At 38.5% G+C, this 57,671-nt stretch carries 56 protein-coding genes and 1 tRNA gene (2 of these 57 cut by a window edge); 33 read left to right on the plus strand and 24 right to left on the minus strand.

Annotation, left to right across the window (positions count from 1 at the left end; translation table 11 throughout):
• Positions 1–260, plus strand: partial view of a 2-octaprenyl-6-methoxyphenyl hydroxylase gene (gene ubiH / locus GQR39_RS13455; RefSeq protein WP_101216070.1) — the end only. Its footprint begins 928 nt before the window's first position; the window shows 260 of its 1,188 coding nt (coding positions 929–1,188); its start codon lies off the left edge, out of view; it ends in the stop codon at positions 258–260.
• A complete protein-coding gene (locus GQR39_RS13460) occupies positions 257–1,426 on the plus strand; it encodes an FAD-dependent monooxygenase (protein ID WP_165735841.1) in 1,170 nt (389 codons plus the stop codon). The genes ubiH and GQR39_RS13460 overlap by 4 nt, the downstream gene beginning before the upstream one ends.
• 272 nt (positions 1,427–1,698) lie before the next feature.
• On the opposite strand, the gene GQR39_RS13465 is transcribed toward GQR39_RS13460, so the two are convergent.
• Complete coding sequence (locus GQR39_RS13465) at positions 1,699–2,898, minus strand: alpha/beta hydrolase-fold protein (RefSeq protein ID WP_165735842.1); 1,200 nt, start codon at positions 2,896–2,898, stop codon at positions 1,699–1,701.
• A 376-nt stretch (positions 2,899–3,274) separates the two neighbouring features.
• Here GQR39_RS13465 and rpsF point away from each other — a divergent pair, with 376 nt between their 5' ends.
• From rpsF to alr, 9 genes are all read left to right on the plus strand, one after another.
• Positions 3,275–3,616: a 30S ribosomal protein S6 gene (gene rpsF, locus GQR39_RS13470; protein ID WP_007378473.1), complete on the plus strand. Its 342-nt coding sequence runs from the start codon at positions 3,275–3,277 to the stop codon at positions 3,614–3,616.
• 43 nt (positions 3,617–3,659) lie between these two features.
• Entirely contained in the window at positions 3,660–3,977 is a 318-nt protein-coding gene (priB, locus tag GQR39_RS13475) for a primosomal replication protein N (protein ID WP_004588456.1), read from the plus strand.
• Between the two features lie 12 nt (positions 3,978–3,989).
• Positions 3,990–4,217, plus strand: coding sequence for a 30S ribosomal protein S18 (gene rpsR, locus GQR39_RS13480; protein WP_007378475.1), 228 nt, complete (start codon positions 3,990–3,992; stop codon positions 4,215–4,217).
• Positions 4,218–4,252: 35 nt separating this feature from the next.
• Entirely contained in the window at positions 4,253–4,705 is a 453-nt protein-coding gene (gene rplI, locus GQR39_RS13485) for a 50S ribosomal protein L9 (protein ID WP_002962755.1), read from the plus strand.
• A gap of 253 nt (positions 4,706–4,958) precedes the next feature.
• A complete protein-coding gene (locus GQR39_RS13490; RefSeq protein WP_165735843.1) occupies positions 4,959–5,507 on the plus strand; it encodes a sigma-70 family RNA polymerase sigma factor in 549 nt (182 codons plus the stop codon).
• Complete coding sequence (locus GQR39_RS13495) at positions 5,494–5,976, plus strand: hypothetical protein (protein WP_165735844.1); 483 nt, start codon at positions 5,494–5,496, stop codon at positions 5,974–5,976. Before GQR39_RS13490 ends, GQR39_RS13495 begins: the two co-directional genes overlap by 14 nt.
• A gap of 9 nt (positions 5,977–5,985) precedes the next feature.
• Positions 5,986–6,924: a DUF4097 family beta strand repeat-containing protein gene (locus tag GQR39_RS13500; RefSeq protein WP_165735845.1), complete on the plus strand. Its 939-nt coding sequence runs from the start codon at positions 5,986–5,988 to the stop codon at positions 6,922–6,924.
• A 113-nt stretch (positions 6,925–7,037) separates the two neighbouring features.
• A complete protein-coding gene (gene dnaB / locus GQR39_RS13505) occupies positions 7,038–8,417 on the plus strand; it encodes a replicative DNA helicase (RefSeq protein ID WP_007587308.1) in 1,380 nt (459 codons plus the stop codon).
• Positions 8,417–9,496: an alanine racemase gene (gene alr, locus GQR39_RS13510; protein ID WP_007587306.1), complete on the plus strand. Its 1,080-nt coding sequence runs from the start codon at positions 8,417–8,419 to the stop codon at positions 9,494–9,496. Before dnaB ends, alr begins: the two co-directional genes overlap by 1 nt.
• Before the next feature lie 19 nt (positions 9,497–9,515).
• Here the strand turns inward: alr and GQR39_RS13515 are convergent, their stop codons facing one another.
• Positions 9,516–9,755 carry a DUF2960 domain-containing protein gene (locus GQR39_RS13515; RefSeq protein ID WP_007587305.1) on the minus strand — a complete coding sequence of 80 codons (240 nt, stop codon included), beginning with the start codon at positions 9,753–9,755 and terminating at the stop codon, positions 9,516–9,518.
• A 107-nt stretch (positions 9,756–9,862) separates the two neighbouring features.
• On the opposite strand from GQR39_RS13515, the gene GQR39_RS13520 reads away from it, so the two are divergent.
• The 3 genes from GQR39_RS13520 to GQR39_RS13530 all read left to right on the plus strand — a co-directional run bounded on the left by GQR39_RS13520 (position 9,863) and on the right by GQR39_RS13530 (position 11,743).
• The gene (locus GQR39_RS13520; RefSeq protein WP_165735846.1) at positions 9,863–10,114 is read left to right on the plus strand and encodes a hypothetical protein; all 252 of its coding nucleotides are present in this window, start codon (positions 9,863–9,865) and stop codon (positions 10,112–10,114) included.
• A 201-nt stretch (positions 10,115–10,315) separates the two neighbouring features.
• Positions 10,316–10,933, plus strand: coding sequence for a nicotinamide riboside transporter PnuC (gene pnuC, locus GQR39_RS13525; RefSeq protein WP_007587303.1), 618 nt, complete (start codon positions 10,316–10,318; stop codon positions 10,931–10,933).
• 3 nt (positions 10,934–10,936) lie between these two features.
• Complete coding sequence (locus tag GQR39_RS13530; RefSeq protein WP_165735847.1) at positions 10,937–11,743, plus strand: phosphotransferase; 807 nt, start codon at positions 10,937–10,939, stop codon at positions 11,741–11,743.
• Positions 11,744–11,746: 3 nt separating this feature from the next.
• Here the strand turns inward: GQR39_RS13530 and GQR39_RS13535 are convergent, their stop codons facing one another.
• Entirely contained in the window at positions 11,747–11,929 is a 183-nt protein-coding gene (locus tag GQR39_RS13535; RefSeq protein ID WP_007587299.1) for a hypothetical protein, read from the minus strand.
• Between the two features lie 401 nt (positions 11,930–12,330).
• On the opposite strand from GQR39_RS13535, the gene GQR39_RS13540 reads away from it, so the two are divergent.
• The 4 genes from GQR39_RS13540 to GQR39_RS13555 all read left to right on the plus strand — a co-directional run bounded on the left by GQR39_RS13540 (position 12,331) and on the right by GQR39_RS13555 (position 15,502).
• Positions 12,331–12,407, plus strand: a tRNA-Arg gene (locus tag GQR39_RS13540).
• A 222-nt stretch (positions 12,408–12,629) separates the two neighbouring features.
• Positions 12,630–13,652 (plus strand): site-specific integrase, encoded by a 1,023-nt coding sequence (locus GQR39_RS13545; RefSeq protein ID WP_165735848.1) that lies wholly within the window; start codon positions 12,630–12,632, stop codon positions 13,650–13,652.
• A gap of 307 nt (positions 13,653–13,959) precedes the next feature.
• Positions 13,960–14,538: a hypothetical protein gene (locus GQR39_RS13550; RefSeq protein WP_165735849.1), complete on the plus strand. Its 579-nt coding sequence runs from the start codon at positions 13,960–13,962 to the stop codon at positions 14,536–14,538.
• Positions 14,531–15,502, plus strand: coding sequence for a hypothetical protein (locus GQR39_RS13555; protein ID WP_165735850.1), 972 nt, complete (start codon positions 14,531–14,533; stop codon positions 15,500–15,502). The genes GQR39_RS13550 and GQR39_RS13555 overlap by 8 nt, the downstream gene beginning before the upstream one ends.
• Before the next feature lie 113 nt (positions 15,503–15,615).
• Here the strand turns inward: GQR39_RS13555 and GQR39_RS20425 are convergent, their stop codons facing one another.
• Both GQR39_RS20425 and GQR39_RS13560 read right to left on the minus strand, forming a co-directional pair.
• The gene (locus tag GQR39_RS20425; RefSeq protein ID WP_277344337.1) at positions 15,616–15,747 is read right to left on the minus strand and encodes a hypothetical protein; all 132 of its coding nucleotides are present in this window, start codon (positions 15,745–15,747) and stop codon (positions 15,616–15,618) included.
• The gene (locus tag GQR39_RS13560) at positions 15,731–16,759 is read right to left on the minus strand and encodes a hypothetical protein (RefSeq protein WP_165735851.1); all 1,029 of its coding nucleotides are present in this window, start codon (positions 16,757–16,759) and stop codon (positions 15,731–15,733) included. The genes GQR39_RS20425 and GQR39_RS13560 overlap by 17 nt, the downstream gene beginning before the upstream one ends.
• A 484-nt stretch (positions 16,760–17,243) precedes the next feature.
• On the opposite strand from GQR39_RS13560, the gene GQR39_RS13565 reads away from it, so the two are divergent.
• From GQR39_RS13565 to GQR39_RS13575, 3 genes are read left to right on the plus strand one after another with little or no spacing between them, the layout of a single operon-like run.
• Positions 17,244–18,710 carry an N-6 DNA methylase gene (locus GQR39_RS13565; protein ID WP_165735852.1) on the plus strand — a complete coding sequence of 489 codons (1,467 nt, stop codon included), beginning with the start codon at positions 17,244–17,246 and terminating at the stop codon, positions 18,708–18,710.
• Positions 18,710–20,134, plus strand: coding sequence for a restriction endonuclease subunit S (locus GQR39_RS13570; RefSeq protein WP_240918211.1), 1,425 nt, complete (start codon positions 18,710–18,712; stop codon positions 20,132–20,134). Before GQR39_RS13565 ends, GQR39_RS13570 begins: the two co-directional genes overlap by 1 nt.
• Positions 20,134–22,644, plus strand: coding sequence for a DEAD/DEAH box helicase family protein (locus GQR39_RS13575; protein WP_165735854.1), 2,511 nt, complete (start codon positions 20,134–20,136; stop codon positions 22,642–22,644). The genes GQR39_RS13570 and GQR39_RS13575 overlap by 1 nt, the downstream gene beginning before the upstream one ends.
• Positions 22,645–22,838: 194 nt before the next feature.
• Here GQR39_RS13575 and GQR39_RS13580 read toward each other — a convergent pair whose 3' ends face one another.
• From GQR39_RS13580 to GQR39_RS13590, 3 genes are read right to left on the minus strand one after another with little or no spacing between them, the layout of a single operon-like run.
• On the minus strand, positions 22,839–23,135 hold the full coding sequence (locus GQR39_RS13580) for an AcrF10 family anti-CRISPR protein (RefSeq protein WP_165735855.1): 297 nt from the start codon (positions 23,133–23,135) through the stop codon (positions 22,839–22,841).
• Between the two features lie 57 nt (positions 23,136–23,192).
• A complete protein-coding gene (locus tag GQR39_RS13585) occupies positions 23,193–24,314 on the minus strand; it encodes an AAA family ATPase (protein ID WP_165735856.1) in 1,122 nt (373 codons plus the stop codon).
• Between the two features lie 16 nt (positions 24,315–24,330).
• Positions 24,331–24,576, minus strand: a complete 246-nt coding sequence (locus GQR39_RS13590; protein ID WP_165735857.1) for a helix-turn-helix domain-containing protein — start codon at positions 24,574–24,576, stop codon at positions 24,331–24,333.
• A gap of 120 nt (positions 24,577–24,696) precedes the next feature.
• On the opposite strand from GQR39_RS13590, the gene GQR39_RS13595 reads away from it, so the two are divergent.
• The 3 genes from GQR39_RS13595 (at position 24,697) to GQR39_RS13605 (ending at position 27,360) form a co-directional block, all read left to right on the plus strand.
• The gene (locus tag GQR39_RS13595) at positions 24,697–25,647 is read left to right on the plus strand and encodes a hypothetical protein (protein ID WP_165735858.1); all 951 of its coding nucleotides are present in this window, start codon (positions 24,697–24,699) and stop codon (positions 25,645–25,647) included.
• A 473-nt stretch (positions 25,648–26,120) separates the two neighbouring features.
• Positions 26,121–26,654, plus strand: coding sequence for a hypothetical protein (locus GQR39_RS13600; RefSeq protein WP_024589710.1), 534 nt, complete (start codon positions 26,121–26,123; stop codon positions 26,652–26,654).
• Between the two features lies 1 nt (position 26,655).
• Positions 26,656–27,360, plus strand: coding sequence for an NRDE family protein (locus GQR39_RS13605; protein ID WP_165735859.1), 705 nt, complete (start codon positions 26,656–26,658; stop codon positions 27,358–27,360).
• A 108-nt stretch (positions 27,361–27,468) separates the two neighbouring features.
• Here GQR39_RS13605 and GQR39_RS13610 read toward each other — a convergent pair whose 3' ends face one another.
• A complete protein-coding gene (locus tag GQR39_RS13610; RefSeq protein ID WP_165735860.1) occupies positions 27,469–29,232 on the minus strand; it encodes a GNAT family N-acyltransferase in 1,764 nt (587 codons plus the stop codon).
• Positions 29,233–29,582: 350 nt separating this feature from the next.
• On the opposite strand from GQR39_RS13610, the gene GQR39_RS13615 reads away from it, so the two are divergent.
• The gene (locus GQR39_RS13615) at positions 29,583–30,797 is read left to right on the plus strand and encodes an HD-GYP domain-containing protein (RefSeq protein WP_165735861.1); all 1,215 of its coding nucleotides are present in this window, start codon (positions 29,583–29,585) and stop codon (positions 30,795–30,797) included.
• Here GQR39_RS13615 and GQR39_RS20310 read toward each other — a convergent pair.
• Entirely contained in the window at positions 30,757–31,080 is a 324-nt protein-coding gene (locus GQR39_RS20310) for a hypothetical protein (protein WP_007587288.1), read from the minus strand. The two genes, GQR39_RS13615 and GQR39_RS20310, sit on opposite strands and share 41 nt — an antisense overlap.
• A gap of 294 nt (positions 31,081–31,374) precedes the next feature.
• Between GQR39_RS20310 and GQR39_RS13625 the strand changes: the two genes are divergently transcribed.
• Positions 31,375–32,616, plus strand: a complete 1,242-nt coding sequence (locus GQR39_RS13625) for an outer membrane protein transport protein (protein ID WP_165735862.1) — start codon at positions 31,375–31,377, stop codon at positions 32,614–32,616.
• 113 nt (positions 32,617–32,729) lie between these two features.
• On the opposite strand, the gene GQR39_RS13630 is transcribed toward GQR39_RS13625, so the two are convergent.
• The 3 genes from GQR39_RS13630 to pepA all read right to left on the minus strand — a co-directional run bounded on the left by GQR39_RS13630 (position 32,730) and on the right by pepA (position 37,747).
• Positions 32,730–35,585 (minus strand): valine--tRNA ligase, encoded by a 2,856-nt coding sequence (locus GQR39_RS13630; RefSeq protein WP_165735863.1) that lies wholly within the window; start codon positions 35,583–35,585, stop codon positions 32,730–32,732.
• Positions 35,586–35,638: 53 nt separating this feature from the next.
• Entirely contained in the window at positions 35,639–36,085 is a 447-nt protein-coding gene (locus GQR39_RS13635) for a DNA polymerase III subunit chi (RefSeq protein WP_007587285.1), read from the minus strand.
• Positions 36,086–36,235: 150 nt separating this feature from the next.
• Positions 36,236–37,747, minus strand: coding sequence for a leucyl aminopeptidase (gene pepA, locus GQR39_RS13640; RefSeq protein ID WP_007587283.1), 1,512 nt, complete (start codon positions 37,745–37,747; stop codon positions 36,236–36,238).
• Between the two features lie 309 nt (positions 37,748–38,056).
• Between pepA and lptF the strand changes: the two genes are divergently transcribed.
• Positions 38,057–39,169, plus strand: coding sequence for an LPS export ABC transporter permease LptF (gene lptF / locus GQR39_RS13645; protein WP_007587281.1), 1,113 nt, complete (start codon positions 38,057–38,059; stop codon positions 39,167–39,169).
• Complete coding sequence (lptG, locus tag GQR39_RS13650) at positions 39,166–40,233, plus strand: LPS export ABC transporter permease LptG (RefSeq protein WP_007587278.1); 1,068 nt, start codon at positions 39,166–39,168, stop codon at positions 40,231–40,233. The genes lptF and lptG overlap by 4 nt, the downstream gene beginning before the upstream one ends.
• Positions 40,234–40,345: 112 nt before the next feature.
• Here the strand turns inward: lptG and GQR39_RS13655 are convergent, their stop codons facing one another.
• From GQR39_RS13655 to GQR39_RS13670, 4 genes are all read right to left on the minus strand, one after another.
• On the minus strand, positions 40,346–40,846 hold the full coding sequence (locus GQR39_RS13655) for an RDD family protein (RefSeq protein ID WP_007587274.1): 501 nt from the start codon (positions 40,844–40,846) through the stop codon (positions 40,346–40,348).
• Between the two features lie 171 nt (positions 40,847–41,017).
• Positions 41,018–41,782 (minus strand): DUF6515 family protein, encoded by a 765-nt coding sequence (locus GQR39_RS13660; protein ID WP_165735864.1) that lies wholly within the window; start codon positions 41,780–41,782, stop codon positions 41,018–41,020.
• A gap of 378 nt (positions 41,783–42,160) precedes the next feature.
• Positions 42,161–42,418 (minus strand): hypothetical protein, encoded by a 258-nt coding sequence (locus tag GQR39_RS13665; RefSeq protein ID WP_010554878.1) that lies wholly within the window; start codon positions 42,416–42,418, stop codon positions 42,161–42,163.
• Positions 42,419–42,802: 384 nt separating this feature from the next.
• A complete protein-coding gene (locus tag GQR39_RS13670) occupies positions 42,803–43,942 on the minus strand; it encodes an alkene reductase (RefSeq protein ID WP_165735865.1) in 1,140 nt (379 codons plus the stop codon).
• Between the two features lie 80 nt (positions 43,943–44,022).
• On the opposite strand from GQR39_RS13670, the gene GQR39_RS13675 reads away from it, so the two are divergent.
• Both GQR39_RS13675 and GQR39_RS13680 read left to right on the plus strand, forming a co-directional pair.
• Positions 44,023–44,940 carry a LysR family transcriptional regulator gene (locus GQR39_RS13675; RefSeq protein WP_206007862.1) on the plus strand — a complete coding sequence of 306 codons (918 nt, stop codon included), beginning with the start codon at positions 44,023–44,025 and terminating at the stop codon, positions 44,938–44,940.
• Between the two features lie 156 nt (positions 44,941–45,096).
• Positions 45,097–46,929 (plus strand): tetratricopeptide repeat-containing diguanylate cyclase, encoded by a 1,833-nt coding sequence (locus GQR39_RS13680; protein WP_165735866.1) that lies wholly within the window; start codon positions 45,097–45,099, stop codon positions 46,927–46,929.
• 541 nt (positions 46,930–47,470) lie between these two features.
• Here the strand turns inward: GQR39_RS13680 and GQR39_RS13685 are convergent.
• The 3 genes from GQR39_RS13685 to GQR39_RS13695 all read right to left on the minus strand — a co-directional run bounded on the left by GQR39_RS13685 (position 47,471) and on the right by GQR39_RS13695 (position 50,856).
• On the minus strand, positions 47,471–47,704 hold the full coding sequence (locus GQR39_RS13685; RefSeq protein WP_121955078.1) for a hypothetical protein: 234 nt from the start codon (positions 47,702–47,704) through the stop codon (positions 47,471–47,473).
• 181 nt (positions 47,705–47,885) lie between these two features.
• Entirely contained in the window at positions 47,886–48,743 is an 858-nt protein-coding gene (locus GQR39_RS13690; RefSeq protein WP_165735867.1) for an MBL fold metallo-hydrolase, read from the minus strand.
• Between the two features lie 229 nt (positions 48,744–48,972).
• Entirely contained in the window at positions 48,973–50,856 is a 1,884-nt protein-coding gene (locus GQR39_RS13695; protein ID WP_165735868.1) for a propionyl-CoA synthetase, read from the minus strand.
• 186 nt (positions 50,857–51,042) lie between these two features.
• Here GQR39_RS13695 and GQR39_RS13700 point away from each other — a divergent pair, with 186 nt between their 5' ends.
• Positions 51,043–51,444 (plus strand): NUDIX hydrolase, encoded by a 402-nt coding sequence (locus GQR39_RS13700; RefSeq protein WP_165735881.1) that lies wholly within the window; start codon positions 51,043–51,045, stop codon positions 51,442–51,444.
• On the opposite strand, the gene GQR39_RS13705 is transcribed toward GQR39_RS13700, so the two are convergent.
• The 3 genes from GQR39_RS13705 to GQR39_RS13715 form a co-directional block, all read right to left on the minus strand.
• Positions 51,445–52,542: a polysaccharide lyase family 7 protein gene (locus tag GQR39_RS13705; RefSeq protein ID WP_121955074.1), complete on the minus strand. Its 1,098-nt coding sequence runs from the start codon at positions 52,540–52,542 to the stop codon at positions 51,445–51,447.
• 358 nt (positions 52,543–52,900) lie between these two features.
• Entirely contained in the window at positions 52,901–53,674 is a 774-nt protein-coding gene (locus GQR39_RS13710) for a transporter substrate-binding domain-containing protein (protein WP_165735869.1), read from the minus strand.
• A gap of 92 nt (positions 53,675–53,766) precedes the next feature.
• Complete coding sequence (locus GQR39_RS13715; protein ID WP_165735870.1) at positions 53,767–54,780, minus strand: AraC family transcriptional regulator; 1,014 nt, start codon at positions 54,778–54,780, stop codon at positions 53,767–53,769.
• A gap of 97 nt (positions 54,781–54,877) precedes the next feature.
• Between GQR39_RS13715 and GQR39_RS13720 the strand changes: the two genes are divergently transcribed.
• Positions 54,878–55,324: an SRPBCC family protein gene (locus GQR39_RS13720; protein WP_165735871.1), complete on the plus strand. Its 447-nt coding sequence runs from the start codon at positions 54,878–54,880 to the stop codon at positions 55,322–55,324.
• A complete protein-coding gene (locus tag GQR39_RS13725) occupies positions 55,321–56,142 on the plus strand; it encodes a sterol desaturase family protein (protein WP_165735872.1) in 822 nt (273 codons plus the stop codon). Before GQR39_RS13720 ends, GQR39_RS13725 begins: the two co-directional genes overlap by 4 nt.
• 11 nt (positions 56,143–56,153) lie before the next feature.
• On the opposite strand, the gene GQR39_RS13730 is transcribed toward GQR39_RS13725, so the two are convergent.
• Positions 56,154–57,671, minus strand: the 3' portion of a protein-coding gene (locus tag GQR39_RS13730; RefSeq protein WP_165735873.1) for a DUF4105 domain-containing protein. 321 nt of this gene lie beyond the right edge of the window; only the last 1,518 of its 1,839 coding nucleotides appear in the window; its start codon lies off the right edge, out of view; the stop codon is at positions 56,154–56,156.

Consider the following 57,671-nt stretch of genomic DNA (forward strand, 5'->3'; position numbering starts at 1 on the left):
TACTTAGTAATTTAATAGCAAATAGCCAACACGATTTAGGCAGCTATGCGTTTACACGTGAATATTCAAAAAAGCGCAGTGATGATATAAAAACCGTAATGAGTTTAACCGATGCACTTGTTAGGCTTTTTTCGAACTCATCGCGAGTGCTCGCATTGGGGCGCAGTATTGGGTTGTTTTCGATGGATTTATTTCCCGCATTAAAAGCGCCATTAGCTAAACAGTTAATGGGGCAAGTTAAACAAGGTAGGCGTTTATGAAGCAAGCACAGGTTTGTATTGTAGGTGGCGGCTGTGTAGGGCTAACACTAGCACTTGGATTGGCAAAAGCCGATATAAGCGTCGTTGTACTCGACGGCGCACCAACACAAGCGTTACCAACTGACGAATATGGTTTGCGTGTAAGTGCGTTAAGCATTGCAAGCCAAACCTTGCTTGAACAATTAAATGTATGGCCCGAAATTATCGCACAGCGAGCGTGCGCTTATACACATATGGATGTACGTGATGCCGACAGCTTTGGCAAAATAGCGTTTAATAACGAGCAACTTGAGCTTGAACATTTAGGCCATATTGTTGAAAACGACATTATCCGCTTTGCGCTTATAAAAGAGCTAGAGCAACAAAGCAGTGCAACACTAATGTTTGATACACAGTATCAGCAAATACATCAAAGCGAATCTGATGTATTTATAACACTTAAAAGCGGCGAGCCAATTATTGCAAAACTGCTGGTGGCGGCTGATGGTGCAAATTCAGCTATACGTAAACAATTTAATATGGCGCTTAGTTTTAAAGATTACGATCACCATGCGCTAGTCGCGACAGTTAAAACTAAAGAGCAACATGCAAACACCGCACGCCAAGTCTTTTTACCAACAGGGCCACTCGCGTTTTTACCATTGAGCGATGAGCATACTCATTCAATTGTGTGGTCTACCAGCCCCAATCATTGTGATGAATTATTAGCAATGGACGACACCGCCTTTAATAAAGCCGTAATGGCTGCAATTGATGGTCAATGCGGGCTGTGTGAAGTGCAAAGTGCGCGCACTGCTTTCCCACTTAAAATGCGCTACGCCCAGCAATGGGTTTCAGGCAAAGTGGTACTCATTGGCGACGCTGCACATACAATCCATCCACTTGCAGGGCTTGGTATGAACCTAGGCCTAAAAGATGCGGCTTATTTAATTGAGCTTTTAACAAGCGATAGCAGCAAGGAGTTTGCAAGCACTCGCACACTGCGCGATTACGAGCGCACTCGTAAGCTCGATGCACAAAAGCACATAGCTATGATGCAAGGGCTAAAAGAGCTATTTGAAGGTGCAAACCCGGTTAAAAAACTTATTCGCGGAGTAGGGCTATCATTAGTTGATAATCTTGGGCCAATCAAGCACCTGTTCGCCAAAGAAGCGATAGGAAAGTGATGTAGGTTGAGTTGAGCGAAGCGAAACCCAACAGATAAAGTAAAGTGATGAGCTTGATTAAAAAAACCGATGTTTAGTTTAAACATCGGTTTTTTGTTTTAAAATAGTTTTGAACATATTTAAAGCCGCGCTTTTCACGCGAGCAAGTTCGGCGTCTACATGCAAAGTTTAACACTGAGCTTAATTTTACCTGTAGGCGTTTAGCTTGCTGACGCGACGAGCGTAGCTCGTAATTACTATCGTTAGTTAAAAAGCGCTTTGCGTTAAATCAGTTACAAATTCTTTTGTGCTTCATTCACCATATCTTTGAGCGCATCAATTAACAGCGGGTCTTTTTTGTTTTCTTTTGCAAGCTCGAGTGCGTGTTTCATGCTGGTAACGGCTTCTTTAAACTGTTTGTTAGCAGTATAGCCTTGCGATAAACGCATGTGAGAATAAGTTGCATTTGGGTAATGGGTAGTAAAGTGTTTAAGCGTGGTAATAGCTTTAGCTGTATTACCAAACTTTTGCTGGCTATGAGCAAACTCTACGTATACATCTTGTGGAATTTTAAGCTCAAACCCGTACTTATCACTAAGTGCTTGGTAATAACCTGTAATGAGCGATACATCAGCAAACTTTCCGTGCTCGTCAGTAACCTTAAATATTAGGTCGCTAAATAAGTGAATTAGGCTATCGCTAAGCGCTGGTAGTATAGTGCCCATATGAGTAAAAGCGGGGTAATGTTTATATTCCCATTTAAGCTGCGAGGGCGTTTGTTGTTCTAAATTTACCAAAGTATTTAATACGCCTGTATAAAAGCGTGCTCCTTCGCTTGCTACACTAATAAATAACGACTGATCACCTTTAGGGTTTTTAGTGTATTTTATAATATTATTTTTTAATTCCTCATCACTCCACCAACTGTTTGGGCTTATAGCTATATAGTTATTAAATAACTCAGGCTGATTAACTAAAGTATAAAGCGCCAAAGTACCTGCATTAGAGTGGCCAATTAAGGTGTTGTAGCCGTTAGTTGAGTAATTACTGTTTATATAAGGCATGAGTTCATCAGACACAAACTTTAAAAACTTGTCGGTTTGTCCTGCGTCAGGCCATTTGTTTTTAACAAAAGTTTGAAACTCTGTTTTAGGCTCGCCTTCTACTTTTGGTAAATAATCGCGAACACGGTTAGTTGTATCAATACCAACGAGCATTGCGTTAGGTATCTGCTCGTAATCAACAAGGGATTTAATAACACCAGACACCGTATGAAAGTGCTCAACACCATCAAGTAAATAAATAACATAAAGCGGCTGATCGTCTTTTACAGTGTCAGGTATGAAAATTTTAATGGGCCTGTCTTCGTTAAGTATTTTTGATTGCAGAATGACTTTTTTACCAACGGTTATGTCAGTTGTATTGGTTTTTGCGTGGCTTAAAAGCGGCGTGCTAAAAGTAAGTATTAATACAAGCGATAGTAAGAGCTTCATAAATATCCTTATTTAATAATGTATTGCTTAATAATTGCACGGCTTTAAGCTTGAGTAAATGTTTATATTTTCGGGGTAAACATAAAGCTTGAGCAATTAAAAGCTATCGCTTTTCAGGCGAGTAAGCTCGGCTTCTACAAGAGAGATTACACTCGGTGCTTAACTTTTGCGGTAGGCGTACAGCTTGCTGACGCGACGAGCGAAGCTCGAAATGTTTACCTTTAAACACTTATCTATAAAAGCTTAAAAACCTGCTTGCTTAATTATCCGTCTAAGCGTAAAATGCGCGCTCATTTCGGCTTTTAAACTATTAATTCCTTGCCTTAAACCGACCGGCCGAAACGGTAGAAGGCTCTATTAACCGTAAGGAATATCCATGCGTCATTACGAAATCGTATTCATGGTTCACCCAGATCAGAGTGAGCAAGTTGCTGGTATGATCGAACGTTATACTGGTTCTATCACTGAAGCTGGTGGTGTTATCCACCGTCTTGAAGATTGGGGCCGTCGTCAATTGGCTTACCCAATTAACAAGCTTCATAAAGCTCACTATGTTCTTATGAACGTTGAAGCACCAACTGAAGTAATCAGCGAGCTAGAAACTACTTTCCGCTACAACGATGCAGTGCTTCGTAACTTAGTTATCCGCACTAAAACTGCTGAAACTGAAGCGTCTCCTCTTGCAAGAGAAGAGAAGAAAGAAGCACCAGCTGCTTAATTGTTTTGAGTCCTAGCATGGCATGTAATCAGCAGTTACTATAATGGTTAGCCCATATATGAATCAGCTGGTTATATCTGGGGTAGTTTGTAAAACTCCCAAGTTTAGCCAAAGCCCTGCTGGCATCCCGCATTGTATTTTTGTTGTAGAACATAAATCGATGCAAACCGAAGCAGACCTTAACCGTAATAGTTACGTGAGGCTTCAGGTAGTTGCCAGTGGAAAGCAAATGCAACAACAGACTCAACATTTGCACGTTGGGCAGGCATTGCAAGTGAGTGGTTTTTTAAATCGCCACGAAGGTCGTAACGGCCTTAGCCAATTGGTTTTGCATGCTCAGCATATAGAAAGAATTATTTGAGGAATTAATCTCATGGCACGTTATTTCAGACGTCGTAAGTTCTGCCGCTTTAAAGCGGAAGGCGTAAAACAAATCGATTACAAAGATCTAGCTACTCTTAGAAACTATGTTACAGAAAGTGGCAAAATCGTACCTAGCCGTATCACAGGTACTAGCGCTAAATTTCAGCGCCAGCTAGCAACTGCTATTAAGCGTGCTCGCTACTTAGCCCTTCTTCCATACACTGACTTACATAAGTAAGCAGCGGATTAACAGTTTTTAAAAGGTGTAGAAACATGCAAGTTATTCTACTAGATAAGATCGCTAACCTAGGTAGCCTAGGTGAACAGGTTGTAGTTAAATCTGGTTTCGCACGTAACTTCCTTTTCCCTCAAGGTAAGGCAGTTCCTGCGACTAAAGCTAACATTGAAACGTTTGACGCTCGTCGTGCAGAACTTGAAGCGAAAATCGCTGAACAGTTAGTTGCTGCACAAGCACGCGCTGAAAAACTAGAAGCATTAGCAGAAGTTACATTAGTATCTAAAGCTGGTGACGAAGGTAAGTTATTCGGTTCAATCGGTACTCGTGACATCGCTGACGCTATCTCAGCTGTTGGTGTTGAAGTTGCTAAGTCAGAAGTTCGTTTGCCTCTAGGTACTATCCGTGAGACAGGTGAATTTGACGTATCAATTTCAGTTCACTCAGACGTAACGGCTACTATTAAAGTAATCGTAATCGCTGAAGCTTAATTTTTAATTAAGCGACAAAAGCCGTGCTATTAGCACGGCTTTTTTGTGTCTGTAATTTGGCTAACTTCGTTTATTAGTTACTAGTTAAGGGCACAGTTAGTTGCTAGTTAAGGGCACAGTTAAATACAACCTCGTACAACCCTCTTTTTTATTCAATTATTTTTTAATTCCCTTTAAACCTTTTCGAACTGTTATTACGTCTAACTTATCAATACACTAACTCAATAATAACAATTTAAAGGCGACATCACGGATGTTACACGTTAAACCCGAACCAACGCCTTTATGCGAAGCTAAACTCATTGAGCGTGTTAAATCAGGTGATCAAGTCGCATACACAACGCTTTATGAGTTACATATAAAACGAGTCTACGGTTTATGTTTACGCTTATTAGCGGACCAAGCGCATGCTGAAGATGCAGCCCAAGAAGTGTTTGTACAGGTATGGCGTAAAATAGCGCAATTTGACGGTCGCTCGCAGTTTTCTACTTGGCTTTACAGCGTTGCCAGTAATGTAGCAATTAGTTACTTACGCAAGCAAAAAAATTGGCTGCAAAAAGTAGTGAGCATTGAACACTGCGGTATGGATGAGCAATCAGCTAATGACTGCAAAGGCTTAAATGGTCTCGATAAATTAATAGTAAGGCTTCCTGAGCGCGCACGCATGGTGTTTGTGTTGTTTGCAATCGAAGGTTATAGGCACGAGGAAATAGCCGATCAATTAGGTATGGCTGTTGGGTCAAGTAAATCGCAATATCATCGTGCTAGGCAGTTATTACAAGAGTGGTATGAAAATGAATAAACCAAATTTTGACGACTACTTAAACAAATCATTAAATACGCTTGATAAAGACATTATGCCACAAAAAGACCTGTGGGCAGGGATTGAGCGAGCAATGGTTAGTAATAAGCAGGACCTAAAAGGCACTGCTATTTGGCCAAAACTAACAGCAATAGCTGCCTGCACATTAGCTGCTTTAATTGCTGTAAATCTATTTGTTATAGCGCCCGAGCCACAACCCGTAGTGGCTATAAGTGATTACTTTTCGGCGCAAAAAAACAGTTTGTTGGTTGAATATGAAAATAAAGAAGCATTGACCACTAACTGGCAAACGCAGCTACAAGAGCTTGAAAACGCAGAGCAAGCAATAAAGCAAGTTCTTAAAAATGAGCCACAAAACCAAGCGCTACTAACAATGTTAGCGCAAATATATCAACAACAACTTGATTTAATTAACAAGGTGCATGCGCCACGTTGGCAGCACATTTAGGAGTACGACATGAAAGCGATTTTATTAGGACTGAGCTTATTTCCGTTGGCGGTATTAGCGGGTGAAAAAATAGATAAGCAAATAGACGTACCAAGTGGCGGCACTATTTTTATTGAAAACCAACGCGGTGATATACATATTACAGGCTGGGATAAAAACGAATTTAAAGTATCTGGCGAGCTTGATGACAAAGCCGAGGGTTATGAGCTTAAAACAAATGGTGATAAAACTCAGTTTATTGTAAAAATGCCACGTAAATCAAATTGGGGTAATAATGGCGATGGCTCAAGCTTAACCATATTTATGCCTAAAAGCAGTAGTTTAGAGTTTGCTGGCGTTAATGTATCGGTGACTGCGAAAGAGCTAAAAAATGGCGCTGAAGTTGACGTGGTTAATGGCGAAATTACGGTAGATGATATTACTGGCAACATTAAGCTCACCACCGTAAATGGTGATGTAAATGCAGAAAACCTAAGTGGTAATATTCAATTTGAAACCGTAAATGGCGAAATTAACGATAGAAAATCAAGTGGTGAACTACGTTTTAGCGCTGTTAATGGCGATATTAAATCAACCTCAAGCGCCAATGATGTGCGCCTTGAAAATGTAAATGGCGATATAGATTTTACGCTATCGTCAATTAAAAACTTACGTATTAACACGGTGAATGGCGAAGCCGAAGTACATATTAAAGAGCTTTTAAAAGGCGGTGATGTACGTTTTGAATCGGTAAGTGGCGATGGTGATTTTTACTTTCCTGACAGCGTATCTGCAAATTTTGAAATTAAAGCGCACGCTAATGGCAAAATCATTAATAAAGTTACTAGCGATAAAGTCAGTAAAGCTAAATACGGCCCAGCCAGTGATTTAGAATTTAGCATTAATGGCGGTAATGCTAATGTTGAAATGGATACAATTAGTGGACGCATAGAGCTTCGTATTAAATAACGCTCATTCACTTTCACGATTACAAAAAGCAGGAAAAGATTTCCTGCTTTTCTATTTGCACAGCCCCTTCAAGTCGATAGAATAGAGCCATTCAATTTTACTACTGTGAAGTTATGGCCAAACCAGATAAGCAAGTCGATACACTTAAAGTTCCTCCCCATTCAATAGAAGCTGAACAATCTGTTTTAGGTGGCTTAATGCTTGATAACCAAGCTTTTGACCGCGTAGCGGAGCTTGTTGTATCACAGGATTTTTATACCCGCACGCACAAGTTAATTTTTGAGGCGATGACGGCACTTGCTGAGATTGGCGATCCGATAGATTTAATCACTATTTCTGAAAGTTTAGAAAAAAATAATAAACTGGCAGGAATTGGTGGCTTTGCTTATTTAGCAGAAATAGCTAAAAACACGCCAAGTGCTGCTAACATTGACGCTTACGCAAGTATTGTACGCGAACGTGCTGTTGTACGTGAAATGATTGGCGTAGCGAACGAAATTGCAGAAGCGGGTTTTAACACCGAAGGGCGTACCAGTCACGACTTACTCGATTTTGCCGAAAGCAAAGTGTTTAAAATAGCTGAGCAACGAACAAAAAATAATGAAGGCCCGCAAAGCATTCATAGCATCCTTGAAAAAACCGTTGATAAAATAGAAGAGCTTTATCAATCACCACAAGATGGTGTTACGGGTGTAAGTACAGGTTATGCCGATCTAGATAAAATGACGACGGGCTTACAGCCATCTGACTTAATTATTGTTGCAGCGCGTCCATCAATGGGTAAAACCACTTTTGCGATGAACCTTGCAGAACATGCCGCAATGACTCAAGACAAACCAGTATTAATTTACTCTCTAGAGATGCCTTCAGAACAAATTATGATGAGGATGTTAGCGTCTCTTGGCCGTATAAACCAAACTAAGGTACGTACTGGTCAATTAGATGATGACGATTGGGCACGACTTTCATCAACAATGGGCTTGTTGATGGAAAAAGGTAAAATGTACGTTGATGATGCGTCGGGCTTAACACCTACCGATGTGCGTTCACGTGCAAGGCGTATAGCCCGCGACCATGGTGGTATTAGTATGATCATGGTCGATTACTTGCAGTTAATGCGTGTACCAAGCCTTGCTGATAACCGAACGCTCGAAATTGCTGAAATTTCACGTTCACTTAAAGCACTAGCAAAAGAGCTAAAATGTCCGGTTGTTGCGCTTTCGCAGCTTAACCGTACGCTAGAGCAACGTGCCGATAAACGTCCTATTAACTCAGATTTACGTGAGTCAGGGTCGATAGAGCAGGATGCCGATTTAATCATGTTTATTTACCGTGATGAAGTTTATAACGAAGACAGTACTGACAAAGGTATTGCCGAAATTATCATAGGTAAACAACGTAACGGCCCAATTGGTAAAGTGCGTTTAACATTCCAAGGTCAATTTTCTCGCTTTGATAATTACGCGGGACCAGCGGTAGATGACGATTACTAATGCGCTTAGCCACTGCTGAAATTAATTTAGCTGCACTTGCGCATAATTTAGCGCAAGTTAAGTGCTTTGCACCTAACAGCAAAGTAATGGCGGTGCTAAAAGCAAATGCTTACGGGCATGGTTTAGTAACGATTGCGCAGCATTTAAATAATGCTGACGCATTTGCTGTGGCGCGTATAGATGAAGGGCTTGCCCTTCGAGCTGGGGGCTTAACAAAGCCAATAGTTTTACTAGAAGGCTTTTTTAACAAAGCCGACTTACCTATTTTACTCGCTAATAACTTTCAAACTATTATTCATGACGAATACCAATTAGCCGCGCTTGAAAAAGCAAAGCTCGATGCGCCAATAACATGCTGGTTAAAAGTAAATACAGGTATGCATCGACTAGGTATTGCGCCAGAGCAGTTTGAAGAGTTTTATAACCGCTTACAAAAAACACCTAACGCCAAAAATACCGTTAATTTAATGACCCATTTTTCGTGTGCTGATGATGTTGATAATGCCAAAACGGTTCAACAAATCACGTTATTTGATAACTTAGTGAATGGCATTGACCAAGCACATTGTTTATCAAATTCTGCTGGTATTATCGCGTGGCCAAGCGGCCATGGTGATTGGGTACGCCCTGGGCTTATGCTATATGGCGTATCGCCAATGGCAAATAGTATTGGGCAACAACATAAATTAAAACCAGTTATGCGCTTAACTACGCGCGTAATTGCAGTGCGTAATGTACCAGCCAATGAGGCGGTAGGGTATGGCGGACGTTGGAAAAGCGATAAACCAACCAAGTTAGCTGTTGTGGCTATGGGTTATGGCGATGGTTATCCTCGGCATGCTAAAGAGGGCACACCAGTAATAATTGGTAAGCAGCGTTATGGTATTGTTGGCAGTGTTGCTATGGATATGATTAGCGTAGATATAGGTGCTAATGAGCACAATATTAAAGTGGGCGACAGAGTCACTATGTGGGGCCCTGAGCTACCAGTTGAAGAAATAGCATTATGCGCTGATACTATCCCTTACGAGCTATTATGTAATATTACACCGCGCGTAAGTTATGAGTATCAGCGTTAATACAGCTATAAAGCGGTATTTACTCTTTTATAAAGTAAACGTCGCTAAAGCCCATACGGGCAAATTCTTGGTCGCGAAAGTTACGAACAGAAGCAGACCCTTTTGAGGTCATTTCTATTTGCTGTACCATGCTTAAGTAATTAGTTAGATCAATACCTTCGGCGGCAGCAATTGCTTGATACATGTCGTGGTATTTATCTTTAGCGAAATTAATCTCGCGCGGTTCGTTTTTATATTTGTAGGTTATTCTACGTGCCATTTTAAGCTCATTTCAATTGAGTGTTGCAGCGATTTTACACTGTATTTAATAACGGCTCTAGCATTGAATGACTTGTTGTAATCGGTAATTAAAATAAAGAGTCAAAAATGAAATTATCAGTAGAGATCAGTAAATACCCACTTCACCAAGATTATATCCCGTTTATTCAGGGCTTTATTGACAGATTAAACGAATACGATGATTTAAAAGTGATTACTAACACGTTATCAACGCAAATTTTTGGTGATTACGATTTAGTAATGCAGGTGTTAAATACCGAAATTAGACGTTCATATGAAGAATTTGGTAAAGCTATTTTTGTATGTAAGTTTCTCTCTGGCGACTTATCGCCTGAATAACCTATAATACCAACCTGCATAAATATTTGATCAATTTAACGAATTAAATTGCACTATAACGTCATTAAAAATTTTTTATTTAGAACAACTAGATACAAAAATTTTTGCCTAGTTCTAGCGTAATTTTCTTAACGTTAAATAGACCCCGTATATAAGCAGATTGGTATAACAATCGGCACAACTAAACGGTAATTGCATAATATGGACTTTTTAACACAAACCTTAAGTGGTTTTACAGCAATGTCGCATTGGGAGTATATTGCGGTAGGGTTGTCGATGGCTTATTTATTATTAGCAATAAAAGAAAGCTTATGGTGTTGGCCTGCGGCATTTTTTAGCACGCTCATTTATACAATAATGTACTGGAATGGCGCATTACTTATGGAGTCGTTACTTAATTTTTATTATATGTATATGGCTGTATTTGGCTGGGTTGTATGGCGTAAAGGCAAAGCTGCAAATTTAAATATTACATCGTGGTCGATAAACCGTCATGCTGTTTTAATTAGTTTAACAACCGTAGCTGCAATAGTTATTGGTTACGTTATGCAAAATTATACTCATGCCGATTTTGCTTATCTTGATAGTTTTACAACATGTTTTGCCGTAGTAACTACTTACTTAGTGGCTAAAAAAGTCCTCGAAAACTGGCTGTACTGGATTGTAATAGATGCCGCTTCTATGTATTTATATTACGAAAAAGGCTATTACCCAACGCTAGCACTCTTTATATTTTATACCATTATGGCAGCGTGGGGCTTTAAAACCTGGTACGAAGAGTACGAACAAAGCCAAGCTAAGCCTCTAGCACAGCTTTAATCAATGATTGCCCATACTCAGTTAGTAAAAATGTGTAGTGCGTTTATAGAGCCTACAAGCATTGTTTCAAGCGAGCGATTACTTAATGGCTTTAGTAACGATAATTTTTTAATACGTACCGAGCAACAAGGGTATTTGTTAAAGTGTTATAAAAGCCATTGGCCAAGTGACGGCCTTGAAGCGCAGCGCTTTTTAAGTGACTTTAATATATGTCCTGCGCCTATTTGGCTTGATAAAGAAAACGGTCGTGCGGTATTTAATTATATTGAAGGCAAGAGCGCGCAATCGGATATAACGCTTAGCTTTATTAATAAACTTGCTCAAGTGCACAATTACAAAGTGTCTACCGCGCCAATGGATATAGCTAAAGAGCTTCATTTTTATCAAAGCACCGACGTCTATACGCAATATAAACCTCAAATAGAGAAGGCACTCAAAGCCGTTGCAGCTATGTCATTTAATGCAGGCTTTTGTCATAACGACTTAGTAAAAGATAACATTATTGTAAATGCTTCAGGCATGTATTTAATTGACTTTGAATATGCACAAACTAATGATGTGTATTTTGATTTGGCAGCCCTTGCAGTGAGCTTTAATATTAATGAGAGCAGTGAAAGTGCATTGTTAAATAACTATAAAAATAGTATCGATAAAACAAAAACGTTTAATCCTTCAATGGATAAGCTGAATTACTATAAGCTGTTTTTTTTAGTGTTATGTATTGGCTGGTATGAAGAGCGCAGCATAACTAGTAAATCTGTAATGTTACGCGCGCAGCTAACTAAACTCGTTAATAATACTTTTTTATAGATGTTAAAGACCACCAAAGCGCTCGGCGAGCTCTTTGTATTTTGTTACTTCGGCTGTATCAAATTGTGGTTCGCCATTTTCATCTTCTGATTTAGCAATTAATAAACTTTCTCTAGAGAGACGTTTTACACGCTCTACTTTTACACCTAAAAACTCAGCAACTTGCTCAGTAGACATTAAACTCATCATTATTTCCTCGTATTAAATCCATCCGCACAGCGACAATCATAGTTTCAATGTTACTAAACCGTTACTGTTTCCTATTCAATAAGAATAAATAGCGTGTTTTTAAGCCATTGTGAAGTGTTTTATTTAAAAGAGTTTAATTAATAAGCATATAAGCTGATGTTACTGGTATTTATTTAAAGATCTCTTTATCATTGCTGATGCTAAAGCACTGATATCGCGAGTTGGTGTGGCGGCAACAAATGTGCTCTCGTGGTGAAATGGATATCACGTGGCCCTCCGGAAGGAGAGCTATAAGAAAGCGGGAGTACAGTAATAGTGGGCTTACAATACATTTTTGTAAGTTCACGTTACAACTAAAAGTTAGTACCCCTTAACTTTTTAGTCATTATTTTTATTGGCCGCCCGTAGCTCAGCTGGATAGAGCGCACCCCTCCGGAGGGTGAGGCCAGAGGTTCGAATCCTCTCGGGCGGGCCATCTTCTCTTATAGTCCTTGGGACAGTTTAGGGACACTCAATATTGAGAGTCTTATATTGTCATCATTATGGACATTCTATGTTTTATTCAAAATTAATGCCCCCAACACAAGTTTTTATTAATTGTTTGGGCAAATTTCCAACTTTTTTTGCCCCAGTATTCCCTTCTTATTTTTGCGATGATTCTCAGTATTGGTCTACTCGGTTGGTTTGGGGGTTATAAATGGCAACTATTAAAAAGCGTGAAAATGGTAAGTGGCAAGCAAAAATTAGGCGTAAGGGATATCCTGCGCAATCAAAAACGTTTGTCACAAAAAATGAAGCTGCAAAGTGGGCTCGAGATATTGAGTCTGATATGGATAAATCTACTTTTAAGTCAACAAGCTTAGCTGAACAGAAGAAAATGTCGGATGCGCTTGAAGATTACTGGACAGAGGAACTTACGGAAAAAAAATCAGCTAAAACTATTCGTTGTATGATTAATAGACTAAAGCGAGTTTTTGATGGATTAAGTTTGCTCGATGTAACTGTACATACCATACGTGAATACAAAGCTTATCGACTTGAAAAGGCGAAAGGCGACACGGTAAGAAAAGAGATGGCGCTGATAGGACGTATGTTTAAGTATGCAATGAATGAGTGGCAAATCTACTTACCAAATGGTAACCCCGTAACTTCAGTTTTGCTCCCCCCCAAAGGCAAGCCGAGAGATAGACGCTTAAATACTGGCGAAGAAGAGCGATTACTTTCACATGCTAAAAAGTATCAAGGTATTATCCATGACATTATTATTCTTGCGATCGAAACCGGTATGCGACGTGGTGAAATGGCTAATGCGCGAAATAGGCAAGAACTTGAGAAATTAGGTTATTGCTGTATTTGCTGGGAAGGGTTTAATGCAAAAGAGTCCACTCTTTTTTTAAAAGATACAAAAAATGGTGAAAGTAGAGTTGTACCCTTATCGCGACGAGCCAAAGAAATTATTTTAAAACAACCAAGAAAGCTAAATGGACCTATTTTTGATATTTTAAGTGATTCGGTAGGACATGCTTTTAACAAAGTTGCTGAGCGAGCAGGAATTGATGACTTTAGGTTTCATGATCTTCGGCATGAGGCAACAAGCCGCTTGTTCGAAAAGGGTCTGCAAATGATGGAAGTCTCAGCTATTACTGGGCATAAAGATTTAGCGAGCTTAAAGCGCTATACACACCTTAGAGCGACAGATTTGGTTAAGAAACTGATGTAATACATATTATAACCGAGTGATTACCAAGTCTGATAACTGGTAATCACAACTATACAATCAGATATTCTTCAACATACCTAAATACTGTTGTAACGCCTTCCGTCTTTTAGTAATTAAAAATGATGTATTTTATATCACATATCTCTTTAAACTTATTAACTACAGAATCTTTTCAAAATTTTAACCCACTAAAACCTATGTGCATAGGCGCTGCGCGGTGGGCTTTTGCTATGCAAAAAAAGTACAGCTAAAAAAGTAACGAAAATGGATCCTGTGATATATATGTAGTGAGGGTAAGGAGATATTTATGATAAATAGCACAATAAACGATGAAAGTTTTCGTTTGAAAATCACAGAAATAGGGTTGAGAAAACTTTTGATAGATAAGGGTTCTATCGAAGTTTTATCTTACATTACTTCTTTATATGACGAGAAAAGTAATGAATACATCAAATTTACAGATGCTGAAAAAGATGAGTATTTATTTAAGCATCATGAGTTAAATCAATCACGCGTAATACATGAACAATTTGAAAAAGATAAAGTCTATCTTGATAAAAACTCAGAAAATAAAACTAAATTGATTGAAAAATGGATATTTCATTTAAATAAAATGGTAATACCTACGCTAAAAATGAGAGCTATTTTAATCTGCTCAAAGTTGTGGATTGATGAAAGCGTAGAACTAGATTTAAATGAATTAGTTTATGTTTGTCATTCTTTTAAATTAATATCAACATGTGCTTTATGCGAAAATGGTCAGTTTATTGGTGATGGTAATTACTGTAATAATAAATTTACTAATTGCTTAGCTGACGTTCCAAGATCTACTGAGCATTATGAGAAGTGTACATCGTTTGAGATGAGGCACATTGAGAATGAATAGACAAAAGCAGAGAGCTTTTGCGGCTGTTCGTACTCACTATTACAAAGTTGATAAAGCATACAGTATTTTAGATCACTCAAATGCGAACAGGAACGGGTTTACATGCTCAGCAAACGTAAACCCTAAATTTAGCCATAACAACGTCGGTTTGTATGCAAAAGGCTGTAAGAACGGCGCTGAGGCTCTTAATAAAGCATGCGCTCGTTATAAGGAGGTTACGGGTAAAAAAGCTCGAAAAGATTTCAATTTGTTGTTTGAACATATTGTTATACTAACTGAGTGCCAATACATTAAAATTGAGAAAAAATACGGAAAAAGTGAAGCGAAGAAGCTTTTAGTTAATTACTTACGTAAATACGCAGTTCAAATAAAAAAGGAGTTTGGCTTTGAGCCAATAGGAATTGATTTACACCTTGATGAAGGACGTTATGAAGGAGGGCGCTTTGTTCGTAACATTCATGCCCATGTATCCTTTTTTAACTACGACTTTAAAAACAAAGTAGCTCCCCTGCGTCATCTAATGGCAAAAGGGAAAAACTCAAAATCAAGAACTAATCAGCTCAATCCAAATTTTGAAAAGATGCAAGATATTGTTGCTAATACATTTAAACCACTTGGCTTTGAACGCGGGGAGTCAAAAAATGTTACTGGGCGTAAACATCTACAAAAAGAGAAATTTGTAAAAGAAAAGCTCAATGAAATGACGCAAACAGTCGAAGTACTTAATAGTCGTAATCAAGAGCTTGAAAGCCAGTTAACCTCACAAAAACATAAGTCAGATCAGCTCTCAAATGAAATTCAGATACAAGAAACCAAAAAGAATTGGTTAGAAAGTAAAATTAGCAATCTTACTAATATGGCCGATGAGCTTGAGTTGGCAATTAAAAAGCGCTGTAAAAGAACACTAAGCTTTATTTCTAGGAAGGTGGCAAGCTCGTATAAACCACAGAGTTTCAAAAGGTAGTAAAACTAATTTTAAGAAATTAGTTGAATGGATCACAAAATTGCAATCCATATAAGTATTAGAGCGCTTGTTATTTTATAGAATATAATTCTTATTTAACTAAAGAGTATATTTTATGCACTTTTTGCACGTGAAACAACTTTTTGAATTGTTCCGCTTTTAAGTGCAGCTGTATATGCTTGAGATAAACGACGCATACCTTCTACTTTTCGTTTCATTACTTCATTGTCAGAACTTGAACGCATAACTCACCCTTTTTGGACCAAACTCACACCAACAATTACATTCTAGACTAGTAGAATACTCATTTGCAATCCGATTATAAAACTTAACTAGTTTTGGATATGCTGCACTGGCCGTGTACATATTGCTGTTGAAATAGCGACCGTGAGCATGGATTGTACTCGCAATTACAACTCCAAGCAACTTCAACTCCCCATAACTCATATTTTCTTTTGGTCGATCATATTGCTTTTCTTGTATCCTATTGGATTCGAGATCAAATTTTATTTCGAATGTTAAATCATCAAACTTTTCTGACGTATGTTCTTCAATTATTTTTATTTCATCAGGACATGTATAGAACTCTTTGGATGGTGAAAAGTACACTTCATATTTACTATCACCTACTGAAAATGAAGAAATATGAGCATTATAATCACCAAGAGGGATAGTTTGAAATTCAATAGGAATCAATATTGCAGCACGTAATACTGAAAACGTCTCTAGCATATCACCAGTAAATTGTGCGGCTTGAAGGTCACTTCTGAAAACTTTATTAAAATGGTATACATTCCCACCTTTTGAAAGAACTAGATTTTCAAGATAAGCTAATGGATAACCGTTGTCACTTACTCCCAATATCATGAGAATATCATCTTCGAACCACTCAATAGTACTTAGATCTATAGCCGGTTCAAACCTGTAATGCAATATACTCCCAGGATCATTAATACAACCATAAATATGTTTTACATCACCACCTGATTTCTCAAGCATATCGTCAATATTTAGTGTGTAATGTTGAAACTCAATACCTATTGCCTCGCAAAAGTTTTGAAGCTTAATACATTCTTTATGGCATTGATTAGGTTTAAACTCAGAAAACTCTTGGGCTAGTTGGTCTTCAATGAGTTTAGCTTCAGCTTCGGTTCCAGAAAAAAACCTACTATAGCGAGGATCTTCTTTAATATCATCATATATAGGAAGCTTAGATGGGGCAGAAAGACCAGCCCCTGAAAACAGAACAACTTTCATCTTTGAACTAACTCTATTTATTTATTGTAATAAGTTACGATGAAAATCGTAAGCTTCGACCTTTTTAAAAGTGACAAATTAAAATTTGTAAGGAACTATAATAGCTGAAATTTCTTAATTAATGTATATGTTTAGTCCATTAATATCTAAACGATTTAGTGCGTCGCGATAATTTGGCTTAATTAAATAGTGAATTAGGTATAAAACTCAACTTTCACTCAGTACATTTGGTTTGTACTTATAAAGTGTTATTATCCTTTACTTCAAATATAATCGATACAACGCTTTACTTATTGACTTTAATGGTAATTTTCTTTTTGGCTTAACCGCTTTAAATACAGTAATGTACTAGATTATGTTGCTCAAGCATGGATGAGAATACTAAATACCACTTAAAGCCTTTAACGTATTAAATAGTAAGTGGCTAAAATAATTATATAAACATTTAAATAGGCTTTACAGCCTATGCAGGGATAAAACAATAATGTTTGAACAAACCTTTAAAAACATCGACGATATTTTTTACAAAGACGCAGGCTGCTCTAGTGAACTAGACTATACCGAGCAATCATCGTGGATGTTATTTTTAAAATACCTTGATGATTTAGAGTTTACCAAGTCTCAAGAAGCCGAGTTAATGGCAGAAGACTACCAATATATTATTGATGCAGAGTACCGTTGGAGTTCGTGGGCTGCGCCTAAAACCGCTAATGGTGAGTTTGATCACGACAAGGCCTTAACCGGTAGCGACTTAATGGATTTTGTCGATGGCGAGTTATTTCCTTACCTTAAAGGTTTTAAGTTACGCGCTAAAAGCCCAGACACTATTGAATACAAAATTGGTGAAATCTTTACCGAGATCAAAAATAAAATTCAAAGTGGCTACTCACTGCGTGATGCGCTCGAAAAAGTAGACGAATTACGTTTTCGCTCACAAGAAGAAAAACATGAGCTTTCACACCTGTACGAAGTGAAAATTAAAAACATGGGCAACGCTGGTCGCAACGGTGGCGAATATTACACACCACGTCCATTGATCCGCGCCATGATAGACGTATTACAGCCACACATTGGCGAAACGATATACGATGGTGCCGCAGGCTCGGCAGGCTTCTTGTGTGAAGCCTACGATTACCTTCGCCAAGGTGGTGCAAGCAATAAGCAGCTTTCAACCAGCGACTTAAAAACCCTGCAACAAAACACCTTTTACGCCAAAGAGAAAAAGTCGTTAGCGTACGTTATCGCCATTATGAACATGATTCTACATGGCATTGAAGCACCTAACGTTATTCACACCAATACACTGGGCGAAAACTTACAAGACATTACTCCAAGCAACCAGCACGATATTGTATTAGCTAACCCGCCGTTTGGTGGCAAAGAGCGTAAAGAAGTTCAGCAAAACTTCCCGATTAAGACCGGTGAAACTGCCTTTTTGTTTTTGCAGCACTTTATCAAAATGCTCAAGCCAGGTGGCCGCGCCGCTATTGTTATTAAAAACACCTTCTTATCCAATACCGATAATGCTGCTATTGCCTTACGTAAGGAGCTATTAGAAAACTGTAACTTACATACCGTACTCGACTGTCCTGCAAAAACCTTTTTAGGTGCTGGGGTAAAAACCGTCGTATTGTTTTTCACTAAAGGCGAGCCAACCCAGAAAACATGGTTCTACCAGCTAGACCCTGGCCGCAGCTTGGGTAAAACCAACCCGCTCAACGACAACGACTTAAAAGAATTTATCGAGTTACAAAAAGGCTTTGAGGACAGTGTTAAGTCTTGGTCATTGGCAACGTCTGAACTAAATGATGCAACATGGGATTTATCGGTTAAAAATCCGAACACGCGCGAGGCAGCGCCACTGCGTGAACCACAAGCCATCATAGAAGAAATCATCGCGCTGGATAAAGAGAGCGAAGCTATTCTCGGTAAGATTCAGGAGTTGTTGTGATGGTGTGGGAGATAGTCAAGTTAGGAGAGCTTTGTCGAATTGAACTGGGTAAAACCCCATCTCGTTCTAATAAAAACTATTGGGATGAAAGCAAGGTTAACAATAATATCTGGCTTTCAATTGCAGATTTACCGCTATCTGACAAGTCCATAATGCTAGATAGCAAAGAGTATATATCTAATGCAGGTGCTGAACTCTGTAAGATAGTGCCTAAAGGAACGCTTATTGTAAGCTTCAAGTTATCGCTTGGTAGACTTGCGGTTACTGGTCGTGATTTATATACAAATGAAGCAATAGCAGCTCTTTATATTCATGATAAACAAAAAATTGATCAGAATTACCTTTCTTGGTATTTAACTTTTTTTGATTGGGATGCTGCTGCTGGAAGTGATATTAAGGTTAAAGGTAAAACTCTTAATAAAGCAAAGTTAAAGGAAATTGAGATTGTTGTTCCTCCTATCCTCGAACAAAAACGCATAGTCACTATTCTCGACCAAGCTTTTTCCGATATAGAACAAGCCCGCGCCAAGACCGAGCAAAACCTCAAAAACGCTCGCGAGTTAATGAACGTTGCATATCATGATGCTATTACCGGGAAGTTAACTAGTGTATGGCGAGAAGCTAATCAAACGGTAGTAACAGCAAGTGACTTGTTGAAACAGTTAAAGGCAAAAAAGAAAGAACTCGTAAACGAGAAGAAAATATCAAGGGAAAAGGCATTACCTGAGCTTTGTAAAGAGAAAGTTTCTTTTGACTTACCAGAAAGCTGGGCATGGTGTTGTTTAGGCGAAATTGGGAATGCTACCAACTACCCATTTGTTGATGGCCCTTTTGGCTCGTCAATTAATACCAAGACAGATTACTTAGAGACTGGCGTCCCAGTATTAAGAATGGTTAATGTAAAGCCGTTTATGTTTAAAAATTATGATTTAAAGTATGTAGATGAAGATAAATATCAGCAGTTTACTAGACACAATGTTTTGCCAGGTGATGTTTTATTTTCAAAAGTAGGTGCTGGGACAGGTGAGTCTTGTGTAGTTCCTGAAGATTTTTCCTATGGAATGCTTTCTACAACAGGCATTACAAGAATAAGAGTTGGCCAAATTGTACTTAATCAGTATTTATGCTGTTTTTTAAATTTAAATATTAAGAAATTTATGGCTCTTGCGAGTAAGGCTGCTCAGCCTTTCTTAAATATGACTCAGATAAAAACATTTCCTTTTCCGTTGCCTCCTATAGAAGAGCAAAGTGAAATTGTTTTAATTCTTGAACGGTTATCAGCTGAAATTCAACAGGTTGAAGCTATATATGAACAAAAAGTATTAGCTTTAGACGAACTCAAAAAATCCATCCTACAAAAAGCCTTTTCAGGTGAGTTAACGAAAACGCTTGAGGGCGATAAAAACAAAGGAGCAGTGGCCTAATGTCACAAGCAAGGACGCGTAACGAAGCCGACACTAGAGCGGATTTAATTGATCCTAAGTTAGTTGCTGCGGGTTGGGGTGAAGTTGATAACAGCTTTATTCGCCGCGAGCTTATTTGCCCAGGCCAAATTATGGCGGGTGGCAAACGCGCTAATAAAGTGCCTTGTGATTATGTGCTGGTATATAAAGGCCGTAAGCTTGCCGCCGTAGAAGCAAAAAAAGAAAGCTTAACTTATAGCGAAGGTGTGCGCCAAGCCAAAGACTACGCAAAGCGTCTGCAATGCCGTATTGCGTATGCCACCAACGGTCACGAGATTTACCAGATTGATATGCTCACCGGCATTGAGACGCTGGTAGATGGATACCTGTCACCACAAGCGCTTTGGGATTTAACCTTTGAACAACAAGGTGATAAACCTGAAGCGGATTACACAACCGCTTGGCGTGATACGTTTTCTACCATTCCCTTTGAAGCCAAAGGCGATTGGGCACCCCGTTATTATCAAGAAAACGCCATTCACAATGCCCTTGAAGCCATTGCTCAGGGCGAACCACGAATTCTGTTAACGCTTGCTACTGGTACGGGTAAAACCTGTATTGGCTTTCAAACCGCATGGAAGTTGTTTCAAACCCGTTGGAGTTTAACCGCGCAAAAAGATATTAGCCTTGCTAAAAAACGCCCGCGTATTTTATTTTTGGCTGACCGTAATATTCTAGCCAATCAGGCGTTTAATGATTTCGGTCCGTTTGGAGAAGATGCCATTGTGCGGATCACCCCTGAAGGCATTCGCAAACGAGGCGGCGTTCCTAAAAATGCGAGTGTGTTTTTTACTATTTTTCATACGCTAATGTGTGGGCCTAAAACTGAATTAAAAGAAGCCACAACAGAAGAGGATGAAAATGCGCCAGTCAAAAAGACAGAAAACCCGTATTACGAACAATACCCAGCTGATTTTTTTGATTTAATTATTATTGATGAGTGTCACCGTGGTGGCGCGAATGATGAAAGTGCCTGGCGCGATATTCTTAAACACTTTGCCCCCGCTGTACAACTAGGTTTAACCGCAACACCCAAACGCACCGATAATGCCGATACCTATGGTTACTTTGGCGAGCCTGTTTACAGCTATACCCTAAAAGAAGGTATTAACGACGGCTTTTTAACGCCATTTAAAGTGCTACCCATTGTTGGCACTATGGATGAGTACACTTATATAAAGGGTGATGGAGTTATTGTAAAAGGCGATCCTGAGCCTGGTAAGCTGTATAAAGAAAGTGACTTTAACCGCATTATTACCATACCTAAGCGCGAAGAGCGCCGTGTGCACTATTGGATGGATCGCTTTAATCCGAAAGAAAAAACCATCGTGTTTTGTGCAACACAAGTTCATGCCGGTATGGTGCGCGATTTTATTAATCAGTACGCAGTTAAAAAGGGCTGGACTACCAACACTAACTATTGTGTTCGTGTTACCGCTAACGACGGTGTAGCGGGTGAAAACGACCTAAAAACCTTTTGTGATAACGAAAAAACCATTCCGACAATTTTAACTACATCACGCAAACTCTCTACAGGTGTGGATGCACGTAACGTACGCAATATTGTGCTTATGCGACCTTGTAACAATATGATTGAGTTTAAGCAGATCATTGGCCGAGGCACCCGCACATATGATGGCAAAGACTATTTTACCATTTACGATTTTGTAAAAGCGCACCATAATTTTGCCGACCCTGCTTGGGATGGCGAGCCAATACCCAGCGAAGTATGCCCAGAGTGCGGCACAACGCCGTGCCAATGTGAAGACCCTGGCGGCGATGGTGCCGGTGAAAAGAAACCGTGCAAGGTGTGTGAACAAAAACCATGTGTTTGTGAAAAGCCAGAGCCTGAAAGCTGTGAAAAATGTGGCGAAAGGCCATGTGTATGTGAAAAGCTAGAAATAAAGCTCTCAGACGGCCGTACACGACAAATTAAGCATATTTCCTCGGCAATGTATTGGAGTGCTGAAGGCAAGCCCATTACAGCAAAAGAATTTGTTGAACGTATGTTTGACGACCTACCGCGCTTTTTTGAAAATGAAGATCAACTACGCGAAATATGGAGCGACCCAACCACTCGCGAAAAGCTATTAGAAGACTTAACCGAAGCGGGTTACGATAGCGAAAAACTCGATAGCATGAAAGCCGTAATTGATGCACAAGATAGCGATGTATACGATGTATTGTCTTACGTAGCCTATGCCGCAGAAGCGCAAACACGCACCGAGCGAGCCCAACAGGCAAAACCTAAAATAAACTCTGCCTTTAGCGATTATAAACAACAAGAGTTTATTAACTTTATATTAAGTAAATACATTGAAGATGGCGTTCAAGAACTGGCACCAAAAAAAATGCGTAGTTTAGTAGAACTTAAATACAACACCATTAATGATGCAGCGATTGAGTTTGGCTCACCGGCAGCGATACGCGATACATTTATTGGTTTTCAGAAGTATTTGTATGCAAGGTAGTTAAATTTATAAAAAGAAGTGTACAAATAATTACTTACTCTTACCCTTGCTTAAGCAAGGGTAAGAGTAAGTAATTATTTTAATCTGAATACGAATAGTGAAGTTTATTTTTCAGTCGTTTATCTAACGTGAATCTAAAAATGAAAATGCCTATTTTTTCCATAGCACAGGCATTTTCTGTACTAAAGTCAGACTCAATCTAATTGTAGTGATTTTTCAACAGCTTCGATTACTTCATGAAACGGAACATAATCAATAGACGGCATTAGCGAAGATTTATCGCTCATATCAAATACAGAACAAAGTTCACTCTCCATATTAATACAAATATTACTATCCGTTGTTTCTATAGATTCAAAATCACCATCGTTATCGTAGTTGATGTGCTCTGATAACTCAATGGTACCTTTATTGGTTACAAGATCGAATGTTACCATGTCAAAATCAGTGATAGTTTCGATACGTGCATTTTCAATGTAGAATTTAGTCATATTAAGTTTCGCCTTTTTGAGTTTATCTTTGGTGTAATAATAAAGCATACTCACTCATTAAGTTATGAGTGAGTATGCTTTATTACGTCCAGATTTCTGCTCTAATATTTTACCTTCGCTTATTAATTCTCTGCATGAGGCTGAGATATTTTTCTTTACAGTACCGATGCCTAATCTTGGCATTTTAGATTTGTATGCATCATTTAAATCAGATTGATCTACATACTCTTTATCTGAATCCTTCAAGGAAGAAATAATAAAGTCTTTAGCACAATTACTCGAGCTACTGCCCATTTTTTGAATACTTATCACTTCATCAAGTACTAAAGTAGTGAGTGTATTTCCAAAGTTATCCTCTATACCCAAAGATTTTTCACTAAAGTCGAGCATATGAGACACATTTGTTGATGAGTCTTTTGATTTAGTTAAAGTTAGCTTTGTTGAAATTTTTTCCTCCGCGTCAGGTGAATTTCGTTTTTCTCTTTTCGTTTCCATTATGAAATCAACGTTCCCATATAAAGCGGTGCTCCCCCTATATTTGCCTTCCTTATTTTTGTGATGAATATTCAGCACTGTTATATTGTGTTTTTCAGAGATTTCTTTACAAGTGTTTATATACCTAGCGATATCCCCAGCGTTATTTTCATCAATACCAGCACTACATTGTGAAAATGTATCTATTACTAGTAGCTTTGGGCTTTCACCTAAAGTATTTTTTAATTCATTAAGTAAATCGTGTAGCATTTCTACTTCACGTTGAATTAACATTGCAATAGGGCGATTGACCGTAACTATTTTGTCTTCAACATTTATACAATGTTTATCTTCAATAGCTTTTATTCTTTTTGGAAAACTGTTTGAGCCCTCTGCGCATATAATGACAACAGGTCCTTTATTTACGCGAAGATCGCCAAAGGGTTTTCCCGTAGCAAGATTAAAGGCCCACTGTGCTACCAAAAAAGATTTTAAATCTTGCGAGTCACCAAAGATAAAGCCGACAGAACGACATGGAACATAGCTTTCGATTAACCATTCAGTTCCATTTTTCCATCCTAGACTACCGAAAGAGAGTGCCAGTGGGCTTTTAATTCTTTTCCTTAAATTTACGATTTTTGTCCATAAACTGTACTCTTTTGAAGAGATTAATTTTTTGAAAGCATTGCTCACAAAACGGTTCATAATAAATATCCTTTTACTAAATTCGATTAATGGTTTTTTCTGCTGTTATGATTACTTCTTTTGGCGTTTTATCTTTCATTTCAGAAAGCTTGTGTTCAACCCATCCATCAATTGCACATTTTGGCCACAACCTTTTTCTTCCAATTCGAATACTTTGTGGAATATCGGTTCCATCTCCACCTTTGTTTATTGTGTTGTAAATTTGTGCTCTACTTGTGCGAAGAAAAATTGCTAATTCATCAGCTGTGAGTAATTTATCCATGTTATTTATCTCGTATTTAGTTAACGTGTTGCGATGAGATGTATTTTTACAGAAATAATAAAAATTTAATCGGGCATAATTTAAGGTGATTTTGCCCTAACTTTTGCCAGTGGATATGATATGTACAAAGTGCTTGGAAAATTAAGAACACAGTATTGGTTTTGGTTTATTCGGGATCAGTTGGTTGAACTTGAATTAAAAGAACGTATAGATAGTAAGAGGTTAGAGAAGCTGCATAGGCTTAAAGAAAACTCTACTCTTAACAATATTTATACTATGACAGATTTGAGAGATCAGCTGTATAAGCTCTCAACTAATTCAAGCCTTGATTCAGACTTTGATGATAACGGTTCGAAGTATAAAAATGGCAGCAGGGTAATCCCTGACCATTCGGTAATATTTGTTGAAGAAATTTTACCGGGCAGCCAATTAGCTTATAAAAACGGACCTAAAGGGTTGTTTTCAGTTATAGAAGCTCAAAGTTTGTCTTTAACTGTTAAGTTAATAGCGGTTCAACTTTTGGAGTTGTTTAATTCAAAATTTGAAGAGTTAATAAGTGATAATGAAGATTTAAAGCTTTATAATCTGCGCCTCAAGAATTGTATTTCTTTTAATACAATTGTTGATTTAATTGATTTGTTAGATGAGATAATTGAATATTTATTTCCTGAAAACCAGTGGCGTGAACCTCTTTATGTAATAAATAGAAGTAATGTGAAAGTAGCTGACTTTAATGATGAAGAGCTTTTTAAGCCTAGATACTTTGAGCTAAAAGAACTGTTTCCAATTATAATCAGTCACGCTTTTTTCAGAGCTAAATATTTTGATGAGATTAATTATTTATCTAAAATTTGTTACGATGAGAGGTATTTGATTTTATTGAATAAAATGTTTTTAATTGATAAAGATTTTTGGTTATTCCTGCCTGATTCTATTTTTTCAGTAGAAGTGCAAAAAGACTCATCTATAAAGGTAGAAATGAAAGGTGAGCTATCTGACTTAACAGAGGGAGAGGCTGGAATTAAAAATTTATTTTATAGAGCATATGAAGTCGCTCATCAATATTTATGAGCTGATACCCTAAGATTCTGTTCTAATAAATTAATTTAGTAAAATACAGTACTCTTAGATATAGCTGTATATTTGACTTCTTAAAATCTAGGGACAATAATGGGACACAGGTGCAATTAAATAGAGTTAGCTTAAGTTAACTCTATTTAGCCCAAGTTAACGAAGTTCCTAGGCTACAAGAGAATAACACTTTAATTATAGACTATATACTAGCCCTCCGGAGGCTGAGTTGTAGGTTCGATCCCTACCGAGAGCGCCATTTGCTTTTACATCTACTAATATTCCCCCCTATATTATCTAGCTTCTCATTAATTACTTTTGTATTTAAAAATGTATTACTGCATAAATTTTGAAATTTTATTGTAAGAACAGCTTTCTAGTTATTTATACAATGCAAAATTGCATTATTCAAAATGTTATCTAACGTTATGTATGCATATACGACGAAATTATAAATGAGGAAAACCGATTCAATGTTAAATAGTCAGTTAGAAATACTCGCTCAAGGACATGCTTATCTTGAAAGTGTAACTAAAGAGGATTATTCGCAAATCGTTGCTCCTAATTTCATTAGTTCAGCTGGGTCACATATGCGCCACATTATCGATCATTACCAATCTTTAATGACGGGCTTTGGTATAAATAATATTGATTACGATAGTCGCCTACGCGGCAGTAATATTGAAAGTAACCCCTGTGAAGCTATAAAAAAAATTGCAGAGATAGCATCGTGGATTGAACAGCTAAGTACAGATGATTTTAATAAACCGCTGTTACTTTCAAGCGAAGTATCAATTAAAAGTAAAAATGTACAAACTGTAACAACCTCATTAGCACGAGAGCTTATATTTGTAGGAAGCCATGCAGTACATCACTATGCGATGATTTCACAAATTACCTTTGCACAAAAAGCATCATTCGACCAGAACTTTGGGTTAGCACCAAGTACAGCCACTTTTTTGAGAGAAAAAAGCCAACAAAGCCAATTAAAATCACTGCAAAGTTAATATGTGCACTTTAAGTTACTTCCTAACTGATGATGGCTACGAGTTGTTTTTTAATCGTGATGAACAAAAAACGCGAGAAATGGCAATCGCCCCAAGTAAGCACACAGATAACGCAATTTACCCTATCGATCCGCAAGGCGGTGGTACTTGGCTTGGTGTATCGCATTGGGGGCAAACATTAGCTTTATTAAACGATTATCAAAGTGCATTTGATATAACTGCCGTAAAGCACAGCAGAGGCCTCTTAATTCCGCATTTACTAAGCAATAATACCCCTGCATTGTCTCAATTAAAAAATATGGATTTATCGGGTTACGCGCCTTTTAAATTGTGTATTTTTCCGGATAAATTATCGCTAAATAATGGTCACATCGCTTTTGTTCGATGGGACTCAAAACAATTAATCGATTGCCAAGTTGAATCGCTTGCAACGTCATCTGGCGTTGAGCTAGAAACAGTTACACAAAAGCGTAAACAACAATTTAAGCAATTTATTGACTTAAGATATCCTGTAAGTGAGCAGTTTTTAGCATTTCATTACAGCAAAGCCGAGCAGGGTCAATATGGTGTAAATATGCAAAGAGAAGATGCAATGACAGTCAGTATTAGCCATATTAAAGTTGGTAACACTATACGTTTTAATTATTTTGATAAGCAATCTCAGCTCATCAGTAGCATTACTTGTTTAAAAGTGGCTGCAGCTTAACTAAATATTTTTATAGCTGTTACATAACTAAAAAAGTCGACGCAATTAATTGCGTCGACTTTTTTGTTGCTCTATTTTCATCTGCTGTATTAATACAGCAGATGAAAATTATGAGTGATTTATATAATCATCTTTTTTATCACCAAGGTAGAGCTTAAGTAGCTTTTCAGGCGCACTTGGTAGGTGCACACTTAAAAGTAATCCTGGGGTGTGATTAAAGTTACTGTCAATTCCCATACAATGAAATTGAGCGCCTAGCTTATGATATTGCTTTAATAAAATCGGTATGTCTTTTTTATCTTCTTCTATTCCCATAACCAATGTTGATACATGATCTATGTTTAACGTGTGATCACTAATGAAGTCTTCAAACTCTGGATGAATTTTATTATTAAAAGGCGTATTGGCGCTAACACCTTGTTTATTATTAACCATAGCATGGTCAATAATTGCGACAGAACGAGGGTCGTAAAGCTTACTTAATGAAACCGTGCCATATAAAGTCCTATAACGTGGGTTTTGCGCCATAAACGCACCGATCCCTTTAAATAGCAGTAATAAGCCATGGTAACTGCCTTGATGTTTTTGAACTATAAACGAGCGACCCATTTCCAAGCACGGCTGTTGTTGATTAATAAAAGAGGGTTCAAAATTAAACATTTGCGATAAATAAAGGGCGCTCACGTCGCTATTTTTTTGTAATAAATCAGTTTGTCCAATTCGATAAGCTCCAATGATCTCTTCATTTTTATGATCAAAAATAAATAAATGCATGTAAGTTGCGTCAAACTTATCGGTATCACATGGCTCGCCGCTTCCTTCGTTTAATGTACGAAAGGTTATTTCTCTAAGGCGTGTTATTTCAGTAACACAATTAGGTATTTGATCTTGATAACCGTAATAAACGGAGTAACTTTTAAAGTCTAATAAGTGCTGCACGTTTGGTAAGCTAGCAAGTTCACTCGTCATTTTTGTTTTATCAACATCCTGCATAATCGCCTTTAGTTGCATTGATTGCGCATCGTCTTGCCAAGGTGTTACAAAGCGTTCATCGTTTAAATAACAAAGCAGGCGCGCAATATCGTTAATGTCGTCAGTTTTCTCAAATTTATTTAATAACTTGGGTGTAAGTAAATTACTAGCACCTAAATTAATGGACCTTTTTTGAATTTTAAGTAATTCACGTATTAGCATTAATAATCTAAATCGGTAGTAAATGCGTCCCAAATTGTAAAACATAGGGCTATTTTGACCACTAATAAACACAGGTAATAAAGGGGCTTGTGTTTTTAAGGCTAGTTGAGCCGCTAAGCGATTCCATTGTCCGTCGGTTACACGTTGTTTTTTTGATTGAAAAAACGAAACCCTGCCAGCAGGAAAAACCACAAGTAAACCATCGTTATTTACATGTTTAAAACACTGTTTAATTGCACTGGTATTAATGGCTGCTTTTGGCTTTAGCGGATTAGCAAAAATAAAATAGTCTTTAATTTCTGTAAATATTTTTAAACCAACGTTAGCCATTACTTTTGTATCGCTACGATAATGGGTGAGCAATTTTGCAATTATTACGCCCTCAACCATGCCGTAAGGGTGGTTACATACCACTATGCAAGGGCCTTGCTTTGGTATTTTGTTAATAACACCTTGTGCGCCAAGTACATTAATACCCAATACATTTAAAAGCTTTTCACTAAACTCTTGTTTATCCAAACCCGATAAATTATTAGAGAGGTAAATATCTCGCAGTTTATTTATACCCAATAGGCTATCAAGCAGTGGAGCGGCTATTTTTAATATATGACCCAAAGGCGAGGCTGTGTTTATTGCAGCCACACTTAGGTTTGATACGGGTTGGTTTAGTTTTGTCATATATTAGTACTCTTAAGAATTTAAAGCAGTTGTTATTAAGTGCTGTGTATATTGAGACCGAGGCAAAACAATATTATGTTCAAGAAAGGTTAATAAAGTTCGCTTTTTTATAATGATTAGATAAATTATATAGCTAAATCACATGTTTTTTAGTGGTAAACACTTCAGTGTAGTTGAGAGAAAGCATTTAATTATTAAAAATTAAGATAATCAGAATTACATTACAGCTCTAATAAGGCTGTAAATTATAGTTTTAGTTATATATAACTACTTACAACTCAAAAACTAGACTTTTAGGCTTAATTAATGCTATTTAAGGTACATATTCCTTAATAGAAAATCCCGCCTTTATGCTAATTACTTTGCCCGTGTCCGAGCTTACTCCTGGTATGTACGTTGATAGCGTTACTAAGCAACATGAAGGGATCAATAGCATAAAAATTAAGACCAGTGGCTTGGTACGCGATAGATCTATTATTAAGCGTTTAGTCTCTGAAGGTGTGCTTGAGCTACTGATTGATTTTACTAAAGGTGATGCGCCAGTTCCTGCCAAATATAAACCTCAAAGCATACCTAAAACATCTAATAGCCAACAAAAAGCAGAAAAAACACCTATAGCAATCTCAATCGAACAAGAATTTGCTAAAGCGACTGTAAATTACGATCAGCACGGCCGAAAGCTACAGTCGTTATACGGTGACTTAACATCTGGCCTGAGTGTTAATATAAAAGTGCTTGATGAAATAGCCAGCGAAATAGTCAGCTCAGTTTTTCGTAACGCTAACGCCATGACTATTCTTACTCGTATAAAAGATAAACACAGCTATAACTGGCGGCATATGATCAACTGCGCCATTTTTACCGCTGTATTTGCTAAATACTTAGGGTATGAGCAGGCTGTTGTACAAGAGCTTGCAATGGGGGCGTTACTTCATGATTTAGGCCAAGCTAAATTACCCCAAGGTATATTTTCAAAGCCAACTAAGGTTACTAATAATGAGCTCTTAGCCATTAAAAAGCATGTAGCACAAGGTTTGGGTTTAGTTAAAGGCGAGAAGGGTATAACCCCCCTTATGCTTGATATGATAGTAAATCATCATGAACGCTTAGATGGATCTGGTTATCCGCGAGGCCTACAGGCAGAGAAGTTAAGTCGTCCAGCGCGTATAATGGCAATTGTAGATGTGTACGATGCAATGACTGCCGATAGAATGCATCAAGATGGTGATGAACCAATCAACGCATTGCGGTACTTATTAGCCAATAAGCAATTGTTTGATGGTGAGTTAGTACAGCGTTTTATAAAGTGTTTAGGGGTTCATCCGGTAGGGACTATTGTAAAATTAACGAATGAGCGTTTAGCGCTAGTGCTTGAGGGAAATGTACTTAATCCTATTAAGCCTAAAATTAAGCTATTTTATAACGCTAAGCACAATCATCATGTTACACCGAAAGACATCGATTTAAGTGAGCACACCCAAGAGCTTAAAATACTATCAAGTGTTAAGCCCTTAGATTATCAGATTAATTTGTCTCGCCTGCTAAAAGAGCATTTGCTGAACTAGCCTTACTGCATTGCCTTTTTTTAGTTTGTTTTGCAGAAATAAACGCACCCAAAAAGCAATTTCCCATCAGTGTTAACCATAACAAAGTGCCTAGCTCTACGTGCAATGCAAAACAACACAGCGCTAAAGAGATCAACGCATTTAACATTGCCCCTAACCAATAATGGTTTACGGGGTTATCGCATTGTCCTGCTTGAGTACATGCGCAGTAGTTTGCTTTGTAAAAGCAAAACACACTCGCCCCACAAAATATTAGCCCTGTAATAATAAATAAAATGATCACAGTTTTACTTCCATTGCGATTTTATAATGAGTGTAAGTTGCTACTAATTTCAAGTCAATCTAAATGATAATTAATTACATTTAGAGTGTTTACTCTAATACCACACTTCTAGTCCGATGAGTTTTAAATTACCGTTAATTTGTCGTTAAAATGTGGTTAAAAACCGGTTTTTTTGCTGTTTTTTGACACTTTCATAGAGTTTTTTACAAAAAATTAAGGTAGTGTAGCCAAGTTTTAAATCCTAATAACAACACACATAGTACCCAGACGGTCAGTTTGGTTAAGGACTCAACAATGAAATTTTCTAAAACTATTATTGCAGCTTCGCTTGCATTTGTTTCAGCTGATAGCTTTGCAGCTGCGTTTCAATTATCAGAGCAAAATGCATCGGGTTTAGGCCGTGCATACGCTGGTGAAGCTTCTATCGCAGACGACGCGTCTGTAGTTGCACGTAACCCTGCACTAATGACTTTATTTAAAGAAAAGCAACTAAGTGTTGCTGCTATTGGTGTAATTCCAGATGTAAGCTTAGAAGGTGAAGGCGCGCCAACTGGTATTGATCAATCTTCATTAGATGACGATAGCATTGCACCAAGTGCAGTGGTACCAGCAGCTTACTTTACTATGCCTTACAACGATAAAGTATCGATTGGTTTTGGTGCATTTTCTAACTTTGGTTTGTCAACTAAATTTAATGATGACTACGCCGCAGGCCAGATTGCGGGTGAGACTGAGATTTTTACAGTTAATATGAATGCAAGTGTTGCCTATAAAGTAACTGAGCAGTTTAGTTTTGGTGTTGGCCTAAATGTAATTTATGCTGATGCAACTATAGTTCGAAAAATAGGTGTAAACCCTTTTGGCGTTCCAAGTTCAACGAACGTTGTTGATCTTGAGGGTGATGATACTGGCTACGGCTTAAATGTTGGCCTAATGTATCAACTTGATGAAAATAGCCGTTTTGGTTTTAATTATCGTACAGAAACAGATATAACATTTGAAGGAACTTATTCAAGCGCTGCACGTGGTATCGCTGAGCGCTCAGGTTCTGTTGATATTACTCTACCCGCTATCGCTGAATTTTCTGGTTCACATCAGTTAGATGAAAAGTTAGGTTTACACTACAGCGTACTATGGACTGGATGGAGTAGCTTTGACAAATTAGAAGCTGAAGTTGGTTTACCACCAGAGCAAGGTTTTGAAAAAACAGAAGACTTCTCTGACTCTTTCCGCTACTCAGTAGGTACTGATTACCAGTTAAATGAAGACATACTACTTCGTGCTGGTGTTGCATTTGATGAGTCGCCGGTATCACAAACGCACTTATCAATCTCTATTCCTGATACAGACCGTTTCTGGTTCTCGTTTGGTGGTAACTACACAATTGATCAAAACTCTAATGTTGATCTTGGTGTGAGTATTATCCGTGGTAAAACACAAACGTTTACAGAAACTGATGACTCAGGTAGTCAGTGGGCTTTTGAATCTAAAGGTCACGCAGTACTAGTTGGTGCTCAGTACAACTACAAGTTTTAATGTAGAAGTGTCTTGTGGTTAATCACAGGGCACAAAAAAGCCGCTCACTTTAATTAAAGTGAGCGGCTTTTTTAATGCCTATTAAATAGTGTTAATAGGCATTTTATGAAAGCTTATAAACTTTCTATTTTAGTTTTTTGCTCAAGTAGCTTAGTTTTAGCATCGCTAAACTCAGCTAGTTTTGCATTTTCTTTAGCAAGTACAGCTTCTGGTGCGTTGTTTACAAACTTTTCGTTAGCGAGTTTGTTTTGCACTTGTGCTAGGCCTTTTTCTGCTTTTTCGAGTTGCTTATTAATACGCGAAAGCTCGGCTTCCACATCAATTAAGCCCGCCATTGGGATCATGATCTCAAGGTTGCCAACATAAGACGTTGCACATGCTGGTGCGTCGTCTTTGTTTTCAAGCATTGTAAACTCTTCAATTTTTGCAAGTGATGCTAAAAATGATTTGTTTTCTTCAATGCGTCGCACGTCGTCGCTCGATGCATTAGCAAGTAATACGCTAAGTGGTTTACTTGGACTAATATCCATTTCACCACGAATATTACGAATAGCTAAAATGAATTGTTTAACCCACTCTAAGTCGTCCATTGCTTTAGCATCAACGCTTGCTTCATTATATACAGGGAACGGCTGAACCATAATGCTGGTGTTTGCTGTTTCAAGGCCTGCAAGTGGCGCAACACGCTGCCAAATAGTTTCAGTGATGTATGGCATCATTGGGTGCATTAAACGCAGTAAGCTTTCAAGTACGGTAATAAGTGTATTACGTGTACCACGTTGCTGCGCTTCATTACCTTTAAATAATACCGGCTTAGTTAGCTCTAAGTACCAATCACAAAACTGGTTCCAAGTGAATTCGTAAAGTGTGTTAGCAGCTAAGTCAAAACGGTAGTTATCTAAATGCTCTGTGTAGGTTTTAACGGTTGCTTCATATTGACCTAAAATCCAGCGGTCAGCTAATGAAAGCTCCGTTTGAGCACCGTTTGCAAAACCACAGTCTTGCTCTTCTGTATTCATTAATACGTAACGGCTCGCGTTCCATAATTTGTTACAGAAGTTACGGTAACCTTCAAGGCGGTTCATATCCCAGTTAATATCACGACCAGTAGATGCCATTGCAGCAAGGGTAAAGCGAAGGGCGTCGGTGCCGTGTGCTTCAATACCGCCTGCAAATACTTTACGCGTATCTTTTTCGATTTTAGCGGCAAGTTTTGGCTGCATCATGTTACCAGTACGTTTTTGTACTAGGTCTTCAAGTTCAATGCCGTCAATCATGTCTAGTGGGTCAAGTACGTTACCTTTTGACTTAGACATTTTATCGCCATTGTCGTCACGTATTAAGCCAGTTACATATACGGTTTTAAACGGAACTTGTGGTTTGCCATTTTCGTCTTTTACAAAGTGCAGCGTCATCATAATCATGCGTGCAACCCAGAAGAAAATAATATCAAAACCAGTTACCAACACGTCAGACGGGTGGAAGGTTTTTAAATCATCGGTATTTTCTGGCCAACCTTGTGTAGAGAAAGTCCAAAGCGCTGATGAGAACCACGTATCAAGTACGTCTTCGTCTTGGCTTAGCGTTACACTATCTGCAATGTTGTTTTCACGGCGTACTTCAGCTTCGTCGCGACCAACAAATACGTTACCTTCATTGTCGTACCAAGCTGGGATACGGTGACCCCACCAAAGCTGGCGTGAAATACACCAATCTTGTACGTCGTTCATCCACGAGAAGTACATGTTTTCGTATTGCTTAGGTACAAATTGAATATCGCCATTTTTAACAGCGTCTTTTGCAGGTTCAGCAAGTGGTGCAACACGTACATACCATTGGTCGGTAAGTAGTGGCTCAATTACCACGCCAGAGCGATCGCCGTAAGGAACCGTTAAACCATGGTCTTCAATTTTTTCAAGTAGGCCTAGTTCTTCAAATTCTGCCACAATTGCTTTACGCGCTGCAAAACGATCAAGCCCGCGCAAGCGCTCAGGAATTGGCGCATCAAACTCAAGCTCTTTACCGTCAAAGGTGTATGTTTCACCTTGGGTTAAAATAGCGGCGTCTTTATCGAAAATGTTGATCATCGGCATTTGATGACGCTTGCCCACTTCGTTATCGTTAAAGTCGTGCGCTGGGGTTATTTTTACACAGCCCGTGCCTTTATCTTTATCGGCATGTTCGTCAGCAACAATTTTAATACGACGATTAACGATAGGTAATAAAATCTCTTTACCGATTAAATCTATGTAGCGTTCGTCATCAGGGTTTACTGCAACACCCGAGTCGCCAAGCATGGTTTCTGGACGCGTAGTTGCTACTACAATGTAGTCTTTTCCGTCTTGCGTTGTAACGCCATCAGCTAGTGGGTAACGTAAGTTCCACATGTGGCCTTTTTTGTCTTTGTTTTCAACTTCAAGATCAGAAATAGCAGTGTGTAATTTAGGATCCCAGTTTACTAGGCGTTTACCACGGTAAATTAGGTTTTCTTTGTGAAGGCGTACAAACACTTCTTTAACGGCTTCAGATAGGCCATCGTCCATGGTAAAGCGTTCACGATCCCAATCAACCGATGCGCCAAGGCGACGAAGTTGTTTGGTAATAGTGCCGCCCGATTCTTTTTTCCATTCCCAGATTTTATTAATAAAATCTTCGCGGCCTAAATCGTGGCGTGTTTTGCCTTCTTCGGCATGCAGTTTACGCTCAACTAACATTTGCGTTGCAATACCTGCGTGGTCAGTACCTACTTGCCATAATGTGTTGTTACCTTGCATACGTTTAAAACGCGTTAGGGTATCCATTATTGTATCTTGGAAGGCGTGGCCCATGTGTAAGCTACCAGTGACATTTGGCGGCGGGATCATAATTGAATATGGTACGCCTTTGCCAGATGGCTTAAAGTAGCCTTTTTGTTCCCAGTCTTGATATAGAGACTGTTCAATATCTTGCGGATTGTAGGTTTTATCCATTACACAGAACCTTAAATAAGTACTTAAATTAGTTGGTTAGTTTGCCTGATTGGCTAGCTATTAATATCTTGCGTGGTGAGATTGGCACCGAGTTGGCGTAGCTTTTTAAAACGCTCGCGGGCTGCTTGTTTAGCCGCTGCTTCTACGGGTACAAAATCAAAAACTTGGTTAAACCGACGAATGTAATCCGGTAACTGAGTAGCCAAGTTAATTAAAACTTTACGATTGCCAACAGGTGGCGTAATACCAATTTCTACAGGTGCGCCGCCTTTAGGGCCTTCACCTTGTAAATTATGTGGCACAAAACTATCTGGATCGAATGCCCAAATTATTTCATCAATGGCACAGGCTGCTTCGTTATCGTTAACACAAATAAACACACGCTGCCCATTTCGATACTGATCGGCCGCAATTTGAGCAGCCAAAGCAAAATGATCGTCAGCCTTCGCTTTAGACTCATCTTGTTGCTTTAGAACGAAAAATTTAGCGTTCATGTTCATTGTATCGGGGTTTCCCATGACATTGAATGTATACCAAATTGATATACATAAATTAAGAGGCAGATTTTGCCATATAACGGGGTTTGCTTCAATTAATACACAAATAAATAAGGCGCCAAATGGCGCCTTATAAGTAGTTAAACAGTGTGTTTAATCTTGAGCGGCTTCACTTACGCCAGCTCTATTTAATAAATACTGAGTAAGCATTGGAACAGGACGACCCGTTGCGCCTTTTTTAGCGCCGCTGCGCCACGCTGTACCGGCAACATCTAAATGCGCCCAATGATACTTTTTAGTAAATTTAGACAAGAAACATGCCGCAGTAATAGTACCCGCAGAGCGTCCACCTAAGTTTGTAAAGTCAGCAAATGGGCTTTCTAGCTGATCTTGATAGTCATCCCATAACGGTAACTGCCATGCACGGTCGCCACTTTGCTCAGACGCTTTTAATAAATCGTGTGCAAGTGGGTTATGGTTTGATAGTAAACCAGTCGCATGCGCGCCAAGGGCTACAATACAAGCGCCAGTAAGTGTTGCTACGTCAATAACGGTATCTGGATTAAAGCGTTCAACGTACGTTAGTGCGTCGCACAATACTAAACGACCTTCAGCGTCGGTGTTTAACACTTCAACTGTTTGCCCCGACATTGTTGTTAAAATATCACCCGGGCGATACGCGTTTGAGCCAGGCATATTTTCACAGCCAGCTAAAACACCAATAACGTTAATTGGCAATTGCATTTGTGCAAGTGCACGCATTGCGCCAATAACACCTGCAGCGCCGCCCATGTCGTATTTCATTTCGTCCATGCCTTCGCCTGGTTTTAATGAAATACCGCCTGAGTCAAACGTTAAGCCTTTACCAACAAGTACAATAGGGGCTTGGTCGTCAGCGGCGCCTTTGTAGTTAATAATCGACATAATTGATTCGTTATCACTACCTCGGCCAACAGCTAGGTAAGAATTCATACCTAGTTCTGCCATTTGCTTTTCGCCAATAATATCAACAGTGATGTTGTCAAAATTAGTCGCCAACTCTTGTGCTTGCTCGCCTAAGTACACTGGGTTACAAATATTTGGTGGCATATTAGCCACGTCTTTACACAGCTTACTACCTGCAGCAATGGCTAAACCATGCTCAATGGCACTTTCGCCAATCGTTAGTTCGCGTCGTGTTGGTACGTTAAACACCATTTTACGAAGTGGACGACGAGGGTCTACTTTTTTACTTTTTAATTGGTTAAACGTATATAAGCAATCTTGCGTTGTTTCTACTGCTTGACGAACTTTCCAGTAAGTGTCGCGACCTTTAACGTGTTGTTCTGTTAAAAAGCAGACTGCTTCCATAGAGCCTGTTTCGTTTAAGGTATTAATAGTTTTAGAAATAATTTGTTTATATTGCTTATCATCAAGCTCGCGCTCTTTGCCACAACCAACAAGCAATATGCGCTCGCTTAATACATTGGGTACATGATGCAATAATAAAACTTGGCCTGGCTTACCTTCTAAGTCGCCACGGCGAAGTAAATTAGAGATATAGCCATCACTAATTTTATCGAGTTGTTCACCAATGGGGGATAACCTACGTGGCTCGTAAACGCCAACCACAATACATGCGCTGCGCTGTTTTTCTGGGCTACCACTTTTTACGTTAAATTCCATTGTCACTCCTGATTTTGAGTCATTTAAGTTAGTAAGTTGGGGCTAAAAAAGTATTTTCTAGTCTTATCTACGTAACTTATGTGCGGATAATTTTAATTTTAGCTGATTTTGCTAGACTCTTACTGTGTAATTGAACTTTATATGCTTAAGGGCTACTAATGCAACATTATATCGTGCACTTAGGTAGGATAATTAAATTTGATGGCTTATAATAATAGCCTATTTGCCGGTATTAATTGGGTAAAATAGCTATTTAACTATTCAATTCTCACTATCGTAGTGAAATTCCATGTTTAACAGGGGCGAGCATTGCTAATTTTCCGTTATTTGACCGCTGAGGTTTTAAAATCGCAGGTCGCCGTATTTTTAACTTTAATGACAATCTTTTTGTCACAAAAGTTAGTTGGTATTTTAGGTGATGCCTCTGAGGGCAGTATTCCTGCTAAATTAGTGCTATCGATGATTGCACTAAAGCTTCCACAACTAGCCTCGCTAATACTTCCGCTGAGTATATTTTTAGGCATTATTTTGGCTTACAGCCGTATATACGCCGATAGCGAAATGACCGTGCTTAAAGCCTGTGGCGTAAGTGAATGGTATGTTGTGCGCGTAACGCTTATATCAAGCGTTGGGCTTGCCATATTAGCCGCTGCATTGACTATGTATATAGCGCCGTGGGCAAGCGAGCAAGAGTATCAATTAAAAGAACAAGCCAAAGCCGATGCGGGGTTATCTGCGCTCAGAGCTGGGCGGTTCCAAGAAACCGGTAACGAAAAAGCCGTGGTGTTTATTCATAATATTGAAAAAGGCGGCAAAGAGCTCAATAAGGTATTTGTTGCACAGTTACCTGATAGCGAAAAAGGCAATCTAGCGCGCTTAGTATATGCACAGCAAGGTGTTGTGGTTGAAGCCGTAAATGGTGAGCAACAGCTAGTACTAACAGACGGTAAACGTTACGAAACAGACGGCACAACGCCTGCACTTAACTTAACAGAATTTGATGGTTACAGCGTACAAATACGAGAACAAGAAATAGAGCATCAACGCCGTAAATTAGAGGCTGTGCCAACTAACCAATTATTGGCTATAAACACTCCTGAATCTATTGCTCAATGGCAATGGCGACTCGCTATTCCGTTATCAATCCCACTACTTACCTTACTCGCAGTGCCGCTAAGTGTGGTTAATCCTCGCCAAGGTAAATTTGCAAAACTAGTGCCTGCTATTAGCTTGTACTTAGGCTATTTTATTTTACTAAATGCCGCTAAATTTGCAGTTGAAGATGGCAAAATCCCGCCTTCAATCGGCTTGTGGTGGATTCATCTAAGTGCCTTGTTTATAGGTGGGTTATTAATTATAAAAGGGCGACCGCTGGGCGCTTGGCTTAAAGCCGTAGTAACTAAGCGGGAGTTAGGCTCATGATGAAAACGCTTGATTGGTATTTAGGCCGCAGTATTTTACAAACTACCGGCTTTGCATTGTTGGTACTTGTTGGTATTAGCACCTTAATTAAATTTATCGACCAGTTGAAGTCGGTAGGGCGCGGCAGTTACGACTTAATGACCGCAATGCTTTACACGCTTTACACAATACCTGGCGATTTAGTGGTGTTTTTTCCGATGGCTGCGCTAATTGGTGGCTTAACGGGTTTAGGGGCACTTGCCTCAAACAGTGAGCTGGTAGTGATGCAAGCCGCCGGTATGTCGCGCTTACAAATAATTGGCTCTGTGATGAAAACAGCCATATTTATGGCTGTATGCATGATGGCTCTTGGCGAATGGGGTGCACCTGAAGCGCAATTACACGCTAAAGAAATGCGTAACCAAGCAATACATGGCGGCGATGTGTTTAATACACAAAAAGGTGTATGGGCTAAAGACGGCAATAATTTTATTAATATTGAAGATGTTGATGAAAACGGCAGGCTCAACGGGGTACACATGTACCACTTTGATAAATCGTTAGAGCTTACCCAAATTACTAAAGCAAGAGATGCACTAAGCCGAAAAGAAGGCTGGCTACTTCGTGACGTAAATAAGGTTATTATTACTAGCGAAAAAACCACAACAGAGCAATTACCAGAAGAGTTTTATCCTTCGCAACTCACAGCTGAAAAGTTAGGGGTTGTTTCGGTAAAACCGGAGTCACTTTCATTTACTGGGCTTTGGTCGTATTTAAGTTACTTAGAGCAAAACGAACAAGACACAAGTACCTACGAGCTTGCTCTATGGCGTAAGTTGATGCAGCCAGTATCTGTTGCGGTAATGCTGCTGGTGGCGCTCTCGTTTATATTTGGCCCGCTGCGTACCGTTACTATGGGCGCACGCATTATTATGGGTGTTGTAACGGGGATTGTGTTTCACTTAACTAATGAAATATTTGGCCCTGTCGTTATGGTTTACCAAATACCTGCCATTATAGGTGCGGTATTACCCAGTATTATATTTATAGGCTTTGCGACATATTTGATGAATAAACGGGTATAAAGTGCCTATTCAAAGCATGAAAAAAGGTGACCACTGGTCACCCTTTTTGCTTTTTAATTACTGCTTAATTACTGCTTAATTACCGCTTAACTCACGATTCGAAAAGTTGGTATTAATCAAGCTCACTATAAATACGTCTGTTTTCTTCTTTAGTAAGCGCAATAACTTCTGTTTTAGAGATGTAATCTTGCAGTGCTTTTTTGTTTTTAAAATCTACTAACACCACCAAATTACCTAAACCGAGTAAAGCGCTAACGCTGCGGATAATTGATTGCGGCCAGCTAATTAAATTACCCTCGAGAGTTTGTACTTTTAAACGCCATGCACGCATGCCAATGGTTTGCCCGCTTTTAGTCCAAAAGTAGCCAAAAAATACTAAGGTAACAATAATTAAAAGAGCTGTACGAATACCCGAAAGAAGATTTGAATTTTGAATAAAGGCAGATACATCCTCTGCGCCATTTAAACTAATTACATCGAGAGAAATAAGCCCTTGTACTGCAAATAAATACAGCACTACAGTTAACATCGCAAACGCAATAATGGCTAACGTATCGTAAACTAACGACGCAAAACGGCGCCAAAAACCAGCACGTGGAAACTCACCCGACATAAATACACTCTCACTATTAATATGCGAGCTAGTTTAGCAAAAAAGCTTACAAATACTAAGACATGTTAATGTTTAGAGAGGGAATTGATTTTATTGCTTTAAGTTATTACCTATAGGGGAAATGAAAAAGACCCTGCTATTGGTAGCAAGGCCTTTTAATTTATAGCGGATTTAACCTAGCTTGATAGCAAGGTATTTTATGTCGTCACCACTTATTTGCGGTAAAAAATAAATATCGCCGTATTTAAAATACTGCTGCGAGTTAATTATTACGGCCTGCGCTGCTTGAGGCAATGAATCGTAAGTTTGGCCCAAGCTATAATCATTCACATTCCCCACTTTTATTGCCTGATTAAGACGGGTTGGTGGCTCATCAACCACTGTATAACCGTCATTATTTGCGACGTAATACACGTTTTGATATGTGTAGTAGGTGGTATTGTGATGCTTAAAATGCCTGTAATTTCTTGGTAGCGTATTTATACGCAGGCCTCTAGGAGGCGTAACTACATGGTAGCCTCTTTTAGCTTTACGGTAGTAAAGGCCGTCGTTAAACGTAAACGAAATACCATTAAATCTAATCGATGCGCTATTGCGTGGTAAATGGTTTGTAAATCGATTTTGTCTGTAAGCGACTGAATTATTATGGTTTGTTAAGTAGTTATATTTGCGCTGGTTGTAGCGGTATTGTTCACGCTTTTCCTGCTTGTACTTAGCAAGTTTACGTTTTTCTTGTTTACGGTCTTCTCGTTTTTCTTTTTTATGCTCAATACGCTGCTTTTTTTCATGGCGGCGTTCATCGCGTTTATATTCAACACGTTTGTCGTGGTCACGTTTAAAGCTTTTATCATTCTCTCGCTCGTTTTGTGCTCCAAGCGCAAAGCCTGATACTGCGCCAATGGCGAGCAGTGCAGGTAGTAAAAAAGTAAGTTTCATAGTATTGCCTCGTTTATGTTTTTACATAACTGGGTTCAATACTAGCGGTTCAAACTGAATGTTAACTGACATACAACAGCAAACGGAGCTATGCTTACAGCTTTTTACATTTTACTGACGGTTCTTGACATAATCTCTAGTTTTTGACGATTTTTAAGGGTAATTCTGTTCTTTTTAAGTATATTTATTACGAGAGATATTTTAATAATATTGCTATTAAATTATGTATTTGGACTTTTTTGTTGTGTTTAGAAAACGTTATTTCCGTGCATTTTAGATGGGAAAATACCAATAATAGAATTTAAGTGGTGTAAAAAGCTAAGTTTGCGGCACGTTGTTTATTGCCGCAAACATGACTTTATATTTTAAAGTGCGTATTTATCTTTTAATAAATTTAAGGCTAGGGTGATACGTTATGACATTAACTTTAACAAATGCTGTGTTATTAACGTTTCTTTTAACAACTTTAACTGGAACATACTTGATTACCTTAGTCTGGTTAATTTTTTTCAGTTCTCGTTTTAGCTGAACCTTTTTATATTCTTGCTTTGTATATCTATCATGTGGTGCTGCAAATGCAGAACTAGATAAAGTGCCAATAACTAATAGTGCAGGTAGTATAAATGTAAGTTTCATAATATTGCCTCGTTTGTGGTTAACATGGCTAGTATTGACGTTTGAAACTGAATGCCAACTGCATGCAGGGCAACTGTAGGGAGGCTTTACACCCTTTTACTTATCTTTACTATTCTTGACGCTAATACCAATCCGCAGTAATACTTAATCAATTTGAGAGATTCAATCTAACGCTAACTCTATTAAAAAATGACTGATATATGGCTGCATAAATGCAGAAGGTAGAGAAATGAAAGAGCAATTGTCGAGAACAACTAATAACAAATTCAGCAGTGTTATCAACACCGTTTTCTTACCTCAAAACAGGTAGCTTGATTAAGCTACCAGGTATAAAACCGTATCGGTTCTATACCAATTCCATATATCGTTTAGAGTCTAGGTTGGCTACTTTTGATAAAAAGGATAATCGCTATAACCGACTTCAGTACCGCCATACATAGTGGCTGCATCGGCCTCGTTAAACGTCCAATTATTCGCTATACGCTCTGGTAAATCAGGGTTAGCTATAAATGGGCGACCAAATGCAAATAAGTCACCGTAACCTTCACCTAAAATACGTACCGCTTTTTCTACTGTGTATTTACCAGCATAAATGATGCGACCTGAAAATTCAGCTCGTACTGCTTTATAAAATTCTTGTGGTAAATCAGGAGCATTTTCCCAATCAGCTTCCGCTATTGATAAGTAAGCAATACCTGCTTGCTCAAGCACTTTAACGGCTTGTACATAAGTATGATGAGGGTTTGATTCAACAAGTCCTAAATACACTCGTGTTTCATCTGTGCTTTCAAATAAAGGAGCAAAGCGAACACCTAAACGGTTTGCGCCTACAACGTCACTTACCGCTTCAACTATCTCTTTTAAAAAGCGCAGGCGATTACTAAGCGTTCCACCGTATTGATCGTCACGGTTATTAGTATGTTCAGAAATAAACTGATTAACTAAATACCCGTTAGCACAATGAAGCTCTACGCCATCAAAGCCTGCTTCTAGAGCATTACGTGCAGCTTGCGCATACATGTTTACCAGCTCGCCAACCTCAGTAGTACTTAGTGCACGGGGGGCACTTGGGTCAGCCAATGCGCCTTCACCAGGTGCGGTTTCAATAAATACTTTTACATTGTCAGCAATAATATCTGAAGGGCCAACCGGTTTACCTGAATTTGGTTGTAGTGTGGCGTGCGATACGCGCCCTACATGCCAAAGCTGAGCAAAAATAACACCGCCTTTAGCATGTACTGCATGTGTTACTTTTTTCCAGCCTTCAATTTGTGCTTGCGAGTGAATACCTGGGGTCCAAGCGTAACCTTGTCCACGAGGTTCTATTTGTGTGCCTTCGGTAACCATAAAACCAGCCGATGCCCGCTGCGCATAATACTCAGCCATTAATTCATTAGGAATATTGCCAGGCTGAGTGCTGCGAGAGCGAGTAAGAGGTGGCATCACAATACGGTTTTTAAGTGTAAAAGGGCCAAGCTCAATTGATGAGAATAAAGGGGCGGTATTAACTAATTCTGATTTCATTTTAAATTCTCTTATAAAGCAAACAAAGGCTTAAATAGTGGTTAAGCAACATTGGCAGCATAGAGATTTAAGGATACAATTTGAAACAACACTTTTTTGTGCAGCATACAATTATGAATGGTATTAGTCGGCTCGATATAAAACAGTTAAGAGTACTCAGTAGCTTATTAGAACTGCAAAATCTTTCGCAAGTAGCCAAAAAAATGGGGTTAACGCAACAAGCTATTAGTGAGCAACTACGAAAACTACGAGACTTATTTGACGATCGCTTGTTTATTCGCCAAGGTAATAACATGGTTGCTACTCCTAAAGCGCAAGGACTCAAGGCGCCTGTTAATCATATTTTAAAGCAATTAGAATCGTTACTAGAGCCCGAGCTGTTTAGTCCGCAAACTTATAAAGGTGTGTTTACCATAAGCGCAACCGACTACGCCACGCAGGCTTTATTGCCGCAATTATTTAATATTACCCGCCGCGAAGCGCCAGGTTTAAAGCTGATTGTGCGCGACTTTGCGTCTGACAACGTTAATCAACTTATAACGGCAGGCGAGCTTGATTTGCTGATAAGCTTTCCAGAATTTATACCCGACAACCTTTCTTATATCACTTTGTTTGAAGAACAGCATTTGTGTATTACCGGTATTGGTAACACTACTTACAGTGAACCTTTGAGTTTGGCGCAATTTGCAAAGCATTCACAGCTAGTGGTGTCGCCATCGCGTGCTAATTTGCGTGGTTCGCACGATCAGTGGTTTGAAAGCCAAGGGCTAAAACGTAATATTGTAATGTCGGTACCGAGTTTTTCAGCGGTGCCCGACATTTTACATACAACCGATATGCTAGCGTTTTACCCATCAAGATTATTACCAAATAGCAAAGTTAAACAGCTAAAAATAGAAGCTTTGCCCCCTACATTTAAAGTTATAGCCGCATGGCATCCGCGTACCAATAACAGCCCAATTCATAAATGGTTGATAGAACAGCTGCAAAACCTATAACAGTAAACTTTAATGCAAGTATTAATGTAAGTATTAATGTAAGTATTAAAGCAAATACTGTTACCATAATTAACGATGGTTATTAAAGATTGTCGTCAGCTAATTACAGTGTCCTTCAATTGTGTTTTAAGTGCGGTAAAGGAATTATAAAGCTAAATGTTTAAGTTATTTTTTGGTGTTTTTTGCTGTCTACTTTGTTTTAGTACCTTTGCTAACGCAGTAAAAGAAGATGTTGAAAAAATACTAAGTGGACATTTAACGAGTGGTCAAAGTCGTGAGCTTATGGATAAGTTAGAGCGCAACCTACCTTATCCTTCTGTGCTCGATACTGCTCGAGTTAAAACTGTAAAGTGTTGGTTTTATGACTCCCAAAATGACAAAAATCATATAGCATTAAATGATTTACTGACAGATGCTAATCAAGCAATCAAAAAAGCTGACTCGCCTAAATTAAAACTCGATTTAGAAACATGCCAAGCATTTCATTTATACCAACAAGGCAAAGTAAGTACAGCCACTTCAATGACTAAAAATGTTATTAGTGCATCCTCAAAAAATCCAGAGCTTTATTATCAACATGCGACAGCTAACTTAATTTTAGGAAGGATTTTTCGTTCGCAAGGCTCGTATCAGCAAGCTTTTTTAGCATTTCAACAAGCTTATAATTCCTTTGAACAAGGCGGCTTTTCTTACGACAAAGCGCTCATACTTAAAGAGATAGGGCTTATTCATGCCGACCTTCACAATTTTTTGCTGGCTGAAGAACAATTACAAAGAGCGATTAATGAGCTGACAAATTACAATGAGCAAGAGTGGTACATAGCCACAGATATCCTAGCCCAGGCTTATGAAGCCCAAGGTAATTACCAAAAAGCGATAATGCTGTACAACAGTATACTCCCAGCCGTTACTAAGTATGAAGACGATGAAGGGAGTGCTTACCTACTCTTTAAAATCGCACAAATAAATATTCAATTAAATGAGCTGCAAGAGGCTAAACAATACTTAAATCAAGCTAGGGATTTAACGCTAAATAGTGAGTGGATTAAATTTATTCAATCAATAACAACAGCTGAGTGGTTAATTAAAAAGGGCCGCCTAGATGAAGCGGAACTTCTTTATTTAGATTTTGAACAAAATAGTTCTCAAGTATGGTCAGTTGACTCTTTAACTCGTTTTTTAGAATTTAAGCGTGAATTAGCAGTGCAAAAAAGTAATTATCAGCAAGAAGCCTTAGCTCAAAGAGAGTTATTAAAAATAGCAGATAAAAAAGTGCAAGAAATTGCAGATAATACATTACTTTCTCAACGTTTAGCATTTGACTGGGATCAGCAAAAACGAGAAATAACAAGACTGAAAGAATCGTCAGAGGTAAAAGAGCAGTTATTAAATTTAGTTAATGAAAAAGCATTTTGGCAAATCGCATCGTTGCTATTTTCTATTGGGTTAATATTGATTTTAGCTTACATAACTTATAAACAAACTCAGCATAAACAGCGATTCAAAACACTTGCATTAAAAGACGAATTAACAGATATCGCTAATCGTAGAGCAATATTTGCATTTAAATACAACGCGATTAAAAAAAGTGAGTTTTTAGGGAGCGCGTGTTCATTAATTGTTATTGATATAGACCACTTTAAACAAGTAAACGATACATACGGACATGATATTGGCGATGAAGTTATTATCTCTACAGTTAAATTTATAGAAAAAAACATTCGTCAAACAGATTGCGCAGGTAGGGTTGGCGGAGAAGAGTTTTTAGTTGTTTTACCTAATACAGCACTTAGTTTTGCGCATGAAGTTGCCCAGCGTATACGCGAAAATATTGAGAATGTTACTCATACCTCACTCCATATAAAATCAACAGTAAGTATTGGTGTAGTAGAAGTTAAAGCGGGCGAAGCCCCAAAAGATGCATCTCGACGAGCTGATGAAAAATTATACGCAGCTAAAAATGCAGGTCGTAATAAAGTAATGGTTTAATAATTAAATAATTACTGAGCTGTTAAACGGCTAGTAATTTTTATTTATTATTGAAAAATATAGCAAGCTAATTCACTTAATGTAATGGTACGAATTAGGCATAATTAAATGGTTTATTTTAAAAAGCACTCAACCGGTTTTTTACTTGCACACTTGCTGCATGTAGCAGCCAGCCAAGCTATCAAGATAATGGCATATTGCACAGCGAGATCTCTATAAGTAAATACAGCGCACAAGCTGATATGCAACACGCGACTCATAACACAAACAGGCCTGCCAATATTGGCTGCGGTTTAGGGCTGGAGTTAAGCAAAAAAATAATAAAATGGCACGATGAGTATATCAAGTAAGCGACATGCTAGGGCATCATGAAGTGCTGGTCGATTTTAGTTAACGAGCTTTTTTAATACTTAGATTTGAAATATAAAAACCGCGCTAAGGCACTTTTAAAAAAGCTTTAGCGCGGTTTTTTTACATTCAAAAATATTTAATTTAACGCTGAGAATATAAAAACTTAGTGATTTACTTAGCAAAGTATCTGTTAGCGAGCCCTGCAATGCCAATGATCATCATGTTTAGTGCAGGCTTGTTTTGTGGGCTTGGCTTTTACGATCACAATGCTTGGAGAGTTGTGCTCAGTTACTAAAACAGGCGTAACTACTTTAACTGCTTTTTTATGTGGTTTATGCGCACTGGGACTATGTTGATATACAGTGCAGCCACTCATGGTAAATGCTATTGCTGCTACGCTAATAATTTTTAAAGATAAGTTCATAGGTATTTATCCTCTTTGGCTTTGTATAAGCTTTAAGATAAATCTTTTTTTGTATAGTGCTGTCAATAAACGTAAGTGGAGTGTAAATGTTGCTAATGTTCACTAAGGCAATAGCGCATTTAAAGCTAATGCCTTTGTATTTGAATATTAGATTTGCACAAAAAAGTAAGGCCTAAAAAACCTATAAATCGCTGCGCCAACCCATACCAGACTCTTCCATTAAACGCTCGTACACGCCTTCTATGTTAAGTGGTAACCATGCACCAAACTGTTTAAAGTCACTAAATTGGTCTAATTTTACATTTTGTTTAATTTCGTCAAGCGTATTACCGGCTAAAACGCCTGCTGTTACTTGGCTATATAAAAGCTCTATATAAGTTAAATAGCGCGCTACATCAGCCTTGCTGCCAATATCGGCATGTCCACCTACAAAAGTATTAAAGTCGTATTTGAGTACCGCTTGGGTTGAGTTAATCATGCCCTGAATATCGTAACTCCAGAGTTTTTGCCACGGCATTCTGCCAATAACAATCCAATCAACTACAAACAACGTTTTTTGCTTTTCGAATAATATACTAACCGAACCACGACCATCGTTTGGACCATGATAGTTAAGCTTTACTGTTGACTCACCAAGGGTAAGTAGTAGCTCGTCATCAAAAGTAAGGCTGGGCGCTACCGTTTTCATTTTTGTGTTTTTAATATCTTGCGCGGCGAGTTTATGCGCTACAAACGTGGTGTGCGGGCTTTTAAATACCTCGGCGCCGTAAATATGATCGCTGTGATTATGGCTATAAATTACATATTTTACCGGTACGTTATAGCGAGTTTTAATTTGCTCGCTTAACCAGGAGGCGGCTTTTTTATTAAGCGGGTCGGTAACAATCGCGCCCTCAGGAGTAATTAAAAATACTGAGCGGTGTCTGTCGTCTATAAAGCGGTGTAAGCCGTCCCCTAAGTCTTCTATTTCATAGGCTTGTGTGGCAAAGCCTATAAATAATAGGGCTGTAGTTAATAGTTTTTGTAGCAAGCGGGGCATACACCATTCCTTTTAAAATTGATTAAATTAATAACGCTATTAAAAGAAGAAAGCATAAAGCTGTAAAAAATTTCAGCTGTTGGTTAAATTAAAACTTAAAACTTAAAACTTAAAACTTAAAACTTAAAACTTAAAACTTAAGCCTAAACCTAAACCTAAGTAAAAGGATCAAATATAAGGCATAAATAAAAAGCCATTATAAAAATGGCTTTAGATAGGTTGGTTGGGTTTATCTTTGTGTTAGTTGTTGGTTTATTTCTTCAAAGATACTGGCATCATCTATGGTTGAAGGTATTTGTAGCTCTTCTCCATCAACTAGTTGGCGCAAATTTTTACGCAGTATTTTACCCGAGCGGGTTTTAGGTAACCTATCTACGCTAACTATATTTTTAAGGCACGCAATAGCGCCAATCTGATCACGAACACTTAAAACAAGCGCTTGTTCTACGTCGGTACTTGAGCCTATAAAATCATTTTTAAGCACGATCATTCCCATAGGGAGTTGCCCTTTTAGAGGATCGTTTACACCAAAAACAGCGCATTCGGCAACAGCAGGGTGCGCGGCTACTATCTCTTCCATTTCGCCAGTAGAAAGCCTATGCCCTGCTACATTTATAACGTCGTCGGTTCTGCCCATAATAAATAGGTAGCCGTCTTCATCAATATAACCGCCATCGCCAGATAAATAATAACCTTCGTATTCATTTAGGTAGCTTGCTTTAAAGCGCGGGGTATCTTGCCAAATTGTTGGTAGGCAACCCGGTGGAAGTGGTAGTTTAATTACCACGGCGCCTTGCTCGTTAGCTGCGCATTCATTGCCATCCATATCTAATATTCGCACGTCAAAACCTGGAGTAGGCACGGTAGAGCTGCCAGGTTTTGTTGCTAAGTACTCAAGCCCTACAGGGTTACAAGCAATAGCCCAGCCGGTTTCGGTTTGCCACCAATGATCGAGCACTGGCAGTTTGGTTTTTTCTTTAAGCCACTCGTAAGTGGGAGGATCTAACCGCTCGCCTGCTAAAAACAAACGTTTTAAGCTAGAGGTATCGTATTGATTAAAACCATCGGCATTTGGGTCTTCTTTTTTAATCGCTCTAAATGCAGTGGGGGCACTAAATAATGCATTTACTTTATATTCTTCAACCACGCGCCAAAATGCACTGGCATCGGGCGTTTTAACCGGTTTACCTTCATATAATACGGTCGCGCAGCGATACATTAGCGGCGCGTAAACTATATAAGAGTGCCCAACTACCCAGCCAATGTCAGACGCTGCCCAAAATACGTCGCCGGGCTTCATACCATAAACGGTTTCCATGCTGTATTGCATTGCCACTGCGTGACCACCATTTTCGCGCACTACGCCTTTGGGTGTGCCTGTCGTGCCTGAGGTATATAAAATATAAAGCGGATCACTACCATTTACAGGCACCGGATCTGCGCTTGCAGCCGTTTGCATTGCCTGAGTCCAATCTATGTCTCGTTTAGGCTTAAGAGTGGCTCTGACTTGTGGACGCTGATAAATAACGCAGTGTTCTACTTTGTGCGTAGCTAAGTCTATTGCGTTATCAATAAGTGGTTTGTATTCAATAATGCTGTTTACTTCAACACCGCATGAGGCGCTAAGTATAAGTTTGGGCTTGGCATCATCAATGCGTACTGCTAATTCGTGTGCAGCAAACCCACCAAATACCACCGAATGAATAGCACCAAGGCGAGCGCACGCCAACATACCAATAACCGCCTGTGGGATCATTGGCATATAAATAACAACGCGGTCGCCTTTTGTAACACCTAACGATTGTATTACGCCTGCAAATTTAGCAACTTCTTGTTGTAGTTGTGAGTAGCTATAAGTTTGCTTTGTATTAGTGACTGGGGAGTCGTAAATAAGTGCTGTTTGCTCGCCAAATCCGGCAATAACGTGTTGGTCTAGTGCTAAAAAACTGGTGTTTAATTGCCCGTCACTAAACCAATGATAAAGCCCGTCGTCGTCTTGTGTGTATGCTTTTGAGGGGGTTTTATACCACGGAATATTTTTACTTTGTTCGAGCCAAAATTGGGCTGGGTTTTGCTTAAAGGCATTATATTGCTGTTGATATTCGCCTGACATGTAAGGCTCCTAAAACTAAATTTGTGTGTGAGAGACCTTACAAAATGTAGGCTTTTTTTAGCAAGCAAGCTATTCGACCTTGGTCGGTTAAAAGTTAATCAACACACTGGTTTTAAAAATACAAAATTGACAATACAAAGCGTGTGGTTCAGCATGGCGGGCAGTAAAAATAAGAGAAAATACGATATGAGTAACGTAGTAAGAGTTGGTGTGGCGGTTATCATAAAGCATCAAAACACAATTTTACTAGGTGAGCGCATTGGCGCGCATGGTGCTAATACATGGGCAACACCTGGTGGGAATTTAGAGTTTGGTGAAAGTGTTGAGCAATGTGCAATACGAGAAGTGTTTGAAGAAACTGGTTTAAAGGTAAGTAAAATTACTAAGCTTGATTTTACCAATGATATTTTTACAGCAGAGAACAAGCACTATATTACGCTGTATGTAAAAGCTGACTTTGAAGGCGGAGAGCCTGAGCTTAAAGAGCCTAATAAATGTTTAAAGTGGCGCTGGTGCGATATTAATAATCTACCAACGCCACTGTTTACATCACTAAAAAATTACTTATCTGAGGCTGTACTAGCCTAGTTATTTTGTTGGCGGTGTCGCTGGGCTTAACTCTAGTTTACTAAAGCTTACTTGAGCGTAATCGCCATTTTGTTTATCTGTAGACCAATCGCCAGTACCTAAACAACCTGGGTACCAAATACCTTTCGCGCTTTTAGTACTACATTGGTTATAAGCGCCTGCTTTAAAGTAATGCCAATCTGCTGCGTAGCCATGTGGATGATCTTTTTCGTCCACTTTGCCATAAGCATCTACGTTATTACCTAAGTTAATAGAGTAGTTAACGTCTTCTTTGCCTTGTGCGCTAAATGTAAGGTGCATAACATTTTTATACACATTTACCGTGTAGCTAAATTCTTCACCTAGTGCAATACCGGCACCGCCTGGCTCGTTAGGGTTTTCCCATGTATTACCCCAAACAGGGTAAGTAATGTCTGTACGGTCAGGATTCGTTTTAGCTAAGTTACGTTCATAGTTCCAAAAAACTGAGCCTGTTTTATGTCCTGGCCATTTTTTGTAATATATTTTAAGTGGCTCATTGCCCCAGCCATAACCAAGCTTGGTATCAATAAGTGCTTGATCTTTACCTGCGTGAATTTGCCCTACAACAACCGAGTAAGCTGCTTTTTTATCAGGATCAGTCGCACGTAGCGCAACGTGATCTACTTTTAACGTTGCTTCCATTTTTCCACCAACGGAGCCAAATCGGTCAGATAGCGGGTGAACAGCCAAAGCAAAGTTGTTTTTAGAGTGTTTAGTTTTAATTTTAGTATTTGATCCACGGATCATTTGTCTAAGTTCACTACGGGTATTAGTAGAGTTAGCACTTGTAAGCGCTTTATTAGGGGAGGTAAATACCATGTAGCCTTTACCATCAAGATAGAAAAAATCAGGGTGTGCGTAAGTCTGAATTTCTTCTACATCTATTTCATCAATTTTACCGTCGTTGTTTAAATCTACTGGTACATTTATTTTCCAGTGTGATAAATCAAACTTTGTTGCAGGTACCGGCGCATCGCTTTGCTGATTAGTGCTTTGGGTACTTGAACAAGCGGTAAAAAGTAAAGGGGTGATAACGGCTAAAGCCGTAAGTTTAAATGTGGATGTATTTTTTATCATTATTGTCTCTGTGTGATGAAGTAAAAATTGTGCGGTACAGGCATCGCTTAATCTCAATCTAGCATACCAATTTAACAATTAAAACTTACCAATTAGTAAAATTAAATATTTTTTAAATGATTTTTTGTTATACCAATTTGGTTTAGGTGTTTTTTAACGGCTTTTATGGAAGTGTTTTCGGTATGTATTTTTTATGTGCTTGGCTCTTCATTTAGTGATGTTTAACGTAGATTTTGGCGCTAATGTGTAGTCTATTTTTTGGGGGGGAGGAGATTTTTAATTTTGTAGTTTGCTTTGCCGCGTTTAGCAAATAACTAAATAACCACTGCCAATAACTAATGTCGGGCTTTAACTATGGTTAGTGCTGCATGTTAGTCGTGTTTGGTAATAAAAGTTGCCACTTGTTTAAAATGGCATGGTATTCACCATTTTCTTTAATGTTACTTAATGCGTCAGAAAGTGCTTTAGCTGTTTTAGGATTAAGTTGATTACTTGCTGCAAAATTAAGTGAAGAGGGGAGATCGCTTAAATGAATTCGTTTTGTTATTAGGCTAGGATCGAGTCCTAGGCTTTTTAGCTCGTTATTAAGTGTAAGTGTATTAGTTACTACAAAGTCGATCCGGTTTTTATAAAGCATTTGCCAAAGTTGATTATAGTAACTGACCAGTATTAAATTGTTATTTTCGGTAAAGCCTTTTTTCTTTAAGTAGGCTTCGCTCAGGTAGCCACGAATGGTTGCTACTTTATACTCTTTAGCAAAATTTAAGTGAACAACTTCATCTACATGGCTTTTTAAGCTAATTAAATAAGCATCTGCAAAATACACTTCGCCTAACCATGTATATTTATTAATCCGCTCTGGGGTTTTTAACAAAGACAACATTATGGCGTTGGTATTTGTTTTATGCTCTTTAAAAACGCGGGCCATAGGCATTATTTCAAAATTAGCGGTTAAGTTTGTTTGCTTCACAACTGCTTTGGCAATGTCGACTAAAGCGCCGCTTACTTCACCTTGCTGATTTTTAAAGTGATAAGGAGGAAGGTCTTCAGCTATAAAAGTAACCGAATCGGCGTTACACAGGGGGCTATATAAAATAAATACAAAAGCACTTAATAAAACACGCAAAAACATAAAAAATCTTTTAAAGCAATAATACACCTAGTGTAGAGAGTATTAACTAAAACATATATATATTATGTTTATATAACGTAAATAATTTGCATTTACTTGGCTGTACTTGCTGTTTTGTATTTTATAAATTGTAATGGCGAGCATTTATGCCAGCGTAAAAAAGCTCGATTAAAAGAGCTTTGATCTTTAAATCCTAAAATATTAGATAAATCAGCAAGTGGCATGCTGGCTATTAATGTATCTGCACGTTTTTTACGTTCTTTTTCAAGTAGCTGAGCAAAGGTTAAGTCTTGTTGTTTTAAGCGTCGTTGTAGCGTTCGGGGTGTTAAATTAAGCGCATCAGCTATGCCTATTAGGTTGCAGTTTTGCAAGGTAGTTTTAGCTGTAAGTAACTGATTAACTTTATCGTCAATACACTGCTGGCTTTTAAAGTTAGAGAGTTGCTGCTCTGACAATTGCTTAAAAGTAGAATTAATAATGGCGTTATCGGTTTTAAAGGGCAGCGTTAAATAATGGCTCGGAAAGCTAATTTGATTATATTCAGCACTGCTTTTTACAGGGCATTTAAACCATGATTCAAGGGCGCGCCTTTGCGATGGCAACCAATTATAAGTGAAACTAATACTACTTGGCGAAAGCGTTAAATTTATTAACTGGCGAATCACACTTACCCACGCGGTCATGTTTCGTAAAACAACATGCTCATTACAACTTTGGTGAGCAATCCAACGAATAGTTGCTGTATCAGTATTTAGTTCAAACTTGGCTTTACCAATATCAGCCACCAAGCTGTCGTAGCTTAACAATGCTTTAATGGCACTGCTTAAGTTATCGCTTGATTCAATTAAGTAACCTAAAACGCCGTAGTCAGCAGTGCGAATTTGCTGACCTAGGGTAAAACCAAAAAGAGGATCGTTAAGTGTTTTTTTGCCATAAACTAATAAAGCATTGTAACTATTTAAACTAATACGCGGCGCTAATTGATGGGTACGCTGATTACTAAATTCGTCAAAGCTAATAGCGTGCAAAGCCGTTTTAGTATTAATGCCTTGTGCTTGTAAGTAATCAAGAATACTTGAAAAGTAATGATCAGCCAATGTGTGCATTTGTCATCTAAAGCTAAAAAATAGTCGTGTATTAGCAAGTTTGCCACGTTAAATTTTTATATGCTAGTTGAATGCCTAATAACCTCTTGCTGTAAAAATGATACTTATAACAATAAAACAAACGCTTAATGCACAGCCACAGCAAATAATAAGCACACTATTGGATCATCAACAGTTGCATCGATTTTTTAATGCCAAATTTACGCTGCTACAAGCACAAGACGAAGGGCAAATAGAAGGCGGAAAAGGAGCTGTTAGGCAAGTGAAAATAGGTAAAATAACTTTTTCAGAGCAAATAATCAGTGCCGATCAAAATCAGATCAGTTACCAAATAGTAGGCGATAAACCAGTAGCTAATCATCGAGGCGATATATACCTCAGTGCAAATAAAGACATCAATACTTTAGTTACCGAACTTAACTATTGCATAAGCTGCTCAGCTCCATGGTGGATGCCAAATGCATTACTTAAATATGTTATTACAAAAGATATAACCCAAGCGTTAAACAATTTAAATAATTATTTTTTGGCGGGTAAAGTATGAACTCAGAAATTATTTTGCTCGCTCTTAGCCCAATATTTTTGATATTTGTTTGCTGTGAGTTTATTAAGTTTAAGCGCTATTACGACATAAAAGATAGCCTAGCAAATACAGTGTTAGCGCTATTACACCAAGGCGCAGATGCTGTTGCGTTACTGCTGTTAATGCCTTTATTTAATTGGTTGTATGACTATAGATTGTTTGATATTGAAGTGAGTGTATTAAGTATTGCATTTGCATTTTTACTGCAAGATTTTTTGTATTATTGGTTTCATAAAGCATCGCATCATATTCATTGGTTGTGGGCTGCACATGTGGTGCACCATAGCTCAACTAAAATGAATTTCACCACCGCATTTAGGCAAAGCTTAATGTACCCCGTAGCCGGTATGTGGGTGTTTTGGCTACCTATGATTTTAATTGGATTTGAACCGCTAACAGTATTTAGCGTGGTTGCATTAAATTTGGCGTATCAATTTTTTGTACATACTCAAATAGTAGGTAAGTTAGGCTGGTTTGAAAAAGTATTTAATACGCCTTCGCATCACCGAGTTCATCACGCAATAAATGCAGGTTACCTTGATAAAAACTTTGCAGGTGTACTTATTATTTGGGATAAGTTATTTGGCACCTTTGTAGAAGAAGATAAATCAAAGCCTTGTAAATACGGCATTATAGGGCAGCTTAATAGCAATAACCCAGTCGTTATTACGTTTCATCAGTGGGAGCACTTATTGAAAAGTGTTTATAAGGCCTCGGGAATAAAAGCTAAATGTAGAGTGCTATTTGGCTACCCTACAAGTAGCATTAAATATAAATAATATTGAAAAAGTTAAAAGTAAAACTGCATAGCTAAACTCATTGATGAATTATGGCTATGCCATTGAGCATGCTGTACTTTGCTGCGCAGCGATACATTGCGAGAAACAGCGTAATTCCATGTTATAGCTATTTCGCTGTGCTTACTTGCTGCGTTATCAGTTAGCCATAATATATTGCCAGTTAAAGCGAGTTTATGGTTATTGTTTATTTGCCAAATTACACCGGCTTCGCTGCCTATTCCAGTACTAAGTTGGTCGGTTATATCGCCTGTATTTAGCTCAAATTGACCAAGAATATAGCCGTGTACATTATTAGGATCGCCATAAGATTTACCATAACCTCCTTTTGTAAAAAAGCGGCCTAAACGTTTATTGTCACTTGGTTGTCGGTCAAAGCCCATTTTAAAGTTCCACGACCAGCTATCAAATACGCGGTTATCGGGTGCAAGCGACATAGCATCTAATAAGTAAAAATGTTCAATATCTGCATTTCCTTCGTCAGTAATAGCGGCTTCCAAATCAAAAAAACTAATTTGTGCACCCGCTATAAAACCTTCTGGCCTATCTAGTAAGTCATGATACGCAAGCCTATAGCCAAAATTTGTAAGGTTTGCTTGGTTATTATTTTGTACCCTACCTAGCGATACTTTAGAAGAACCATGACCTTGCTCTGGGGAAGCAATAGGACGGTTTGGCTTAGTAAATGGCGAAGCTACATTATATTTGCTGCGCATTAGGAGTAGCTTAGTTAGTCGCGGGGCAATTTCTTCACGATTTAACGCTTTATCGTAAAATTCAAAATTTAACCATTCATACGCCATTTCTAATATAGCGACTAATTGCGACTGTGAGTAATTACGAGTATTGAGGGAGCCACCTTGCATTAACTCTCTTGCATCATCAAGTTGTTCGTCAGTCATTTGAGTAGAGTAATGGTAAAGCTTAGTACCAAAAGCAGGGCGGTAATTAGGTGTTTGTAATAAGTTGTTATTTCTTAGTACTGCAACGGTATCTGATGGAATAGCTTGCATATTAAATGACGATGTTAAATCAAGGTCCTCTTGTGCAAGTTGTAATAATGCAAGTAATTGGTAAGAGCAGTTTTCATCAATAAAAAAGTAATCGAATGTAGCTAATTGTAGCTCCCACAAGTGCAATAAAATAAGCTCTACCTGTAGCTCTGATAAATTAAGTTTGTATTCCCAAATATCACGAGATTCTAAATCATTATATTCGCGTACTTTTTTATAGTACGGCATAAGCGAAAACTTACCTGGGTAGCTGCCAATCAAGCCTTTTAATGCGTACATGGCTGCGTTGTCTGAGCCATCAGGCTCTGCTGCAAAGTTAACGGCAAACGCGAGCAACTCTTTATGGCGAGTCTGATCTTTTGCATCAATACGAAGTAAAGTGTGGCCAAACATTGATGATGGGCTATTCATAAATGCAGTTGGAAAAACTAACGTAACCCCTTTAGGGTTTATTATTTTTTGCCACGCCTGTAGTTCTGGGCAATTAAGTTCGGGCCA

Source organism: Pseudoalteromonas sp. C8, from assembly GCF_011378685.1.
GTDB classification, from domain to species: Bacteria; Pseudomonadota; Gammaproteobacteria; order Enterobacterales; family Alteromonadaceae; genus Pseudoalteromonas; species Pseudoalteromonas arctica.

Excerpts from the sequence above, each read along its gene's own strand:
- GQR39_RS13520 (WP_165735846.1), top strand. The coding sequence starts at position 9,863 with ATGAAATTATCAGTAGAGATCAGTAAATACCCACTTCACCAAGATTAT.
- GQR39_RS13595 (WP_165735858.1), top strand. The coding sequence starts at position 24,697 with ATGTACAAAGTGCTTGGAAAATTAAGAACACAGTATTGGTTTTGGTTT.
- GQR39_RS13565 (WP_165735852.1), top strand. The coding sequence starts at position 17,244 with ATGTTTGAACAAACCTTTAAAAACATCGACGATATTTTTTACAAAGAC.
- GQR39_RS13460 (WP_165735841.1), top strand. The coding sequence starts at position 257 with ATGAAGCAAGCACAGGTTTGTATTGTAGGTGGCGGCTGTGTAGGGCTA.
- GQR39_RS13545 (WP_165735848.1), top strand. The coding sequence starts at position 12,630 with ATGGCAACTATTAAAAAGCGTGAAAATGGTAAGTGGCAAGCAAAAATT.
- dnaB (WP_007587308.1), top strand. The coding sequence starts at position 7,038 with ATGGCCAAACCAGATAAGCAAGTCGATACACTTAAAGTTCCTCCCCAT.
- GQR39_RS13500 (WP_165735845.1), top strand. The coding sequence starts at position 5,986 with ATGAAAGCGATTTTATTAGGACTGAGCTTATTTCCGTTGGCGGTATTA.
- GQR39_RS13615 (WP_165735861.1), top strand. The coding sequence starts at position 29,583 with ATGCTAATTACTTTGCCCGTGTCCGAGCTTACTCCTGGTATGTACGTT.
- rplI (WP_002962755.1), top strand. The coding sequence starts at position 4,253 with ATGCAAGTTATTCTACTAGATAAGATCGCTAACCTAGGTAGCCTAGGT.
- GQR39_RS13660 (WP_165735864.1), bottom strand. The coding sequence starts at position 41,782 with ATGAAACTTACTTTTTTACTACCTGCACTGCTCGCCATTGGCGCAGTA.
- GQR39_RS13535 (WP_007587299.1), bottom strand. The coding sequence starts at position 11,929 with ATGAGTTTAATGTCTACTGAGCAAGTTGCTGAGTTTTTAGGTGTAAAA.
- GQR39_RS13685 (WP_121955078.1), bottom strand. The coding sequence starts at position 47,704 with ATGAACTTATCTTTAAAAATTATTAGCGTAGCAGCAATAGCATTTACC.
- GQR39_RS13700 (WP_165735881.1), top strand. The coding sequence starts at position 51,043 with ATGAGTAACGTAGTAAGAGTTGGTGTGGCGGTTATCATAAAGCATCAA.
- pnuC (WP_007587303.1), top strand. The coding sequence starts at position 10,316 with ATGGACTTTTTAACACAAACCTTAAGTGGTTTTACAGCAATGTCGCAT.
- GQR39_RS13665 (WP_010554878.1), bottom strand. The coding sequence starts at position 42,418 with ATGAAACTTACATTTATACTACCTGCACTATTAGTTATTGGCACTTTA.
- GQR39_RS13585 (WP_165735856.1), bottom strand. The coding sequence starts at position 24,314 with ATGAACCGTTTTGTGAGCAATGCTTTCAAAAAATTAATCTCTTCAAAA.
- GQR39_RS13600 (WP_024589710.1), top strand. The coding sequence starts at position 26,121 with ATGTTAAATAGTCAGTTAGAAATACTCGCTCAAGGACATGCTTATCTT.
- priB (WP_004588456.1), top strand. The coding sequence starts at position 3,660 with ATGGTTAGCCCATATATGAATCAGCTGGTTATATCTGGGGTAGTTTGT.
- GQR39_RS13465 (WP_165735842.1), bottom strand. The coding sequence starts at position 2,898 with ATGAAGCTCTTACTATCGCTTGTATTAATACTTACTTTTAGCACGCCG.
- GQR39_RS13490 (WP_165735843.1), top strand. The coding sequence starts at position 4,959 with ATGTTACACGTTAAACCCGAACCAACGCCTTTATGCGAAGCTAAACTC.
- GQR39_RS13680 (WP_165735866.1), top strand. The coding sequence starts at position 45,097 with ATGTTTAAGTTATTTTTTGGTGTTTTTTGCTGTCTACTTTGTTTTAGT.
- lptG (WP_007587278.1), top strand. The coding sequence starts at position 39,166 with ATGATGAAAACGCTTGATTGGTATTTAGGCCGCAGTATTTTACAAACT.
- GQR39_RS13580 (WP_165735855.1), bottom strand. The coding sequence starts at position 23,135 with ATGACTAAATTCTACATTGAAAATGCACGTATCGAAACTATCACTGAT.
- GQR39_RS13550 (WP_165735849.1), top strand. The coding sequence starts at position 13,960 with ATGATAAATAGCACAATAAACGATGAAAGTTTTCGTTTGAAAATCACA.
- pepA (WP_007587283.1), bottom strand. The coding sequence starts at position 37,747 with ATGGAATTTAACGTAAAAAGTGGTAGCCCAGAAAAACAGCGCAGCGCA.
- GQR39_RS13630 (WP_165735863.1), bottom strand. The coding sequence starts at position 35,585 with ATGGATAAAACCTACAATCCGCAAGATATTGAACAGTCTCTATATCAA.
- GQR39_RS13625 (WP_165735862.1), top strand. The coding sequence starts at position 31,375 with ATGAAATTTTCTAAAACTATTATTGCAGCTTCGCTTGCATTTGTTTCA.
- GQR39_RS13515 (WP_007587305.1), bottom strand. The coding sequence starts at position 9,755 with ATGGCACGTAGAATAACCTACAAATATAAAAACGAACCGCGCGAGATT.
- alr (WP_007587306.1), top strand. The coding sequence starts at position 8,417 with ATGCGCTTAGCCACTGCTGAAATTAATTTAGCTGCACTTGCGCATAAT.
- GQR39_RS13655 (WP_007587274.1), bottom strand. The coding sequence starts at position 40,846 with ATGTCGGGTGAGTTTCCACGTGCTGGTTTTTGGCGCCGTTTTGCGTCG.
- GQR39_RS13720 (WP_165735871.1), top strand. The coding sequence starts at position 54,878 with ATGATACTTATAACAATAAAACAAACGCTTAATGCACAGCCACAGCAA.
- GQR39_RS13590 (WP_165735857.1), bottom strand. The coding sequence starts at position 24,576 with ATGGATAAATTACTCACAGCTGATGAATTAGCAATTTTTCTTCGCACA.
- GQR39_RS13530 (WP_165735847.1), top strand. The coding sequence starts at position 10,937 with ATGATTGCCCATACTCAGTTAGTAAAAATGTGTAGTGCGTTTATAGAG.
- GQR39_RS13705 (WP_121955074.1), bottom strand. The coding sequence starts at position 52,542 with ATGATAAAAAATACATCCACATTTAAACTTACGGCTTTAGCCGTTATC.
- GQR39_RS13725 (WP_165735872.1), top strand. The coding sequence starts at position 55,321 with ATGAACTCAGAAATTATTTTGCTCGCTCTTAGCCCAATATTTTTGATA.
- GQR39_RS13710 (WP_165735869.1), bottom strand. The coding sequence starts at position 53,674 with ATGTTTTTGCGTGTTTTATTAAGTGCTTTTGTATTTATTTTATATAGC.
- GQR39_RS13610 (WP_165735860.1), bottom strand. The coding sequence starts at position 29,232 with ATGACAAAACTAAACCAACCCGTATCAAACCTAAGTGTGGCTGCAATA.
- GQR39_RS13670 (WP_165735865.1), bottom strand. The coding sequence starts at position 43,942 with ATGAAATCAGAATTAGTTAATACCGCCCCTTTATTCTCATCAATTGAG.
- GQR39_RS13495 (WP_165735844.1), top strand. The coding sequence starts at position 5,494 with ATGAAAATGAATAAACCAAATTTTGACGACTACTTAAACAAATCATTA.
- GQR39_RS13715 (WP_165735870.1), bottom strand. The coding sequence starts at position 54,780 with ATGCACACATTGGCTGATCATTACTTTTCAAGTATTCTTGATTACTTA.
- GQR39_RS13570 (WP_240918211.1), top strand. The coding sequence starts at position 18,710 with ATGGTGTGGGAGATAGTCAAGTTAGGAGAGCTTTGTCGAATTGAACTG.
- rpsR (WP_007378475.1), top strand. The coding sequence starts at position 3,990 with ATGGCACGTTATTTCAGACGTCGTAAGTTCTGCCGCTTTAAAGCGGAA.
- GQR39_RS20425 (WP_277344337.1), bottom strand. The coding sequence starts at position 15,747 with ATGCGTTCAAGTTCTGACAATGAAGTAATGAAACGAAAAGTAGAAGGT.
- GQR39_RS13690 (WP_165735867.1), bottom strand. The coding sequence starts at position 48,743 with ATGCCCCGCTTGCTACAAAAACTATTAACTACAGCCCTATTATTTATA.
- GQR39_RS13605 (WP_165735859.1), top strand. The coding sequence starts at position 26,656 with ATGTGCACTTTAAGTTACTTCCTAACTGATGATGGCTACGAGTTGTTT.
- rpsF (WP_007378473.1), top strand. The coding sequence starts at position 3,275 with ATGCGTCATTACGAAATCGTATTCATGGTTCACCCAGATCAGAGTGAG.
- GQR39_RS13575 (WP_165735854.1), top strand. The coding sequence starts at position 20,134 with ATGTCACAAGCAAGGACGCGTAACGAAGCCGACACTAGAGCGGATTTA.
- GQR39_RS13555 (WP_165735850.1), top strand. The coding sequence starts at position 14,531 with ATGAATAGACAAAAGCAGAGAGCTTTTGCGGCTGTTCGTACTCACTAT.
- GQR39_RS13635 (WP_007587285.1), bottom strand. The coding sequence starts at position 36,085 with ATGAACATGAACGCTAAATTTTTCGTTCTAAAGCAACAAGATGAGTCT.
- GQR39_RS13560 (WP_165735851.1), bottom strand. The coding sequence starts at position 16,759 with ATGAAAGTTGTTCTGTTTTCAGGGGCTGGTCTTTCTGCCCCATCTAAG.
- GQR39_RS13695 (WP_165735868.1), bottom strand. The coding sequence starts at position 50,856 with ATGTCAGGCGAATATCAACAGCAATATAATGCCTTTAAGCAAAACCCA.